Source organism: Nocardia sp. NPDC003482, assembly GCF_053588115.1.
Map to the genome: position 1 here is coordinate 1 of NZ_JBSFPI010000019.1, position 55,797 is coordinate 55,797.

At 69.8% G+C, this 55,797-nt stretch carries 56 protein-coding genes and 1 pseudogene (1 of these 57 only partly in view); 25 read left to right on the plus strand and 32 right to left on the minus strand.

Annotation, left to right across the window (positions count from 1 at the left end):
• The 3 genes and pseudogenes from ACWDSJ_RS26820 to ACWDSJ_RS26830 all read right to left on the minus strand — a co-directional run.
• Positions 1–701 (minus strand): annotated as a pseudogene (locus ACWDSJ_RS26820) (hypothetical protein); the annotation flags it as partial.
• 840 nt (positions 702–1,541) lie between these two features.
• Positions 1,542–2,450, minus strand: a complete 909-nt coding sequence (locus ACWDSJ_RS26825; protein WP_450035116.1) for an SDR family oxidoreductase — start codon at positions 2,448–2,450, stop codon at positions 1,542–1,544.
• Between the two features lie 11 nt (positions 2,451–2,461).
• Positions 2,462–3,253, minus strand: a complete 792-nt coding sequence (locus tag ACWDSJ_RS26830; RefSeq protein WP_450035286.1) for an SDR family oxidoreductase — start codon at positions 3,251–3,253, stop codon at positions 2,462–2,464.
• A gap of 57 nt (positions 3,254–3,310) precedes the next feature.
• Here ACWDSJ_RS26830 and ACWDSJ_RS26835 point away from each other — a divergent pair, with 57 nt between their 5' ends.
• Genes ACWDSJ_RS26835 through ACWDSJ_RS26850 form a run of 4 tightly spaced genes read left to right on the plus strand, consistent with a single transcriptional unit; the run spans position 3,311 to position 6,768 of the window.
• The gene (locus ACWDSJ_RS26835) at positions 3,311–4,075 is read left to right on the plus strand and encodes an enoyl-CoA hydratase family protein (RefSeq protein WP_387368367.1); all 765 of its coding nucleotides are present in this window, start codon (positions 3,311–3,313) and stop codon (positions 4,073–4,075) included.
• A gap of 1 nt (position 4,076) precedes the next feature.
• Positions 4,077–4,958, plus strand: coding sequence for a CoA transferase subunit A (locus ACWDSJ_RS26840; RefSeq protein ID WP_387368365.1), 882 nt, complete (start codon positions 4,077–4,079; stop codon positions 4,956–4,958).
• The gene (locus ACWDSJ_RS26845; RefSeq protein ID WP_450035118.1) at positions 4,955–5,713 is read left to right on the plus strand and encodes a CoA-transferase subunit beta; all 759 of its coding nucleotides are present in this window, start codon (positions 4,955–4,957) and stop codon (positions 5,711–5,713) included. The genes ACWDSJ_RS26840 and ACWDSJ_RS26845 overlap by 4 nt, the downstream gene beginning before the upstream one ends.
• On the plus strand, positions 5,710–6,768 hold the full coding sequence (locus ACWDSJ_RS26850) for a nitronate monooxygenase (RefSeq protein ID WP_450035119.1): 1,059 nt from the start codon (positions 5,710–5,712) through the stop codon (positions 6,766–6,768). The genes ACWDSJ_RS26845 and ACWDSJ_RS26850 overlap by 4 nt, the downstream gene beginning before the upstream one ends.
• Here the strand turns inward: ACWDSJ_RS26850 and ACWDSJ_RS26855 are convergent, their stop codons facing one another.
• Positions 6,769–7,521 (minus strand): SDR family oxidoreductase, encoded by a 753-nt coding sequence (locus ACWDSJ_RS26855; protein ID WP_450035121.1) that lies wholly within the window; start codon positions 7,519–7,521, stop codon positions 6,769–6,771. It lies immediately after the preceding gene.
• 86 nt (positions 7,522–7,607) lie between these two features.
• On the opposite strand from ACWDSJ_RS26855, the gene ACWDSJ_RS26860 reads away from it, so the two are divergent.
• A complete protein-coding gene (locus tag ACWDSJ_RS26860) occupies positions 7,608–8,426 on the plus strand; it encodes a helix-turn-helix transcriptional regulator (protein WP_450035122.1) in 819 nt (272 codons plus the stop codon).
• Here ACWDSJ_RS26860 and ACWDSJ_RS26865 read toward each other — a convergent pair.
• The 6 genes from ACWDSJ_RS26865 to ACWDSJ_RS26890 form a co-directional block, all read right to left on the minus strand.
• Positions 8,386–10,374, minus strand: coding sequence for a molybdopterin-containing oxidoreductase family protein (locus tag ACWDSJ_RS26865; RefSeq protein WP_450035123.1), 1,989 nt, complete (start codon positions 10,372–10,374; stop codon positions 8,386–8,388). The two genes, ACWDSJ_RS26860 and ACWDSJ_RS26865, sit on opposite strands and share 41 nt — an antisense overlap.
• A 23-nt stretch (positions 10,375–10,397) precedes the next feature.
• The gene (locus ACWDSJ_RS26870) at positions 10,398–11,549 is read right to left on the minus strand and encodes an acetyl-CoA C-acetyltransferase (protein WP_387368462.1); all 1,152 of its coding nucleotides are present in this window, start codon (positions 11,547–11,549) and stop codon (positions 10,398–10,400) included.
• Positions 11,550–11,590: 41 nt separating this feature from the next.
• Positions 11,591–12,196 (minus strand): TetR/AcrR family transcriptional regulator, encoded by a 606-nt coding sequence (locus ACWDSJ_RS26875; RefSeq protein WP_387368353.1) that lies wholly within the window; start codon positions 12,194–12,196, stop codon positions 11,591–11,593.
• 41 nt (positions 12,197–12,237) lie between these two features.
• The gene (locus ACWDSJ_RS26880; RefSeq protein WP_450035124.1) at positions 12,238–12,975 is read right to left on the minus strand and encodes a hypothetical protein; all 738 of its coding nucleotides are present in this window, start codon (positions 12,973–12,975) and stop codon (positions 12,238–12,240) included.
• 97 nt (positions 12,976–13,072) lie between these two features.
• The gene (locus tag ACWDSJ_RS26885) at positions 13,073–13,867 is read right to left on the minus strand and encodes an SDR family oxidoreductase (RefSeq protein WP_450035126.1); all 795 of its coding nucleotides are present in this window, start codon (positions 13,865–13,867) and stop codon (positions 13,073–13,075) included.
• A 12-nt stretch (positions 13,868–13,879) separates the two neighbouring features.
• Positions 13,880–15,079: an acyl-CoA dehydrogenase family protein gene (locus ACWDSJ_RS26890; RefSeq protein WP_450035127.1), complete on the minus strand. Its 1,200-nt coding sequence runs from the start codon at positions 15,077–15,079 to the stop codon at positions 13,880–13,882.
• 52 nt (positions 15,080–15,131) lie between these two features.
• Between ACWDSJ_RS26890 and ACWDSJ_RS26895 the strand changes: the two genes are divergently transcribed.
• From ACWDSJ_RS26895 to ACWDSJ_RS26915, 5 genes are read left to right on the plus strand one after another with little or no spacing between them, the layout of a single operon-like run.
• Complete coding sequence (locus ACWDSJ_RS26895) at positions 15,132–16,682, plus strand: FadD3 family acyl-CoA ligase (protein ID WP_450035129.1); 1,551 nt, start codon at positions 15,132–15,134, stop codon at positions 16,680–16,682.
• Positions 16,679–17,554, plus strand: a complete 876-nt coding sequence (locus ACWDSJ_RS26900; protein ID WP_387368343.1) for an enoyl-CoA hydratase — start codon at positions 16,679–16,681, stop codon at positions 17,552–17,554. The genes ACWDSJ_RS26895 and ACWDSJ_RS26900 overlap by 4 nt, the downstream gene beginning before the upstream one ends.
• Positions 17,554–18,684: an acyl-CoA dehydrogenase family protein gene (locus ACWDSJ_RS26905; protein WP_450035131.1), complete on the plus strand. Its 1,131-nt coding sequence runs from the start codon at positions 17,554–17,556 to the stop codon at positions 18,682–18,684. Before ACWDSJ_RS26900 ends, ACWDSJ_RS26905 begins: the two co-directional genes overlap by 1 nt.
• Positions 18,685–18,703: 19 nt before the next feature.
• Positions 18,704–19,702, plus strand: coding sequence for an acyl-CoA dehydrogenase family protein (locus ACWDSJ_RS26910; protein WP_450035133.1), 999 nt, complete (start codon positions 18,704–18,706; stop codon positions 19,700–19,702).
• The gene (locus ACWDSJ_RS26915; protein ID WP_450035135.1) at positions 19,699–20,751 is read left to right on the plus strand and encodes an acyl-CoA dehydrogenase family protein; all 1,053 of its coding nucleotides are present in this window, start codon (positions 19,699–19,701) and stop codon (positions 20,749–20,751) included. Before ACWDSJ_RS26910 ends, ACWDSJ_RS26915 begins: the two co-directional genes overlap by 4 nt.
• A gap of 22 nt (positions 20,752–20,773) precedes the next feature.
• On the opposite strand, the gene ACWDSJ_RS26920 is transcribed toward ACWDSJ_RS26915, so the two are convergent.
• Both ACWDSJ_RS26920 and ACWDSJ_RS26925 read right to left on the minus strand, forming a co-directional pair.
• Complete coding sequence (locus ACWDSJ_RS26920; RefSeq protein WP_450035136.1) at positions 20,774–22,453, minus strand: DNA glycosylase AlkZ-like family protein; 1,680 nt, start codon at positions 22,451–22,453, stop codon at positions 20,774–20,776.
• 75 nt (positions 22,454–22,528) lie between these two features.
• Positions 22,529–23,917 carry an amino acid permease gene (locus tag ACWDSJ_RS26925; protein WP_450035138.1) on the minus strand — a complete coding sequence of 463 codons (1,389 nt, stop codon included), beginning with the start codon at positions 23,915–23,917 and terminating at the stop codon, positions 22,529–22,531.
• 83 nt (positions 23,918–24,000) lie between these two features.
• Between ACWDSJ_RS26925 and ACWDSJ_RS26930 the strand changes: the two genes are divergently transcribed.
• The 3 genes from ACWDSJ_RS26930 to ACWDSJ_RS26940 are packed head-to-tail and all read left to right on the plus strand — an operon-like array spanning position 24,001 to position 25,367.
• On the plus strand, positions 24,001–24,753 hold the full coding sequence (locus ACWDSJ_RS26930; protein WP_450035139.1) for a DUF427 domain-containing protein: 753 nt from the start codon (positions 24,001–24,003) through the stop codon (positions 24,751–24,753).
• A 36-nt stretch (positions 24,754–24,789) separates the two neighbouring features.
• Positions 24,790–24,984: a CopG family transcriptional regulator gene (locus ACWDSJ_RS26935; RefSeq protein ID WP_450035140.1), complete on the plus strand. Its 195-nt coding sequence runs from the start codon at positions 24,790–24,792 to the stop codon at positions 24,982–24,984.
• Positions 24,981–25,367: a type II toxin-antitoxin system death-on-curing family toxin gene (locus ACWDSJ_RS26940; protein ID WP_450035141.1), complete on the plus strand. Its 387-nt coding sequence runs from the start codon at positions 24,981–24,983 to the stop codon at positions 25,365–25,367. Before ACWDSJ_RS26935 ends, ACWDSJ_RS26940 begins: the two co-directional genes overlap by 4 nt.
• Here the strand turns inward: ACWDSJ_RS26940 and ACWDSJ_RS26945 are convergent.
• Positions 25,358–26,101, minus strand: coding sequence for an SIR2 family NAD-dependent protein deacylase (locus ACWDSJ_RS26945; RefSeq protein WP_450035142.1), 744 nt, complete (start codon positions 26,099–26,101; stop codon positions 25,358–25,360). The two genes, ACWDSJ_RS26940 and ACWDSJ_RS26945, sit on opposite strands and share 10 nt — an antisense overlap.
• A 9-nt stretch (positions 26,102–26,110) precedes the next feature.
• Positions 26,111–27,004, minus strand: a complete 894-nt coding sequence (locus ACWDSJ_RS26950) for an AraC family transcriptional regulator (protein WP_450035144.1) — start codon at positions 27,002–27,004, stop codon at positions 26,111–26,113.
• Between the two features lie 61 nt (positions 27,005–27,065).
• On the opposite strand from ACWDSJ_RS26950, the gene ACWDSJ_RS26955 reads away from it, so the two are divergent.
• The 4 genes from ACWDSJ_RS26955 (at position 27,066) to ACWDSJ_RS26970 (ending at position 29,794) form a co-directional block, all read left to right on the plus strand.
• Positions 27,066–27,713, plus strand: a complete 648-nt coding sequence (locus ACWDSJ_RS26955) for a TetR/AcrR family transcriptional regulator (protein ID WP_450035146.1) — start codon at positions 27,066–27,068, stop codon at positions 27,711–27,713.
• Between the two features lie 71 nt (positions 27,714–27,784).
• Positions 27,785–28,588: an alpha/beta fold hydrolase gene (locus ACWDSJ_RS26960; RefSeq protein ID WP_450035147.1), complete on the plus strand. Its 804-nt coding sequence runs from the start codon at positions 27,785–27,787 to the stop codon at positions 28,586–28,588.
• A complete protein-coding gene (locus ACWDSJ_RS26965) occupies positions 28,585–29,376 on the plus strand; it encodes an SDR family oxidoreductase (RefSeq protein WP_450035148.1) in 792 nt (263 codons plus the stop codon). Before ACWDSJ_RS26960 ends, ACWDSJ_RS26965 begins: the two co-directional genes overlap by 4 nt.
• 10 nt (positions 29,377–29,386) lie before the next feature.
• Positions 29,387–29,794 carry a cupin domain-containing protein gene (locus ACWDSJ_RS26970; protein WP_450035150.1) on the plus strand — a complete coding sequence of 136 codons (408 nt, stop codon included), beginning with the start codon at positions 29,387–29,389 and terminating at the stop codon, positions 29,792–29,794.
• Between the two features lie 128 nt (positions 29,795–29,922).
• Here the strand turns inward: ACWDSJ_RS26970 and ACWDSJ_RS26975 are convergent, their stop codons facing one another.
• The gene (locus tag ACWDSJ_RS26975) at positions 29,923–30,243 is read right to left on the minus strand and encodes a hypothetical protein (RefSeq protein ID WP_450035152.1); all 321 of its coding nucleotides are present in this window, start codon (positions 30,241–30,243) and stop codon (positions 29,923–29,925) included.
• Positions 30,243–31,439: a Rieske 2Fe-2S domain-containing protein gene (locus ACWDSJ_RS26980; RefSeq protein ID WP_450035153.1), complete on the minus strand. Its 1,197-nt coding sequence runs from the start codon at positions 31,437–31,439 to the stop codon at positions 30,243–30,245. Before ACWDSJ_RS26980 ends, ACWDSJ_RS26975 begins: the two co-directional genes overlap by 1 nt.
• A gap of 205 nt (positions 31,440–31,644) precedes the next feature.
• Between ACWDSJ_RS26980 and hsaA the strand changes: the two genes are divergently transcribed.
• The 4 genes from hsaA to hsaB are packed head-to-tail and all read left to right on the plus strand — an operon-like array spanning position 31,645 to position 35,169.
• Entirely contained in the window at positions 31,645–32,808 is a 1,164-nt protein-coding gene (hsaA, locus tag ACWDSJ_RS26985) for a 3-hydroxy-9,10-secoandrosta-1,3,5(10)-triene-9,17-dione monooxygenase oxygenase subunit (protein WP_450035154.1), read from the plus strand.
• Positions 32,808–33,683 (plus strand): 4,5:9,10-diseco-3-hydroxy-5,9,17-trioxoandrosta-1(10),2-diene-4-oate hydrolase, encoded by an 876-nt coding sequence (hsaD, locus tag ACWDSJ_RS26990; protein WP_450035155.1) that lies wholly within the window; start codon positions 32,808–32,810, stop codon positions 33,681–33,683. The genes hsaA and hsaD overlap by 1 nt, the downstream gene beginning before the upstream one ends.
• A 2-nt stretch (positions 33,684–33,685) precedes the next feature.
• Positions 33,686–34,591 carry an iron-dependent extradiol dioxygenase HsaC gene (hsaC, locus tag ACWDSJ_RS26995; protein WP_450035157.1) on the plus strand — a complete coding sequence of 302 codons (906 nt, stop codon included), beginning with the start codon at positions 33,686–33,688 and terminating at the stop codon, positions 34,589–34,591.
• 5 nt (positions 34,592–34,596) lie between these two features.
• Positions 34,597–35,169 carry a 3-hydroxy-9,10-secoandrosta-1,3,5(10)-triene-9,17-dione monooxygenase reductase subunit gene (gene hsaB / locus ACWDSJ_RS27000; protein ID WP_450035288.1) on the plus strand — a complete coding sequence of 191 codons (573 nt, stop codon included), beginning with the start codon at positions 34,597–34,599 and terminating at the stop codon, positions 35,167–35,169.
• A gap of 86 nt (positions 35,170–35,255) precedes the next feature.
• On the opposite strand, the gene ACWDSJ_RS27005 is transcribed toward hsaB, so the two are convergent.
• From ACWDSJ_RS27005 to ACWDSJ_RS27025, 5 genes are read right to left on the minus strand one after another with little or no spacing between them, the layout of a single operon-like run.
• Complete coding sequence (locus ACWDSJ_RS27005; RefSeq protein WP_450035159.1) at positions 35,256–35,549, minus strand: helix-turn-helix domain-containing protein; 294 nt, start codon at positions 35,547–35,549, stop codon at positions 35,256–35,258.
• A complete protein-coding gene (locus tag ACWDSJ_RS27010) occupies positions 35,542–35,898 on the minus strand; it encodes a type II toxin-antitoxin system RelE/ParE family toxin (protein WP_387368299.1) in 357 nt (118 codons plus the stop codon). Before ACWDSJ_RS27010 ends, ACWDSJ_RS27005 begins: the two co-directional genes overlap by 8 nt.
• A gap of 56 nt (positions 35,899–35,954) precedes the next feature.
• Complete coding sequence (gene dmpG, locus ACWDSJ_RS27015; RefSeq protein WP_450035160.1) at positions 35,955–36,992, minus strand: 4-hydroxy-2-oxovalerate aldolase; 1,038 nt, start codon at positions 36,990–36,992, stop codon at positions 35,955–35,957.
• A 10-nt stretch (positions 36,993–37,002) separates the two neighbouring features.
• Entirely contained in the window at positions 37,003–37,914 is a 912-nt protein-coding gene (locus ACWDSJ_RS27020) for an acetaldehyde dehydrogenase (acetylating) (RefSeq protein WP_450035161.1), read from the minus strand.
• Positions 37,915–37,924: 10 nt separating this feature from the next.
• On the minus strand, positions 37,925–38,710 hold the full coding sequence (locus ACWDSJ_RS27025; protein ID WP_450035162.1) for a 2-keto-4-pentenoate hydratase: 786 nt from the start codon (positions 38,708–38,710) through the stop codon (positions 37,925–37,927).
• Between the two features lie 130 nt (positions 38,711–38,840).
• On the opposite strand from ACWDSJ_RS27025, the gene kstD reads away from it, so the two are divergent.
• Together kstD and ACWDSJ_RS27035 are read left to right on the plus strand one after the other, a co-directional pair.
• Complete coding sequence (gene kstD, locus ACWDSJ_RS27030) at positions 38,841–40,550, plus strand: 3-oxosteroid 1-dehydrogenase (RefSeq protein WP_450035164.1); 1,710 nt, start codon at positions 38,841–38,843, stop codon at positions 40,548–40,550.
• Between the two features lie 11 nt (positions 40,551–40,561).
• Positions 40,562–41,425 carry a MaoC/PaaZ C-terminal domain-containing protein gene (locus ACWDSJ_RS27035; RefSeq protein WP_387368289.1) on the plus strand — a complete coding sequence of 288 codons (864 nt, stop codon included), beginning with the start codon at positions 40,562–40,564 and terminating at the stop codon, positions 41,423–41,425.
• 132 nt (positions 41,426–41,557) lie between these two features.
• On the opposite strand, the gene ACWDSJ_RS27040 is transcribed toward ACWDSJ_RS27035, so the two are convergent.
• The 11 genes from ACWDSJ_RS27040 to ACWDSJ_RS27090 all read right to left on the minus strand — a co-directional run bounded on the left by ACWDSJ_RS27040 (position 41,558) and on the right by ACWDSJ_RS27090 (position 52,862).
• Positions 41,558–42,001 (minus strand): hypothetical protein, encoded by a 444-nt coding sequence (locus tag ACWDSJ_RS27040; protein ID WP_387368287.1) that lies wholly within the window; start codon positions 41,999–42,001, stop codon positions 41,558–41,560.
• Positions 41,998–43,272 carry a DUF58 domain-containing protein gene (locus ACWDSJ_RS27045; RefSeq protein WP_387368285.1) on the minus strand — a complete coding sequence of 425 codons (1,275 nt, stop codon included), beginning with the start codon at positions 43,270–43,272 and terminating at the stop codon, positions 41,998–42,000. Before ACWDSJ_RS27045 ends, ACWDSJ_RS27040 begins: the two co-directional genes overlap by 4 nt.
• A complete protein-coding gene (locus tag ACWDSJ_RS27050; protein ID WP_387368284.1) occupies positions 43,269–44,231 on the minus strand; it encodes an AAA family ATPase in 963 nt (320 codons plus the stop codon). Before ACWDSJ_RS27050 ends, ACWDSJ_RS27045 begins: the two co-directional genes overlap by 4 nt.
• Before the next feature lie 34 nt (positions 44,232–44,265).
• On the minus strand, positions 44,266–44,769 hold the full coding sequence (locus tag ACWDSJ_RS27055) for a hypothetical protein (RefSeq protein ID WP_387368282.1): 504 nt from the start codon (positions 44,767–44,769) through the stop codon (positions 44,266–44,268).
• Positions 44,766–45,695 (minus strand): DUF4129 domain-containing protein, encoded by a 930-nt coding sequence (locus tag ACWDSJ_RS27060; RefSeq protein WP_450035167.1) that lies wholly within the window; start codon positions 45,693–45,695, stop codon positions 44,766–44,768. The genes ACWDSJ_RS27055 and ACWDSJ_RS27060 overlap by 4 nt, the downstream gene beginning before the upstream one ends.
• A 228-nt stretch (positions 45,696–45,923) precedes the next feature.
• Positions 45,924–47,099 carry a lipid-transfer protein gene (locus ACWDSJ_RS27065; RefSeq protein WP_387368278.1) on the minus strand — a complete coding sequence of 392 codons (1,176 nt, stop codon included), beginning with the start codon at positions 47,097–47,099 and terminating at the stop codon, positions 45,924–45,926.
• On the minus strand, positions 47,096–47,512 hold the full coding sequence (locus ACWDSJ_RS27070; RefSeq protein ID WP_387368276.1) for a MaoC family dehydratase: 417 nt from the start codon (positions 47,510–47,512) through the stop codon (positions 47,096–47,098). The genes ACWDSJ_RS27065 and ACWDSJ_RS27070 overlap by 4 nt, the downstream gene beginning before the upstream one ends.
• Positions 47,509–48,453, minus strand: coding sequence for a bifunctional MaoC family dehydratase N-terminal/OB-fold nucleic acid binding domain-containing protein (locus ACWDSJ_RS27075; protein WP_450035170.1), 945 nt, complete (start codon positions 48,451–48,453; stop codon positions 47,509–47,511). Before ACWDSJ_RS27075 ends, ACWDSJ_RS27070 begins: the two co-directional genes overlap by 4 nt.
• 8 nt (positions 48,454–48,461) lie before the next feature.
• Positions 48,462–49,631, minus strand: a complete 1,170-nt coding sequence (locus ACWDSJ_RS27080; protein ID WP_450035171.1) for an acyl-CoA dehydrogenase family protein — start codon at positions 49,629–49,631, stop codon at positions 48,462–48,464.
• Positions 49,616–50,683 carry an acyl-CoA dehydrogenase family protein gene (locus ACWDSJ_RS27085; protein WP_450035173.1) on the minus strand — a complete coding sequence of 356 codons (1,068 nt, stop codon included), beginning with the start codon at positions 50,681–50,683 and terminating at the stop codon, positions 49,616–49,618. Before ACWDSJ_RS27085 ends, ACWDSJ_RS27080 begins: the two co-directional genes overlap by 16 nt.
• Positions 50,684–50,708: 25 nt before the next feature.
• Positions 50,709–52,862: an acyl-CoA dehydrogenase family protein gene (locus ACWDSJ_RS27090; protein ID WP_450035174.1), complete on the minus strand. Its 2,154-nt coding sequence runs from the start codon at positions 52,860–52,862 to the stop codon at positions 50,709–50,711.
• A gap of 144 nt (positions 52,863–53,006) precedes the next feature.
• Here ACWDSJ_RS27090 and kstR point away from each other — a divergent pair, with 144 nt between their 5' ends.
• Together kstR and otsB are read left to right on the plus strand one after the other, a co-directional pair.
• Positions 53,007–53,663, plus strand: coding sequence for a cholesterol catabolism transcriptional regulator KstR (kstR, locus tag ACWDSJ_RS27095; protein WP_387368266.1), 657 nt, complete (start codon positions 53,007–53,009; stop codon positions 53,661–53,663).
• Positions 53,664–53,846: 183 nt separating this feature from the next.
• Positions 53,847–55,797, plus strand: partial view of a trehalose-phosphatase gene (gene otsB / locus ACWDSJ_RS27100; RefSeq protein WP_387368264.1) — the 5' portion only. Its footprint extends 623 nt past the window's final position; the window shows 1,951 of its 2,574 coding nt (coding positions 1–1,951); its start codon is at positions 53,847–53,849; its stop codon lies off the right edge, out of view.

Below are 55,797 nucleotides of genomic sequence, written 5' to 3' on the forward strand. Positions count from 1 at the left end.
GGCGGCGGAGCGGGCGCGGGGGCCGGTGCGTCGACCGGGGCGGCGGCGGGCATCGGGGGTGCGAGGGCGGGCAGCGCCGGCAGCGGCGGCGGCGCGGGCACGGGCGGGGCCACCGGCGCGGGGGCGACCGGCGGCGGCACCGGAACGGGCTGCAACAACAGCAGCAGCAACAGGGGCGACATCACCGCCGCCGACCCCGCCGCCGCGGAACCCACTGCGGCCGAACCGGTTACGCCCAGGGTCGCCAGCGCCGATCCCGTCGCGGACCCGGTCCCGAGCAACGCGGCCGACCCGGTCCCGGTCAACACCGCCAAGGCCGATCCGGTGCCGAGCAATGCCGCCGACCCGGTCCCGAGTGCGGTGGCCGAACCCGTGCCGAGCAGCGCCGCCAGGAGCGCCCCGGTCCCCACCGCGGCGGAACCCGTTGCGGCCGCGGCCGATCCGACGGCCGCCGAGCCGGTCCCCGCCGCGGCCGAACCCGCGCCCGCGAGCGCCGATCCGGTGGCGCCACCCGCGGAACCGATGGCCGCCGAACCCACCGCCGCCGATCCGGTCACCGCGGCCCCGAGCCCCGCCGATCCACTTCCGAGAATGCTTGCTAGTCCACCGAATCCGGCCGCGGGACGAGACGGCGCCGGGTCGGTCACCTCACCCCCCGCCGCCGTACCCGTCATACCCCCGGACGCGGAACCGGACGACACCGAACACTCCGGCCCGGAAGCAGCACCCGAGGGTACGGAACCGTTCCCGGGCACGACGCCCGGCCGCGGGGAATCCGGCGCACCCGAGGGCACGAAATCCGATGGGCCCGAGTCGTTCCCGGACGCGACGCCCGGCGGCGTGGAACCGGCCGAGCCGGAGGGCCCGAGGACAACGGGCGGCGGCGTGCCCACTGAGTGCACCCCGTTCGCGGAGGCGGCTCCGGACGCGGCCGGTGGGGCGGAACACGGTGTGCCCGAGGCGTTTTGCGGGCTGGTGGAGGAAGGGGAAGTGGGGCGGCCGGGGATGGTGAGAGGCGTGCCCTGGTCGGGACCGGCGACGGCGCAGCGGGGGCAGGATCCGTTGGGTTGGGGTTGGGCCTGGGCGGACAGGGGGCCGAGGAGACCGCAACCGGCCAGTACTCCGGCTACCGTCACCACGCGCGCGATGCGACCGATGGTCATGCGCCGATGCCTTCCCCTCATCCACTCCAACTGCGTAGATCCCGCGTCCCGGCCGCGATGTATCCGGAGCGCTCGTGTCGAATGCCGATCATCATAACTGCCGAATGTTTGCCCGCGCAGGGCGGTGGTGTGAGCTGACCCACTTCCTACAGCGGCGTTCATCACACCGTGGCAGGGCGTGCCGAATCTCGTGCGGGCGGCGGCGACAGCGCGCGCACCCATCACCACGACTGGACGAGGCGGTGGAGCGCACCCGGTTGTGCCGGTCCCACAAGGTTATTCGGAGCCGATCGCTGCCCGGATCGCCCCGACGCGCCGATCCCCGCGCACGAGAACGGCCCGGCCGCGTGACCTGCGACCGGGCCGTACAAGCGCTGCTCAGGCGCCGTACACCGCCTCCGGCGGCGTCGCCTTGGCAATCAGCTCGCGTACCGCCGGACCGAGTTCGGCGGGCTCCCAGCGCGCGCCCCGGTCCACGGGAACGCCGTGCCGCCAGCCGTCGGCGAGGGCGACCTTGCCGCCCTCGACCTCGAACATGCGCCCGGTCACCCCGGCCGAATCGGCGCTGCCCAGCCAGACCACCAGCGGCGAGACGTTCTCGGGGGCCATGGCGTCGAAGCCCTCCTCGGGCCGGGCCATCATGTCTGCGAACACGCCCTCGGTCATGCGGGTGCGCGCGGAGGGGGCGATGGCGTTGACGGTGATGCCGTAGCGCGCGAATTCGGCCGCGGCCGTGATGGTCAGCGCGGCGATGCCCGCCTTGGCCGCGGCGTAGTTGCCCTGCCCGACCGAACCCTGTAGGCCCGCACCGGAACTGGTGTTGATGACGCGCGCGTCCACCGGACGGCCCGCCTTCGATTCGCCGCGCCAGTACGCGGCGGCGTGCCGCATGGTGGCGAAGTGACCCTTGAGGTGCACCCGCACCACCGCGTCCCATTCCTGTTCGCTCAGGTTCACGAGCATGCGGTCGCGCACGATCCCGGCATTGTTGACCAGCACGTCCAACCGCCCGAACGTCTCGACGGCCTGCTCGATCAGGCGCTGGGCGCCCGCCCAGTCGGCCACGTCGTCGCCGTTGACCACGGCCCGCCCGCCGAGGCGCTCGATCTCCTCGACCACCTGGGCGGCCGGGGAGTCGGCGCTGGGCGCGCCGTCGAGTTCGGCGCCGAGATCGTTGACCACGACATCGGCCCCGGCGGCGGCGAAGGCCAGCGCGTGCGCCCGGCCGATGCCCCGGCCCGCGCCCGTGACGATGACGGTGCGGCCCGCGCAGATCTTCTCAGCCATGTCCACTGCTCTCATTTCCGTTGTGCTGCTTGGTCGTTCGGTGCGGTCGCGGCGGCCAGGAAGGCGGGGCGCTCGCCGCCGCCGTGCACGGTCAGCGCGGCGCCGCTGACATAGGCGGCCAGCGGGGAGGCGAGGAAGGCCGCGACCCGGCCGATGTCCTCGGGCGCGGCCAGCCGCCCGAGCGGCACGGTGTCGGCGACCGCGGCGATTCCGGCCTCGTCGCCGTAGTGCAGGTGCGCGCTCTCGGTGCGGACCATGCCGACGACGATCGAGTTCAACCGGACCTTGGGCGCCCACTCCACGGCCAGCGAGGCGATCAGATGATCGAGCCCCGCCTTGGCCGCGCCGTAGGCCGCGGTGCCGGGCGAGGGCCGATGCCCGCTGACGCTGGAGATCATGACGATCGATCCGCCGTCGGGCCGTTCCTGCATCACCCGATTGGCCGCCTGCGAAACATGCAGCGGCGCAAGCAGATTGAGTCGCACGATCTTGTCGTGGAAATTCGGGCTGGCGGTGGCGGCCGGGGCGAACGGGGCTCCCCCGGCATTGTTGACCACATGGTCGAGCCGCCCGTACCGCTCGACGACGGTATCGACGAGCGCGCCGACCGCGTCCGGGTCGCGCACATCGCACGGCAGGAAGTCCGCGACCCGCCCCGAACTCTCGATCGGCGCGTCGCCGGGCCGCCGGGCGCACGTCACCACGGTGGCCCCGGCGTCGAGGAACACCCTGCTGATCCCGGCGCCCACGCCCCGCACCCCACCGGTGATCAGAACGACCTGCCCGGAAAGGTCCACATCGATTGCCACCGTGCTAACCTACCAAGCACTTGCTTGTTTTGCCAACGAATGGACATGGGGATGGGCATCAACCGTCACACCGAGAGCTCCGGCATCGAGGTCGTCACGATCGACTACCCGCCGGTCAACGCCCTGCCCACCGCCGGATGGTTCGCCGTGGCCGACGCGGTGCGCGCGGCCGGGCGCGACGCGGAGACCAAGGTGGTGGTGCTGCGTGCCGAGGGCCGCGGTTTCAACGCGGGCGTGGATATCAAGGAGATCCAACGGGATTCGGGCCACCAGGCCCTGATCGATGCCAATCACGGGTGCTACGAGGCGTTTTCGGCGGTCTACGAGTGCCAGGTGCCGGTGATCGCGGCGGTGCACGGGTTCTGCCTCGGCGGCGGCATCGGACTGGTGGGCAATGCCGATGTCATCGTCGCGTCGGACGACGCCACCTTCGGCCTGCCCGAGGTGGAGCGCGGGGCGCTCGGCGCGGCCACCCATCTGGCGCGGCTGGTGCCCCAGCACATGATGCGGACGCTGTTCTACACCGCGAGCACGGTCACCGCCCAGCAGCTGCTGCACTTCGGCTCGGTGCACAAGGTGGTGCCCCGGGCCGAATTGGATTCGGCCGCACTGGAAGTCGCGAAGAACATCGCCGCCAAGGACGGGCGGGTGATCCGCGCGGCCAAACGGGCGCTGAACGGGATCGACGTGCAGGACGTGCACCGCAGCTATCGCTACGAACAGGGCTTCACCTTCGAGTTGAATCTGGCCGGGGTCTCCGACGAGATCCGCGCCCGGTTCGAGGCGGATCTGGCGGCGAAGCGGGAGGGGAACTGAGATGCGCGACAAGCGGATGACGCTCGACCAGATCGTCGGCGAGCTGCGCAGCGGCATGACGATCGGCATCGGCGGCTGGGGTTCGCGGCGCAAGCCGATGGCGTTGGTGCGGGCGCTGTTGCGCTCGGATGTCACCGATCTGACGGTGGTCACCTACGGCGGGCCGGATCTGGGCCTGTTGTGTTCGGCGGGCAAGGTGCGCAAGGCGTACTACGGCTTCGTCTCGCTGGACTCCGCGCCCTTCTACGATCCGTGGTTCGCCGCGGCCCGCACCTCGGGCGCGATCGTGGCCCGCGAGATGGACGAGGGCATGGTCAAGTGCGGGTTGCAGGCGGCCGCCGCGCGGCTGCCCTTCCTGCCGATCCGCGCCGGGCTGGGCTCGGACGTCCCGGCGTTCTGGGAGGGTGAGCTGCGCACGGTCGAATCGCCGTACCCCGGCCCCGACGGCCGCACCGAGACGCTGATCGCCATGCCCGCCCTGACCCTGGACGCGGCCCTCGTGCATCTGGATCTGGGCGACCGGCACGGCAACGCGGCCTACACCGGCGTCGACCCGTACATGGACGACCTGTTCTGCCTGGCCGCCGAGCGCCGATACCTGTCGGTGGACCGCCTGGTCGACACCGACGAACTGGTGAAAGCCGTTCCGCAGCAAGCGATCATCCTCAACCGCATGCTGGTCGACGGCGTGGTGGAGACCCCGGGCGGCGCGCACTTCACCTTCTCCGGGAGCTACGGCCGCGACGAGCGATTCCAGCGGCACTACGTGGCCGCCGCCGGTGATCCGGAGGCGTGGGCCGCGTTCAAGGCGCGCTATCTGGACGTCACCGAGGACGAATACCAGTCCGCGGTCCGCGAATTCGGCGAGGAGCAGGCGAAATGACCGACACCACCACCGCGACCCGTGCCGAGGTGTGCGCGGTCGCCTGCGCCGAGATCTTCCGGGGCGCGGGCGAGATCATGGCCAGCCCGATGTCACCCACGCCGACGATCGGCGCGCGGCTGGCCCGGCTGACCTTCGAACCGGATCTGCTGCTGTCCGACGGCGAGGCGCTGTTCCTGGCCGAGGTGCCCGCGCTGGGCGCGAAAGCGCCTGTGGAGGGCTGGATTCCGTTCGGGAAGGTGTTCGATGTGGTCGCCTCCGGGCGGCGGCACGTGGTGATGGGCGCGAATCAGATCGACCGGTTCGGCAATCAGAACCTGTCGGCGTTCGGCCCGTTGCAGCATCCGGCGCGGCAGATGTTCGGGGTGCGCGGCGCGCCGGGCAATACCATCAACCACGCGACCAGCTATTTCGTGCCCCAGCACGGCAAGCGGGTGTTCTGCGAGCGGGTCGACATCGTGTGCGGCGTCGGCTACGACAAGGTCGATCCCGCCAATCCGGCCTACCGCTTCCATCACCTGCACCGCGTGGTCAGCAATCTGGGCGTGTTCGACTTCGGCGGACCCGACCACACCATGCGGGCGCTGTCGCTGCATCCGGGCGTCACCGCGGCCGAGGTCGCCGAGAACACCGCCTTCGAGATCGCCGGGCTCGACACCGCCGAGACCACCCGGTGGCCCACCGAGGAGGAGCTGCGGCTGATCCGAACCGTGCTGGACCCCAAGGGGATTCGTGACAAGGAGGTCGCGTCGTGAGCCGCCTGCGCACGCCGCTCACCGACCTGGTCGGGATCGAGCATCCGATCGTGCAGACGGGCATGGGCTGGGTGGCCGGTCCGCGACTGGTGGCCGCGACCGCCGAGGCGGGCGGGCTGGGCATCCTGGCGTCGGCCACCATGACCTTCGCCGAACTGGAGGGGGCGATCGCCAAGACCAAGGCGAACACCGACCGCCCCTTCGGGGTGAACATCCGCGCCGACGCCGCCGACGCCCCCGACCGCATCGAACTGCTCATCCGCGAGGGCGTGCGGGTCGCCTCGTTCGCGCTGGCGCCCAAGCAGGAACTCATCGCCCGGCTCAAAGACGCCGGCGTGGTGGTGATTCCGTCGATCGGCGCGGCCAAGCACGCGGTGAAGGTCGCGGCCTGGGGCGCGGACGCGGTGATCGTGCAGGGCGGCGAGGGCGGCGGGCACACCGGCCCGGTGGCCACCACGCTGCTGCTGCCCTCGGTGCTGGACGCGGTCGACATCCCCGTGGTGGCGGCCGGTGGCTTCTTCGACGGGCGCGGCCTGGCCGCCGCCCTGGCGTACGGCGCGGCCGGGGTCGCGATGGGCACCCGCTTCCTGCTCACCCAGGAGAGCACGGTCCCCGACGCGGTGAAACGGGAGTACCTGAGCCGCGGCCTCCAGGACACGGTCGTCTCGCTCAAGGTGGACGGTATGCCGCACCGCGTCCTCAACACCGAACTCGTTCAGCGCCTGGAACATTCGGGTCGCTGGCGCGGCCTGACCGCCGCGGTCGCCAACGCGTCGAAGTTCAAGAGCATGACCGGCATGAAGTGGTCCGCCCTGGTCCGCGACGGACTCGCCATGCGCAGGACCAAGGACCTCACCTGGTCCCAGGTCGTCATGGCCGCCAACACCCCCATGCTGCTCAAGGCCGGTCTGGTCGAGGGCAACACCCAGGCCGGTGTCCTGGCGGCCGGTCAGGTCACCGGCATCATCGACGACCTGCCCACGGTCCGCGAACTGATCGACGGCATCGTCGCCGAGGCGTGCGCCCGCATCGACGCCTTGGCCGCACTGCGCTGATCACCAGGGCAGTTCGCCGTACTCGTGCTCGGTGTCGCCCCACCGATGGCCCCAGTGCTTGCCGTTCGGGCCGTCGGCCGGGAGGGTGGCCAGCCACACGATGGGTTCGGCGCCCTGGGCCGGGGCGCGGAAACCGGTGTGGCCGTTGAGGTCTGTGGCGGTGTAGCCGGGATTGGCGGCGTTCACCTTGATGGGTGTGCCCGCGAACTCCTTGGCGTAGAGCGTGGTGATCATGGTCAGGGCGGTTTTGGACGAGGGGTAGGGGATCGCGCCGAGGGCCGCGAAGGGGGATTCGGGATCCGTTGTGAGCGTGAGGGATCCGACCTCGCTGGAAACGTTCACGATGCGGGCGGCGGGGGCCGCGCGCAGGAGGGGAAGCAGGGCGTTGGTGACGGCGACGACACCGAAGACGTTGGTCTCGTACACCTTTCGCAGATTCGCGAGAGTCGTGGCGGACGCCTTGCCGTCACCCTCCAACTCACCGGTGATGCCCGCGTTGTTGACCAGGACGTCGAGGGCGGCGAACTCCGCGCCGATCCACGCCGCGGCCCGGTCGATCGAGTCGGCGTCGGTCACGTCGAGGTGGACGAAGCGGGCGTCGAATCCCTCGGCGGTCAGCTTCTCGGTGGCCGCGCGGCCGCGTCCCTCGTCCCGCGCGCCCACGAGCACGGTCGCGCCCCGGGCCGCGAGTCCGCGAGCCACTTCGAATCCGATGCCCTTGTTGGCGCCGGTGATCAAGGCTGTCGTCGTCATGGCGACCAGCATGGGCGCGCCCGCGCCGGGCAGGGAGGACCAGTTTGTACCACCCAACGGGCGAGCGCGGCGATCACACTGAGGACATGGCGGATCGCAAGGAACTCGCGGCCTTTCTGCGCACCCGGCGCGCCCGGCTGCGGCCGCACGAGGTCGGCTTGCCCGAGACCGGGATTCGGCGCACGCCCGGCCTGCGGCGGCAGGAGGTCGCTCAGCTCGCGGGACTGTCGGTGGACTACTACGCGCGACTCGAACAAGCCCGCGGCGCGCATCCGTCCCGGCAGGTGCTGGCCGCGCTGGCGCGGGCGCTGCTGCTCACCACCGACGAGCGCGAGTACCTGTACCGCACGGCCGGGGTGAATCCGCCGGTGGTCGCGGGCCCGTCGAAGGTCGTGACGCGCTCGATCCGGGTGCTGCTGGACGCGTTGTCGGCCCCCGCCTACGTCGTGGACGCCACCTACGAGGTCCTCGCCTGGAACCGGGCGGCCGCCCCCTTCCTCGGCCTGGACGACGCCCCGGAACGGGACCGCAACATGATCCGCTGGATGTTCCGATTCGCCGCCGAGGATCCGGTGTGGGACGACACCTCGGTGCGGCTGTTCGCCCGCTCGACGGTGGCCGATCTGCGCGCCGCCTACGCCCGCTATCCCGGGTACGCCGCCCTGGCCGAGTTGGTCGCCGAACTGCTCGCCACCGCACCGCGTTTCGCGGAGATGTGGGCGGAGCACGACGTCCGGGTGCGGCGCGCGCATCGCAAGCGGGTCACGCACCCCGACCTCGGGCCGCTCGAATTCGACTGTCAGGTGCTGTATCTCGACGATACCGATCAGCGCATGATCGTCTATTGCGCCGAGCCGGGCTCGGCTACGCAGGCGGCCTTCCTGTCGCTGGCCGACACGGCGTGATCTCCACCCGATTGTCGTGGAACACGGCGCCATTCGCGAAATCGGCGTCGCGTTCGGCGATGGTGGCGTTGACGGTCGCACCGCCGGAGAGTTTGGCCCAGCGGCCCTTGGTGGTCGCGGCCACGCCGGGGCGCACCCGGTCGGACACCTCGGCGACGGCCTCGAACGAGCCGCGGGCGTTGGCGACCAGAATCGGTGCGCCGTCGGCGATGCCGCGGGCGGCGGCGTCGGCGGGATGCATCACGATGGTGGGATCGCCTGCGCGCCTGCGTAATTCGGGGTTGTTGCCGAACGTGGTGTTGAGGAAGTGGTGGGGTGCGGCGGAGATGAGGACCAGGCCGGTGCCCGGATCGGCGGGCGGGGTGTAGGCGGGTAGCGGGTCGTGTCCGGCCGCGGCGGCGCGGTCGGAGACGAAGCGCAGCTTGTCCCTGGGTACCGGACCGGGCTCGATCTTCAGGAAGCCCTCGGCGCGCAAACGCTCGAAATCGTGGCCCTTCAGCAGTTGCCGGGCCAGCTCCTCGTCCGAGTCGTAGAGCGCCGGTTCGGTCAGGTCCATGCGGCGGGCGAGGCGGCGGAAGGTCTCGGTGGTGGACAGACATTCGTCCGGCGGGGGCACCGCGGGTTCGTTCCAGACCAGATACAGATGGCCGTAGCCCGCGATCACGTCCAGATGTTCGGGCTGCATGGTGGCGGGCAGCACGATATCGGCGTAATCCACCGTGTCGGTCGGAAAGTGTTCCAGCACAACGGTGAACAGGTCCTCGCGGGACAGTCCCTCGATCACCTTGCGCTGCTGGGGATTCGAGCCGACCGGATTGGCGGCGATCACGAACAGCGCCTTGACGGGTGGTTCGTCCACGTCGAGCAGGCCCTCGGCCAACCGGGTCATGGTGAGCGTCCGCGTCGGGCCGGGCAGCAGATCGAAACGCAACAGTTCGGGCAGGTTCAGCTCGAAATGCCCGCTCGTCGAATAGTGCAGTCCCCCACCGGGAATCGCCCAGTCCCCGGTCACGCCGGGCAGGCAGGCGAGCACCCGCAGCGCCATGCCGCCGCCCGCGTGCCGCTGCATCCCCTGGGAGGCGCGGATGGCGGTCGGCCGCGTGTGGGCGATCCGCGCACCGAGCGCGACGATCCGCTCCGACGGCAGCCCGGTGATCGCGGCGACCCGCTCGGGCGTGAATTCAGCCAGGCGCGAACGAAATTCGGGCCAGCCGACGGTGTGTGCGGCGAGGTAGTCCTCGTCCTGCGCGCCCAGCGCCACGATCACGTGCATGAGGCCCAGCGCCAGCGCCGCGTCGGTGCCGGGCAGCGGGGCCAGATGTTCGTCGCAGCGTTCGGACGTGCGGGTGCGCACCGGATCGATCGACACCAGGTACGCGCCGCTGTCCTGCACGAACTTCCACAGGTGATGCCCGGAGGACAGCGGGTTGGTGCCCCACAGCAGGATCAGCTCCGACTTCGCGAAATCCTCCGGATCCATACCCCCGGCGGTGCCGAGCGTGTACTTCAGCCCGGCCGTTCCGGCGACCGAGCAGATGGTGGCGTCGTGCAGCGACGCGCCGAGCACGTTGAAGAACCGGCGGCCCGAAAGCCCTTCCAGCCCTTGGATATAGCCCAGGCTCCCGGTGCCGTGGAACGGCCAGATCGCCTCGCCGCCGTACTCGTCGACGATGCCGGTGAGCCGCTCGGCGATCTCGTCGAGCGCCTCGTCCCAGCCGATCCGCTCGAACCGGCCCTCCCCCTTGCGGCCCACCCGGCGCATCGGATGGCGGATGCGGTCGGGCGAGCCGACCTGCTCGAGGTACCGGTTGACCTTCACGCACAGCGCGCCGCGGGTGACCGGGTGCTCGCGATTGCCCCGCAGGCCCACGGCCGCGCCGTCCTCGACGGTCACCACCCAGGAACACGCGTCGGGGCAGTCCAGCGGGCAAGCACCCAGTACCTTCACCACTCCGATGGTAGAGGCGGACCTCAGCGCAGGCGTTCGATGATGGTGGCGTTGGCGGTGCCGCCGCCCTCGCAGATGGTCAGCAGGCCGTAGCGGCCGTCGACGCGCTCCAACTCGTTGAGCAGCGTGGCGAACAGTTTCGCGCCGGTCGCGCCGAGCGGATGACCCAGGGCGATCGCGCCGCCGTTGACATTGACCCGCTCCGGATCCGCGCCGGTCTCCTTCAGCCAGGCCAGCACCACGGAGGCGAACGCCTCGTTGATCTCGATGACGTCCATGTCCGCGATGGTCAGGCCGGTCTGCTCGAGCGCCCATCGGGTCGCGGGGATGGGCGCGGTGAGCATGTAGATCGGGTCGGCGCCGCGGGCGCTGACATGATGGACGCGGGCGCGCGGGGTGAGGCCGAATTCGCCGACCGCCCACTCCGAGGCGAGCAGGGTGGCGCTCGCGCCGTCGGAGATCTGGCTCGCCACCGCGGCGGTGAGCGGGCTGCCCTCGCTGAGCGGTTTCAGCGCGGCCATCTTCTCCAGGCTGGTCTCGCGCGGACCCTCGTCGACGCGGAAGTCGCCGACCGGCACGATCTCGCGATCGAAACGGCCCTCCCCGATGGCCTTTCGCGCGCGCTCGTGGCTGCGCAGCGCCCAGCGTTCCATATCCGCGCGGCTGATGCCCCACTTCTCGGCGATGAGCGCGGCCCCGTTGAACTGCGACACCTCGCCGGTGCCGTAGCGGTCGTCCCAGCCCTTCGCGCCGACGAACGGCGAGTCGAAGCCGTACTCCTTACCCGCGAGCATGGCCGCGGAGATCGGGATGGCGCTCATGTTCTGCACGCCGCCCGCGACGATCACGTCGGCGGTGCCGCTCATGATGGCCTGCGCGCCGAAATTGATGGCCTGCTGGCTCGATCCGCACTGCCGGTCCACCGTGACGCCGGGGACCTCCTCCGGATATCCGGCCGCGAGCCACGCCGTGCGCGCGATGTTGCCGGCCTGCGGGCCGATCGCGTCGACGCAGCCGAAGATCACGTCGTCGACCGCGCCGGGGTCGATCGGGTTGCGCGCCAACAATCCTCGCAACGCGGTCGCGCCCAGATCGGCCGGGTGCACGCCGGACAGGGCGCCGCCGCGCTTGCCGATCGGAGTGCGCACGGCGTCGATCACGTACGCCTCCCGCACGGGGGTGTGGCGGCGGCTGGACGGTGCGGACATGGAGACTCCTAGCGAGACTGCGGGTTGGTGAGCCCGTCGAGCACGATGGTCAGGTACTGCTTGGCGAGGTTGTCGACGGTGATGCGGCCGCCGGGCCGATACCAGCGCACGGCCACCCAGACGGTGTCGCGCAGGAATCGGTAGGCCAGTTCCACATCGAGTTCGGGGCGGAAGCTGCCGTCCCGCACGCCCTGGGTGAGCACGTGGTGCCACAGCTCGCGGAACTCCCGGTTGTACTCTGCGATATAGGTGAAACGCTCTGTGCCGCTGAGCCTTTTGGCCTCGGCCTGATAGATCGCCACCGCCGAATGCCACCGGTCGAACGATTCGTAGGACGCGATGACCAACGCCTCCAACGTATCTCGCGCCGACAACCCGGCGGCGACGGTCTCGCGGTAGCGGCCGAACAGGTCGTCCAGGAAGCCGCGCAGGATCTCGTCGACCATCGACTCCTTGGAATCGAAGTGGTGATAGAGACTTCCCGATAGGATGCCCGCCGCGTCGGCGATATCGCGGACCGTGGTGGCGCGCAGCCCGCGTTCGGCGAACAAACCCGCCGCGAGCGAGAGCAGCTCGGTGCGGCGCGCGGACTTCGAGGGGTCGGGTGCGGTCACCGGGCCATAATACAACCAAGCATTTGCTTGGGGCCAACGAATCAGCGCAGCGAGTAGCGCAGCGGTGAGGACATGGACAGATCGGCCAGCAGGCGGTCGCAGATCACCACCGGTGAGACGCCCGCGCGGGCGAGGCGGGCCACCAGCGCCAATCTCCGTTCACAGCTGTCCCATTCGACGGTCAGCGGGCCGCGACCGGGTCCGGCGTCCACGGTGGCCATGACGCGCGGCGGGCCGCCCGGGTCGGGCACCTCGCTCAGCTCGAGGACCATGCCGCGCTGCCAGGCCCGGTAGGTCTCCATATCCGCGCCGACGACCAGTTTGTCGGTCGCCGCGCACAGTCCCTCGGCGATGCCGTCGGCGAATTCGGTCTCGTCCGGCGCGGCGGAGCGGCAGCGCCGCACGACCTCGAGCAGATCGGCCCGCACCTCGCACAGCAGGGCGATCCGCTTGCGCCGCCGCCGATCGGCCTCGGACTCGGCATGTCCGGGCGCGCGAACCATGCCGATCCGCCGCGCCCGCTCGCGATCGCGGGTCATGTCCTCCCGCAGCGCCCCGCGCGGATCGCGCGCGACGCCCGCCTCGTCCACCGCGTGCTGCGCCAGAATCCGTGCCGCGCGCACGGCCGCGGCGGCTCCGGAGCGATGATCGAGGAGTTCCGCGCCGAGGGTGAGCGCGGCGAGCACGATGCCGTCCAGCCGCCGCCGCGCCAGCACCACCTCACGTACCAGCTCGAGTTCCAGTTCTTCGGAGTCTTCCTGACGATGGTCCAGACCCATGGGTCATGGTCCCTTCGAATTCGGGAACCGGCCAAATCCAGGATTGCACACCCCACCCCAGGTAGCGCCACCCTATTTTCCAGGTCCCCTGGCCCCCTCAGGCGCGCTGGCTGCTCACCGAGACCACCTCGCCGGTCATGTACGTGGTGTAGTCGCTGGCCAGCATGGCGATGGTGGCGGCGACCTCCCAGGGTTCGGCGGCGCGGCCGTAGGCCTCGCCGGCGGCGAGGCGGTCGAGGAGGTCGGTGGAGGTGACCTTGTCCAGGAAGGGGTGGCGGGCGATGCTCGGGGCTACCGCGTTGACGCGGACGCCGAGGGCCGCGGCCTCGACGGCGCTGCATCGGGTGAGGGCCATGACACCGGCCTTGGCGGCGGCGTAGTGGGCCTGGCCGTGCTGGGCGCGCCAGCCCAGGACGCTGGCGTTGTTGACGATGACGCCGCCGTGCCCGGCGTCGCGGAAGTAGTTGAGCACCGCGCGGGTGCAGCGGAAGGTGCCGGTGAGGGTGATGTCGAGGACCCGGTCCCACTGCTCGTCGGTCATGTCGACAACCGGTGTCTCCCCGCCCAATCCGGCGTTGTTGACCATGATGTCGATGCGGCCCAGCCGATTCGCGGCCGCCCGCACCAGCTCGTCGACCTGTTCGGTGCTGGTGACGTCGCAGACCGCCGAAGCGACCCGGCGCTGCGGGAAGGCCGCCGCGAGTTCCTCCTCGGTCTGCTTCAACCGCCGCTCGTGCCAATCGGAGACGACCACGTCGGCGCCCTCGTCGAGCAGGCGGCGCGCGGTGGCCGAGCCGATGCCGGTGCCCGCGGCGGCCGTCACCACGGCGACCTTCCCGGCGAGCAGGCCGTGGCCCGCGACCGGCTGCGGCGGGGTGGAGAGATCTGTCACGGATGGTCCTTCCTACCGGGCCTCGCGCGGCAGCCCGAGCACGCGTTCGGCGATGATGTTGCGCTGCACCTCGTTCGAGCCGCCGTAGATGGTGTCGGCGCGGCTGAACAGGAACAATCGCTGCCATTCGGTCATGTCGTCGGGGAGGGCGACCAATCCCGGCGCGCCCAACACCGCCATCGCCAGCTCGCCCAGATCGCGATGCCAGTTGGCCCACAACAACTTCGACACCGACGCCTGCCCGGCGGCCGTGCGCGCGTCGACGTCGGTGTGCGCGGATTCGAGGGTGCGCAGCGCGTGCGCCCGCAGCACCCGCAACCCGACCCACGCCTGATCGAACCGCTCGGCCAGCACCGGATCACGCAGCGCCCCATTGGCTTTCGCGACATCCTCCAGGTTCGACAGCTCCCGCGCGAACCGGATCTGCTGCCCGACCGTGGAGATCCCGCGCTCGAAGGTCAAGGTGCCCATGGCGACTCGCCAGCCGTCGCCGGGCGCGCCCACCACGAGGTCGGCCGCGGTCCGCGCGTTGTCGAAGAACACCTCGTTGAATTCGGCGGTCCCGGTGAGCTGCACGATCGGCCGCACCTCGATCCCCGGCTGCCGCATCGGCACCAGCAGATACGAAAGCCCTTGGTGGCGTTGGGAACCCGGTTCGGTGCGGCACAGCACGAAACACCAGTCCGACAGATGCGCCAGCGAGGTCCAGATCTTCTGCCCGTTGAGCACCCACTCGTCGCCGTCGCGCCGCGCCGAGGTGGTGACCGCCGCGAGGTCCGACCCCGCGCCCGGCTCCGAATACCCCTGGCACCACAGTTCGGTGACCGACCGGATGCCCGGCAGGAATCGCCGCTTCTGCTCCTCGGTGCCGTAGGCCAACAGCGTCGGCCCGCACAGTTCCTCCCCGACGTGCGAGACCCGCGCGGGCGCGTTCGCGCTCGCGTACTCCTCGTGGAAGATCACCTGCTGGCGCAGCGTCGCCTCGCGCCCGCCGTACTCCTTCGGCCAGCCGAGGCAGGTCCACCCGGCCGCGGCCAGATGGCGATCCCACGCCAGCCGCTCCTCGAACGCCTCGTGCTCGCGGCCCGGACCGCCCAGCCCGCGCAGCTCCCGGAACTCGCCGTTCAGGTTCTCCGCCAGCCATTCCCGCACGTCGGCGCGGAAGCGGGCATCATCCGAGGTGTCGGGATCCGGGGTCTGGCTCACACTCACTCCGGTAGAGTAACCTACCAAGCACTTGCTTGTTAACCGATCGAGGACGGCCGTGACGACCCTGGTCCAGACCACCCCGCTCGCCCTGCACGAGGCGGCGCGCGATTTCGGTGACGAGATCGCCATCATCGACGGCGGCACCCGGCTGACGTGGACGGACCTGCTCGACGCCGTGCGCGAGGCGGCGGGCGCGCTGATGGCCCGCGGCGTCGGCCGGGGCGACCGGGTGGCGATCTGGGCGCCCAACACCTGGCACTGGGTGGTCGCCGCGCTCGGCGCGCATTACGCGGGCGCCGCGCTGGTTCCGCTGAACACCCGGTACGTGGCCGAGGAGGCCACCGATGTGCTCGAACGCGTCCACGCCGCGGCCCTGTTCGTGGTGGGGCCGTTCCTCGGCCGCGATCGGCTGGCCGAATTGCGTTCCACCGCACCGAATCTGGACATCGAGACGATCGTCGTCATCCCTGGTGACGCGCCCGGCGGGGCGACCGGCACGGCCGTCGAATGGGCCGACCTGCCCCGGCTCGCCGCCGAGGTCGCCCCCGAACTGATCGTCGAACGCGGCGAATCCGTTGCCCCCGAGGATATCTCGGACATCCTGTTCACCTCCGGCACCACCGGGCGCAGCAAGGGCACCCTGGTCGCGCACCGGCAGGCGCTCGGCGTGGTGCGGGCCTGGGTGGAACGCGCCACCCTGCGCACCGGCGATCGCTATCTGGTGATCCCGCCGTTCTTCCACAACTTCGGCTACAAGGCCGCGATCCTCAGCTGCCTGGTCACCGGCGCGACCATCGTGCCGCAGGCCAGTTTCGACGTCCCGGAGACCCTGCGGATGGTGCGGGATCTGCGGATCACCGTCCTCACCGGTCCGCCCACGATCTACCAGACCCTGCTCGACCATCCGCGCCGCGGCGAATTCGATCTGAGCAGCCTGCGGGTCGCGGTCACCGGCGCGTCGACGGTCCCGGTGGTGCTGATCGAGAGGATGCGCGCCGAACTCGAATTCGAGGTGGTGGTCACCGCGTACGGCCTGTCGGAATCGGCCGGATTCGGCACCATGTGCCGGCCCGACGACGACCCGGAGACCATCGCCAACACCTCGGGAGAGGCGATCGCGGACTTCGAGATCCGCATCGACGCCAACGGCGAGGTGCTGCTGCGCGGCCCCAATGTCATGCTCGGCTACCTCGACGATCCGGAGAACACCGCGAAGACCATCGACGCCGACGGCTGGCTGCACACCGGCGATGTCGGAATCCTCGACGAGCGCGGCTATCTCAAGATCACCGACCGGCTCAAGGACATGTACATCAGCGGCGGCTTCAACGTGTATCCGGCCGAGGTGGAACAGGTCCTGGCCCGGCTCGACGGCGTCGCGGAGTCCGCGGTCATCGGCGTGCCCGACGAGCGGATGGGCGAGGTCGGCAAGGCGTATGTGGTCCGCAAGCCGGGATCCGCGCTGACCGAGCAGGACGTGATCGCGCACGCCAAGCAGAGCCTGGCCAATTTCAAGGTGCCGCGCCACATCGAATTCCGCGACGCGCTGCCCTACAGCGCCGCGGGCAAAGTGCTCAAGCGCCAGCTACGTGAGGAGATCTCGTGAGTTCCGATCCGATACCCGACGAGGGTGAGGTCGTCACCTACGAACGCCGCGGACCGGTCGCGATCGTCACAATGAATCGCCCGCGCTACCGCAACGCGCAGAACTCGGCGATGACCTACGCGCTGGACGCGGCCTTCACCCGGGCGGTCGAGGACGCCGAGGTCAAGGCGATCGTACTGGCGGGCAACGGAAATCATTTCAGCGCCGGGCACGATATCGGCACCCCGGGCCGCGACCATCACGCGCACTACGACAACAAGGCCGCGCTGTGGTGGGACCACGTGGACCGGCCGGGCGGCGATCAGCGCTTCGCCCGCGAGCTCGAGGTGTATCTGGGCATGTGCCGCCGTTGGCGGGAGATCCCCAAGCCGACCATCGCGATGGTGCAGGGCGCGTGCGTCGCGGGCGCGCTCATGCTGACCTGGGTGTGCGATCTGATCGTCGCCGCCGACGACGCCTTCTTCTCCGATCCGGTTGTGCGCATGGGCATTCCGGGCGTGGAGTACTTCGCCCACCCGTGGGTGCTGGGCCCGCGCCGGGCGAAGGAGGTGCTGTTCACCGGCGACCGGTTCAGCGCCGAGCAGGCGTACGAATGGGGCATGGTCAACCGGGTGGTGCCGCGCGCGGACCTGGAGGCGCACACCCTCGCCCTGGCCGAGCGGATCGCGGCCATGCCGCAGTTCGGGCTGGCGCTGACCAAGAAGGCCGTCAACCAGTGTGAGGATCTGATGGGTATGCGCGCGGGCATGGATTCCGTCTTCGGCCTGCATCACTTCGCCCACGCACACAACGCCGAGGTCGGCGTGGACTCGCTGGGCGGCATGGACGCGCGGTCGATGAAGGCGAGCGCACAGGCGAGCGAGGCGAACTAGTGGATCTCGAATTCGATACCGCGGCAACCGAATTCCGGCGCGAGGTGCGCGAGTTCCTGCGCGCCCACCTGCCCGCGAAACCCTTGCCCTCGATGGACACCCGCGCGGGGTTCGAGGCGCACCGGGAGTGGGAGCACACCCTCGCCGAGGCCCGGCTGTCGGTCGTGTCCTGGCCGCGCGAGTACGGCGGCCGCGACGCCTCGCTGCTGGAGTGGGTGCTGTTCGAGGAGGAGTACTACGCCGCGGGCGCACCCGGCCGGGTCAGCCAGAACGGCATCTTCCTGCTCGCGCCCACGCTGTTCGAGCACGGCAGCCCCGAACAGCTCGAGCGCGTCCTGCCCCGGATGGCCCGCGCCGACGACATCTGGGCACAAGCGTGGTCCGAGCCGGAGGCGGGCAGCGATCTGGCGGGCATCCGCTCCACCGCGCGCCGGGCCACCGGCGGCTGGATCCTCAACGGGCAGAAGACCTGGAGTTCGCGCGCCTCGTTCGCGGACTGGGCCTTCGGGCTGTTCCGCAGCGATCCCGACGCCGAACGGCATCGCGGGCTCACCTACGTGATGTTCCCGCTGACCGCCGACGGGGTGAGCGTGCGGCCGATTCCGCAGCTCGACGGCGAACCCGGATTCGCGGAGATCTTCCTGGACAACGTGTTCGTCCCCGACCGCGACGTGATCGGGGAGCCGAACCAGGGCTGGAAGGTGGCGATGAGCACCTCCAGCAACGAGCGCGGCCTGTCGCTGCGCAGCCCCGGCCGGTTCAACGCCACCGCTGCCCGGCTCGTCGAGCTGTGGCGCGACGTCGCCGACCCGGCCGATACCGAGGCGCGAAATCGCGTGGTGGACAACTGGATCGGGGCCGAGGCGTACCGGCTCAACACCTGGGCCACGGTCACCCGGCTCGCCGAGGGCGGCAAGCTGGGCGCGGAATCGTCGGTGAACAAGGTGTTCTGGTCCGAGCTGGACATCGCCCTGCACGAGACCGCGCTCGAGCTGCTGGGCCCCGCCGCCGAACGCGTCGGCGACTGGTCCGACGGCTACCTGTTCTCCCTGGCGGGCCCGATCTACGCCGGTACCAACGAGATTCAGCGCAACATCATCGCCGAACGCCTGCTCGGCCTGCCGCGTTGAACCGCAGAACGGATTGTCGATGAGATTCGCAGCAACCCCCGAACAGCGCGACTTCGCCGCGAGCCTGCGCAAGATGTGCGAGGCGGCCGGCACGCCCGGACTCGTGCGCGCCTGGGCGGGCGGCGATCACCGGGGCGGGCGCGCCCTGATCCGCCAGCTCGCCGGGGCCGGGGCGCTCGGCCTGGCCGTCGCCGACGAGTACGGCGGGATGGGCGCCGAGCCGATCGATCTGGTGGTGGCCGTCCAGGAATTCGGCCGGGCCGCGGTGCCGGGGCCACTGGTGGAGACCGCCGCGGTGATTCCCGCTCTGCTGCAAGGGCTTTCGGACCACGGTCCGGCGCGGCGCTGGCTGGGCGGTTTCGCCGAGGGCAAGTCGCTGGGCACGCTGGCGCTGGAGCCGGGGCTGCCCGCGGTCGACGCCGACGTCGCCGAGGTGGTGCTGCTCGCCGACGGCGATCGGCTCTACACCGCGCGGCGCGGTGATCTCGTGCGGTCGATCGATCCGGCGCGCCGCCTGTTCACGGTGGTGGCCGACGAGGTGGTGGCCGAGGGCGAGGCGGTGACGGCGGCGCTGGCGGCCGCGTTCGACGCGGGCGCGCTGGCCACCGCGGCGCAGCTGCTGGGTGCGGGGCGGGCGCTGCTGGACACGACCGTCGCCTACGCCAAACAGCGGCACCAGTTCGGCAGGCCGATCGGCCAGTACCAGGCCGTGAAGCATCAGCTGGCGAACGTGCTCATCGGCCTCGATCTGGCCGAGCCGCTGCTGTTCCGCGCGGCGCTGACATTGGACACGCCCGATCGCGCCCGCGACGTGTCGGCGGCCAAGGTCGCCTGCGCGGACGCCGCCTACCGGGCCGCGCGCACGGCGTTGCAGGTGCACGGGGCCATCGGCTACACCGCCGAATACGATCTGTCGCTGTGGCTGACGAAGGTGACCGCGCTGCGATCCGCCTGGGGCACAGGGGATTTCCATCGCGCGCGGGTGGCGCGCGCGTTGCGGGCGGAGGCGAGCGCGTGAGCGACACCGCGGAGTTCCGGGAGCTGGCCGACACCGTGCGGGCGGTGCTCGCCAAGCACGGCGATCGGGACGCGTTGCGCCGGGCCGTATCCGGCGAACTCGGCTACGACGAGCAGCTGTGGACGCTGCTCTGCGAACAGGTCGGGGTCGCCGCGCTGGCGATTCCGGAGGAGTACGGCGGCGTCGGCGCGGGCCTGGCCGCCGCGCTGGTGGTGGTCGAGGAACTGGGCCGCACGCTGCACGCGCCGCCCATGCTCGGTTCGGCCGTACTGGGCACGCAGGCCGTGCTGCTCACCGGGAACGAGGAGGCCGCCGCGCGGCTGCTGCCCGAGGTCGCCGAGGGCGCCCGCACGCTGGCCGTGTGCTGGGCCGGGTCGGCGGGCTGGGACGAGCCCGGGGTGCGGGTCGACGACGGAAGGCTCGACGGCACAGCGCATTACGTCCTCGACGGAACGGTGGCCGAGACGCTGATCGTGGTGACGTCCGACGGCCTGTACGAAATCGACGCCACCGCACCGGAAGTCACGCGCGCGACGACACCCACCCTGGACCCGACGCGTCGCCTGGCGGAGATCACGTTCACCGCCGCGCCCGCACGCCACCTCGGCGGCGACGCGGAAGCCGTTGCCCGCCTGCGTGATATCGCCTGGGTCGCCCTCGCCGTCGAACAGGTCGGCGCCGCCGACGCCTGCCTCACCGCCACGGTCGACTACACCAAGTCCCGAGTCCAGTTCGGCCGCCCCATCGGCGGCTTCCAGGCCCTCAAACACCGCATGGCCGACCTCTACGTCCTCATCGAATCCGCCCGCTCCGCCGCCTACCACGCCCTCACCACCCTGACCACCGAAAACCCCTCGGCCGCACTGGATCTCGCCACCGCCCGCATCCACTGCTCCCGCACCTTCGAAACGGTCACCGGCGAGATGATCCAACTCCACGGCGGCATCGCCATCACCTGGGAACACGACGCCCACCTGTACTTCAAACGCGCCCACGCCGACGCGCAGCTGTTCGGCGCGCCCGCTCGGCCGTTGGCCCGCCCGGCCTGATCCTTTTCGTAGGGCGAGCAGTTCAGGACTTGTTCGGACCGGCGTCCGACGGAGCGACATAGCGTGCGCCCTTTCGCGCACCGATCAATACCAACGCACCGTCGGCCGCCATCCGTCGCAGTACTCTCGATGCCTGATCCGGTGTGATCATGCACAATTCGGCCGCTTGAGCGCGACTGATAGAGCCGAACGACTCCACATATTGCGTGATCATCCGCTCCTGTTGGATCGAATCCGTACCTCGGACTCGAACGTAGGCGGGCGGGTTGTCCAGCGCCTTGTAAACGCCAGCCGAGAGGTGATACAGACGTCCCCGACCGCTTCCTCGCAGCTCCACCAGCCCTGCCTCGATCATCCGACTGAGACCTGCCCGAGTCTCGCCGAGGGTCCGATGTAATTGCTCGGCGATCTCATTGGCGGAAAGCTTTGTCTGGGCGCGGAGTTCGTGCAGAACCTGCAGATCGAACAGACTCATGGGACGTCCCGTCGTCGACTCGTTTTGCGAGATGACGCGAGCAAGAGGCAGATCCGCGTGTCCGAGCGGCACAACGGCACGCACCATGTGATCGGTCGATTGCGAGTAATCTGGCGCGTCTCGGCCCAGACGCAGCAGAGATGCGAACATCAAGCTGATACCGCGGCCGCTTCGTTCGACCAACCCAGCACGGCGGAAAGCGTCGGCCAGGAGCGGACTTCGTGGTTGGGACACCGTGAGTAGGTTGTCGAGTCGCACGCCAGGGGGGAACGCGCCAGGGCTCGTGACCTCGAAACTGTCGTCGTTGATCACCACCCGAACCGGACCCATCGCCGTATAGTCCCGATGCACCAAGGCGTTGGCGATCGCCTCGCGCACAACGACTATCGGAAGATTGGGAATCGAAATTCGAAGCATTCCCAGTTGCAGCTCTTCATCCCGATTCCAGGTGGCCACCCGGTCGAAAAGGTCCTGGGCCACCTTGAGCAGTGGCGCCTTGGTGAAGTGGTTCACCTCCATAGCGAGTCCACTGAAGAGCTGGAAGGCAACCTCATGGTTCGGCATGTGCTGCACCACAGCGTCTTCATTTCCGAAGAGCAGGACCGCACCCAAAGTAGGCCGGTCCACATCGTCGTCGGTCGGTTTCACAACACCGAGAGCGCGACAGATCTCGACATTGGACAGACCTGCGATCACCGAGTCGGCGCCGGATGCGGACGCCATGGTCCGGAATCTGTCGAACTCTTTCGGATCGAGGTCCTCCATCGTCGCGCCCCGAGCAGGTAGCGAAGCGAAATCAACCGCACCTCTGTCGATCTCGCGAGCCAGCATTTCGTAAGCCGGGAAGGGAACGCACTGCGGCGTGCCGTCTATCTTCAATGTGCGGCGGAGGTAGACACCACCGGATGTGCCGACGATCCGAGACGACTTCGGTACTTCGACGGCGATGACTTCACAATCGTCGATCGTCATCACTCGGGTGAAGGTTTGCAGGAGAGGGACGGTTCTGCTCGCGATCAGGGCGTCGACACGCCGGGGGTCGGTTCGGTCACCGTGCCGCGGTGTCGCACCGGTAATACGTCCGTCGTCCTCGACGCCGATCAAAAGCACTCCCCCTTCACCGTTCGCCATACAAGCGACGGTTTCGACGAGGGCGGTGTCGTTGAAGTTCGAGCCCCGCTTGAACTCGGTAGTGAGAGTCTCGCCGCGAGCGATCAGCTCCCGCACTCGAGCAACGTCCATACGCACAGCTTATACATAAATTTACACCTTTGTCCTGACAGTATGCCGTTTGTCGCATATTTATGGGGTGCCGTGCTCGAGGACCCGAACCTCCCGGACCGGGGGGATGCGGCCGAAGCGGGCGCGCAGGGGGTAGGCGGCGGCCACGACCAGGAGGCTGACGGTGGAGGCGAGGAGTTGGGGGCGGAGGGTGGGCATGACGGCCGCGGAGATCAGGACCACGGCGAGGGTGGCGATGACCAGCCAGCTCGGGTAGGGGTGGGCCCACATGCGGAAGGTGAGGGCCTCGGGGTCCTCTCGGTCGAGGCGGGAGCGTAACCGCAACTGGGACACCATGATCGCCAGGTAGAGGAAGGCGAGCAGGACGCCGACGGAGTTCACCAGGAAGGTGAAGACGCGGTCGGGCGAGACGTAGGAGGCGACGACCGCGCACCAGGCGGCGACGGTGCCGAGCAGGACCGCGCGGGCGGGGACGCCGCGGCGGTTCACCCGGACCAGCCCGGCGGGGGCGTCGCCGTCGCCGGTGAGGACGTAGAGCATGCGCGAGGAGACGTAGATCGCGGAGTTCAGCACCGACAGGACCGCGGTCAGGATGACCACCTGCATGATCGTGCCCGCGGCAGGGACGCCCATCCGGTCCAGAGCGCTGACGAACGGGCTGGTCAGGACCTTCGCGTCGTCCCACGGCAGGATCGTCACGACCAGGAGGATCGACGCCACGTAGAACAGCCCGACCCGCCACAGCACATTGCTGGTGGCCCGCGCCACGGCCTTGCCGGGCTCGGCGCTCTCGGCGGCGGCGAGCGTGACGATCTCGGTGCCGCCGAAGGCGAAGATCACCACCACGATCGCCGACAGCATCCCGGATACGCCGTGCGGGACGAAACCGCCGTGCGCGGTCGGATTGTCCAGTCCGCCATGGCCGTTCGGCCACAGGCCGAGCACGTAGAGCACGCCCAGGATCAGGAACACCACGATCGCGGCGACCTTGATCGAGGCGAACCAGAACTCGAACTCGCCGAACGACCGCACCGAGAACAGGTTCACGGCGGTCATGACGATCAGCAGCGCGGCCGACAGCGTCCAGGCGGGCAGGTCGATCCACTGGCCGAGGATGGCCGCGCCCGCGGTCGCCTCCGCCCCGACCAGGACGACGTACATGTACCAGTAGAGCCAGCCGACGGTGAATCCGGCGAAGGGCCCCAACGCCATTCGCGCGTACTCGGCCAGCGATCCGGCGACCGGGCGGGCCACCACCATCTCCCCCAGCGCCCGCAACACCAGCAGGACCAGCGCGCCCGCCGCCGCGTACGACACCACCGCCGCGGGTCCCGCGGTGCGGATCACCGAACCGCTGCCCACGAACAATCCCGCGCCGACCGCACCCCCGATGGCCAGCATGGTCATGTGCCGACGCCGCAGCCCGGTCCGCAGGCCCGTCCTCGTCATTCCGTTCACCCTCTGTTCGCCCGATTGTTGCCGACCCAGCGTAGCCAGCGGCCGTTTTCCGCTGCGGGGTACCTTGGGGTGGTATGACCGAAACGAATCGGGGCCGGGTCCGGATCGAGCCGAGCGCCAAGCGGGTCCGGGCCTACGTGGCGGGCCGCCTGGTCGCCGACACCAGCATGCCGTGGCTGGTGTGGGAGGGCCCGCACTACCCCACCTATTACATTCCGCTGGCCGATGTGCGCGCGGAATTGAAACCCACCGGCGGCACGCATCGTTCGCCGAGCCGCGGCGACGGCGTCGAATACGACGTGCTCGTCGACGGCCTCACCAAACCCGCTGCGGCCCTGCGCTATCCGGACTCCCCGCTCCCCGACCTGCGCGACCTGGTCCGCCTGGACTGGAACGCCATGGACGAGTGGTTCGAGGAGGACGAACCCGTCTACGTCCACCCTCGCAGCCCCTACACCCGCGTCGACATCCTGGCCAGCTCCCGCCACATCCGGGTCGAGATCGACGGCGAAACCGTAGCCGACTCGCACTCCCCCCGCATCCTGTTCGAGACCGGCCTCCCCGCGCGCTACTACCTCCCCATGACCGACGTCCGCATGGACCTCCTCACCCCCTCCCCCACCCGAACCAGCTGCCCCTACAAGGGCACCGCCGAATACTTCACCGTCCACACCGGCGACACCCCCCACCCCGACCTCGCCTGGCTCTACCGCCACCCCCTCCCCGAAAGCCAGAAGATAGCGGGCCTGGTCTGCTTCTACAACGAGAAGGTGGACACCTACGTCGACGGCCGACTTCAACCCCGCCCCGAATCGCCGTTCAGCTGACTCTTGGTACCACGGTGGTACCGTATTGGAGTGGCCATGAATCTGCGACTCACCGACGAGAACGAGGCGAGCGTCCGCGCGCAGGCCGAGCGGGAGGGACGAAGCATGAACACCGTGATCAACGACGCGATCGCGGAATACGTCGCTCGTCGGCGACATCGCGACCTGGTCCATGCCGAGATCAGCTTCGCGATCGAGGAGCATCGCGATCTGCTGAACGAACTGAAGTGATCTACCTCGACGTCGAGGACATCCTCGCGATCGCCTACTCCGTGACGGAGGGTAGAACGAAGGTCCGCGACGCGGGGCTGCTTCAGGCGGCCGTTTTTCGTTACCGGACAACCGTTTTCGGGGAGGACGCCTATCCGAGCCTGTTCGACAAGGCGGCCGCCTTGCTCGAATCGCTGGCCCGCAATCATCCGCTCGTCGACGGCAACAAACGCACCGCGTGGACCGCGGCGGCGGTCTTCCTCGGCATCAACGGCCATCGGGTGACCCTGGCCAACGCCCCTCTCGCCGAGACCTATCCCTTCGTCATCGCCGTCGCTACCGGCGAGCTCGCCGACATCGAGAAAATCGCGGCCCAACTGGCGAAGTTCGCCGGTCAAGCCTGAAGCATCTCCTCCACCAGTTTCGGGATGGCGGTGCCTATGGGTTCGCGGATGATCTCGGTGGCGTAGGGGTCGTAGGGGGTGGGGTCGGCGTTGACGATGATCAGGGCGGCGTCGGCGCGCAGGGCCACCGCGCAGAGGGAGGCGGCGGGTTCGACCTGGAGGGAGGTGCCGATAGCGAGGAAGACGGCGCTCTTCTCGGCGATGGCCTGGGCGGCGTAGAGGGCGGCGGGGTCGAGATTCTGGCCGAACATGATGGTGGCGGCCTTGAGGATGCCGCCGCAGTCGGGGCAGGCGGGGTCGGGTTCGCCGGCGGCGACGCGGTCGAGGGTGGCGGCCATGGTGGTGGTGTGGTCGCAGGCGACGCAGACGACGTCGAACATGTTGCCGTGGATCTCCACGACCGACTCCGCGGGGGAACCGCCGCGCTGGTGCAGGCGGTCGATGTTCTGGGTGATGATGCCGACCTCGCGGTGCTCGGCCAGCCGGGCCAGAGCGCGGTGCGCCGCATTGGGTTCGGCTCGCCAGGCGGGGTTGTCGCGGCGGGCGAGCCAGGCCCGTTGGCGCAGTTCGGGATCGGCGACGTAATTCTGATAGGTCGACAGCAACTCGGCCATCGGGTCCTCGGTCCACACGCCGCGCGGGCCGCGGAAGTCGGGGATGCCGGAGTCGGTGGAGATCCCGGCGCCGGTGAGGACGCCGATGGGTCCGGTGCGCTGCCGCCAGCCTGAACTCATGGGTCCAGGTTAGGCGGCCGGGCGGGCGGTCGACCGGCGGTACCGGCCGGGCGCCTGACCGAATTCGCGTTTGAACGCCTTGGCGAAGGCGAATTCCGAGGCGTAGCCGACCCGGCGGGCGACGGCGGCCAGCCCGGCGTCGCTCTCCCGGAGCAGCCGCGCCGCGGTGAGCATCCGCCACCGGGTCAGATACGCCAGCGGGGCCTCGCCGACGGTGGCCGCGAACCGGCGGCCCAGCGTCGCCCGCGAGACGCCCGCGACCGCGCTGAGCGTGGCGACCGTCCACGGGTACCCCGGATCGTCGTGGATGGCCCGCATTGCCGCGGACACCGCCGGATCGGTGAAAACCCCGGTGCGCGAACAGCTTTCGGGCGATTCGAACCAGGCGCGCAGCGTGAACAGCAACAGCATGTCCAGCAGCGCGGGCAACGCCGCGTCGCTGCCCGGGCCCGGCGCGGACACCTCCGCGGTCAGCAGCTCGACCGCCCCGCGCAGCGCCGGATGCCGATCCGACCGCCCGGGCAGCAGCACGAAATCGGGCAGCCCGTCCAGGAGCGGATGCCGCCGACCGAGTTCGTATGCGCCACAGAGCAATTCGACCCGTTCCCCGGGACCGTCGAGTTCGCGCGGCTCGCCCGGCATCGCCACCTCGGTCACCTCGGCGTCCGGATCGCTCACCAGGACGTGCGCCGAACCGCGCGGCATCAACAGCACGTCGCCCGCCGTCATCGCCAGCGGCTCCCCCTCCGGCGGCAGCGCCCAGCACGAGCCCCGCAGCAGCACGTGGAATCCGGCGCTCGGCACCAACGGGTACCGCCTGCCCCACGGCGCGTGCCGGACGAACAGCCCGGCGGCCGGGCTGCCGGTGCGCACCGCCGCGATGGTGTCGCTGAGAACGTCCACGAAATCAGCCTAACCGAGCTTTGATACGCTCATGTATCCATCAGCGAGGAGGGGCTCGAGCATGGCGGCGTCCACCGAGGCCGATCAGCCGGTCACGCAGCGCGGCGTACGGATGACCAAGCGCCGCGCGGAGACCCGTCGCCGCCTGCTGGAGGCGGCCTTCGACGCGTTCGCCGCCGAGGGCTTCGGCCGGTGCACGGTGGAGCAGATCTGCGAGCGCGCGGGCTACACCCGCGGCGCGTTCTACTCCAACTTCACCTCGCTCGAGGAACTGTTCCTGACCATGTGGCAGCAGCGCTCCGATCACATGCTGCGCGAGGTGACGGCCCTGCTCGACGAAACCCCCGCCGCCGAGACCACCGATCTGCGGCACGGCATCGAACGCGTCCTGCGCGCGGTCCCCGTGGACGACCGATGGATTCGCATCACCTACGAATTCACCGCCCACGCGCTGCGCTACCCCGCCCTGCGGCGCACCATGGCCGCCCGCGAGGAGGCCATCGTCGCCGCCCTGCTGCCCAAGGTCGAGGCGCTGCTGAACCGCGCGGGTCGCCGCGTCACCGACCCGGCCCGCCTGGGTCCCGCCCTGGTGGCCGTGCACGACGGCACCGCCACCCAATGCCTGCTCGAGCCCGACAGCGACGCGGCTCGCGAACACCGCGTCGACCTGTTCCACCGGGTCGTGCTGTCCTACAGCGAGCCGTTCTGATGGCCGGGAGGCGGTGCCGCGCAACCGAAGTCGCTCCGATCGGGGAATTCGTCGAGGCCGGGGGCGCTCGGGTGCATGTTCGGCGGGACGGTGACGCGGGGGCGAAAACCGTTGTGCTGCTGCACGGTTTCAGTGGTTCGCTGCGGTGGTACGACCGGGTGACGCCGCTGCTGGCGGCGCGGCACCAGGTGGTTCGGGTCGATCTGCGGGGGCACGGGTACACCGGCGGGCACGACGATCTCGACGCTCCGGCGCAGGGTGCCATGGTGGCGGCGGTGCTCGCCGCGCTGGATCTGAAAGACGTTGCGGTGGCAGGGCATTCGTTCGGCGCCGATGTGGCCTTGGCGACGGCCGAGCGGTCGGAGCGGGTGGGTGAGGTGGTGTTGATCGATCAGGCACCCGATTACGGCCTGGCCCGCTTCCCGCCCGACAACGGGTTGCTCGGGCACGCGCTGCTCGGGCCGCTGCTGCATCGAATGGCGTTGCCCGCCTTCGTTCGCCGGGGACTGCGTTTCGGTGTCGCACCGGGTTTCGCTCTCGCCGCCGCCTTCGAGCACGCCGATCAGGGGGTGCTCGATCACCGCGCGATGAGTCCGCGCATGGCGCGCGTCGTGCTGGTGGACCGGCGACGCAGGCTGGCCGCGCGGCCGCTGGACGCGCAGGTGCGCGACCTCGGGCTGCCGACGCTGGTGCTGCACGGGGAGCGCGATCGGCTCTACGACTGGTCCCCGACCGCCGCGCGGTATCGTGCCGTCGGCGCGCGCGTCGAAATCCTCACCGGCGCGGGGCATTCCCCGATCATCGAGCGTCCCGGCGAGGTCGCGCGGTCGATCGCGGAGTTCCTGCGCGCACCGATCACCAGGAGAACAGCATGACCACCGCCCTGATCACCGGCGCCTCCTCCGGTATCGGCGCCGCGACCGCCGCCGCGCTGGTCGCCCGCGGGTATCGCGTCATCGGCACCAGCCGCAAACCCGAGACCATTCCGGAGTCCGATCGCGTGGCGGGCGTGGAGTACCGGGCACTGGATCTCACCGATCCGGCGGCCATCGAGACCTTCGCGGCGGACCTGGGCGAGATCGACGTGCTGATCAGCAATGCCGGGGAGAGTCAGGCCGGGCCGCTCGAGGAGTTGCCGCTCGACGCGATCGAAAGACTGTTCCAGGTCAATGTTTTCGGCCCGGTGCGGCTGGCCCAGCTGGTGCTGCCCGGAATGCGGGCGCGCGGGCGCGGGCACATCGTCATGATCGGATCCATGCTGGCGAGTTTTCCGCTGGCCTACCGCTCGTCGTATGTGGCGACGAAGGCCGCGATCAAGGGTTTCGCCGACGGGATGCGGCGCGAGGTGTCGCCGTTCGGCATCTCGGTCACCACCGTCGAGCCCGGTTCGATCAATACCGGGATCAGCACGCGGCGCACGATCTACGTCGGGGAGAACTCCCCCTACCGCGCCGAGGTGGACATCGTGCTCGCCGCGTTGGCACGCAACGAGGCCGCGGGCGTCTCCGCGGAGAAGGTGGCGCGGGCCATCGCCGGGGTGGTCGAATCGCCCCGGCCGTTCCGGGCCGTCGGCAGCCGTGCCCCGCTGGTGTTCGCGCTGAAACGGCTGCTGCCGCAACCCGTTCTGGACCGGATCGTGGCCGCCATGCACGGCCTGAAGTAGGAGGACCCTCATGCCGGACCGCCCCGCTCTGGCCGCGGCCCTCGATCTGGAACCCCACCCCGAGGGCGGCTGGTTCCGTGAAACCTGGCGCAGCCCCATCGAATTCGCGCCCGAGGGCTACCCGGGCCCGCGCGCGGCGGCCACCGCCATCTACTTCCTGCTCATGCCCGGGGAGAAATCCGCCCCGCACACCGTCCGCTCCGACGAGCTGTGGCTGTGGCACGGCGGCGGCCCGCTCGCGCTCGACATCGGCGGCGAGGAGATCGTCCTCGGCCCCGACATCGAACGGGGCCAACGCCCCCACGCCGTGGTCCCCGGCGGCGTCACCCAGTCCGCCCGCCCCCTCGGCCCGGACCACGTCCTGGTCACCTGCGTCGTCTCCCCCGGCTTCGACTTCGCCGACTTCCGACTGGACTGAGGACCCGGCCCGCTACTCCGGCACCGACGGCCCGGCTACGGCAGCCGATTACTCCGGTACCTCGAGTGGCCCGGCCCCGGTGGCCCGCGACTCCGGAACCTCGACCAGCCCTCGGCCCTGGCGGCCCACTACTCCGGGACCTCGAGAAGGCCCTCGGCCACGGCGTGGTCGATGGTCTTCTCGAGGTTCGGGCAGGAGTCGGGGCGGCCGGGGCCGGTGTGCAGGTCGCGGAAGATCGGGCAGTGGGCGGCGGGGTCGGCCGTCCACTGCACCGAGGTCTGGTGGGCGCTGGCCTTGCGGACCAGGACGCCCGTGCCGCAGGTGGCACACGAGAGCGGGGTCATGCCGTCCTCGAGGTAGCGCTGCTTGTCGACGACCGTCTGGGCGCGCACCCGCGCGAGCCACTCGGGACGATCCGCGAAATCCGGTGCCTTCGCCCATCGGGTCATCAGGCGTTCGCCTCCTGCGCCGCCTCCTGCTCGCGCTTGCGGCGCAGGTTCTCGGCGACCTCGGCCTCCCACGCCTCGTTCGCCTTGGTCGTGTCGACCTCGAACTCGAAGCGCTGCACCGACTTCGGATCGATGTCGACGACGTCCACGTAGAACTGGTCGTACCAACGGCGCAGCTGGTAGACCGGGCCGTCCTCCTCGCACAGCAGCGGATTGTCGATCTTGGACTTGTGCTTCCAGATCTCCACGTCCTGGAGGAAGCCGACGCTGATGCCCTCGGTCATCTTGGCCGCCAACTTCTTCGACGCCTCGTCGTCGATGCCCTTGGGCTTCTCCAGCGTGATGCCCCACTGCAACACGAACGAGTCCTGGGTGACCGGGTAGTGGCAGTTGATCAGCACACTGCGCACCTCGAATCCGCCGTAGAAGTTGTGCAGCGGATTGATCATGTAGGACGGCCCGTAGTACGCGGCCACCGACTTGAGCAGGGTGTCGCCGTACTGGCTGCCCATGCCGACGTCGGGGCGGCTCTTGGTCTCCAGGTACTGGCTGGCGATGTGGCCCTCGAAGACGTTCTTGAAGTACGTCGGATAGGCGAAGTGGATGTAGAAGAAGTGGGCCATGTCGACCACGTTGTCGATGATCTCGCGGCAGTTGGCGCCCTCGATCAGCATCGAGTTCCAGGTCCAGTCCGTCCAGCCGCTGTCGAGCGTCTCGCTCGTGTTGCCCTCGGTGTCCTGGTAGGGACCCTCGATGTAGGGGATGGTGATGTCGTCCGGCGGCGGATTGCCCTCGTGGTCGTGCCAGACGAACAGCTGGCCGTTGCGCTCGAGCGTGGTCCAGGCGCGGGTGCGCGCCAGCGGCGGCACGCGCCGCGCGTACGGGATCGAGGTGCATCGGCCGTTGCCGCCCCAGCGCCAGTCGTGGAACGGGCAGGCGACCGAATCGCCCTTGATCTCACCCATGCTCAGATCCCCGCCGAGGTGTCGGCAGTAGGCGTCGAGCACCCGCAGTTCCCCCGAGCTGTCGGCCCAGACCACCAGCTTGGTGCCGAATGCCTGCACGGCGTGCGGCTTGCCGTCCCGGAACGATGCGGCCAGGCCCAGGCAGTGCCAGCCCCGCGCGTATCGCGTGGGCGTGGACCCGACGTCGATCTCACGGATCTTCCCGCCGCGCGCAGGTGCGGTTTCCGCCATTGTGATCCCTCCTCTGGAAGTACTAGAACACGTTACAAAAAACTCTGCCGCGACGCCAGCTATTGCCGTGACGACCAGGCAAGGGGCAATGTTTCCATCGAGCGGATACCCGTTCTCGACATGAATAAGAACCTGTTCTAGTCTCAGTGACAGGATCAACCGGGTACCCCGGTCCGAAGACGACCAGGCAGGAGCAGCCCCCGAGATGACGCAAGAAGTAACAGAGCGGGTCGAAGCGCTGTTGCCGATGCTGCGCGAGCGAGCGCAGGAGGCAGAGGATCTACGTCGCATCCCCGACGAGACGATGAAGGCGCTGGCCGAGACCGGTTTCTTCCGGCTCGTGCAGCCCCGGCAGTGGGGCGGCCTGGCCGCCGACCCGGTCGTCTTCTACGACACCGTGCGCAAGATCGCGAGCGCGTGCGGGTCCACCGGCTGGGTCGCGGGCATCATCGGCATCCACAACTGGCACCTCGCGCTGTTCGATCAGCGTGCGCAGGAAGAGGTTTGGGGCACCGACAGCACCGTGCGCATCTCCTCGTCCTACGCCCCGATGGGCGCGGGCGTGGTGACCGACGACGGGTACCTCGTCAACGGGTCGTGGAACTGGTCCTCGGGCAGCGATCACGCCGACTGGACCTTCGTCGGCGGGCCGGTCATCAAGGACGGCAAGCCGGTCGACTTCGGCAGCTTCCTCATCCCGCGCAGCGAGTACCGCGTCGACGACGTGTGGAACGTGGTGGGCCTGCGCGGCACCGGCTCGAACACGCTGGTGGTCGAGAACGTCTTCGTGCCGCGTCATCGCTTCCTGTCCTACAAGACGATGAACGAGCTGAAATCGCCTGGGCTGGAACACAATACCGATCCGGTGTACAAGATGCCCTGGGGCACCATCCATCCCACCACCATCTCCTCGCCGATCGTGGGCATGGCCTACGGCGCGCTGGAGGCGCACGTGGAGCATCAGGGCAAGCGCATCCGCGCCGCCTACGCCGGGGAGAAGGCCAAGGACGATCCGTTCGCCAAGGTGCGCATCGCCGAGGCGGCCAGCGATATCGATGCCGCCTGGCGGCAGCTGTCGGGCAATGTGGCCGACGAGTACGCGTTGTTGGTGGCGGGCAAGGAGATTCCGTTCGATCTGCGGGTGCGGGCGCGGCGCGATCAGGTCCGCGCCACCGGGCGCGCGATCGCCTCGATCGACAAACTCTTCGAGAGCTCCGGCGCGACGGCGCTGGCCAACGGCACTCCGCTGCAACGGTTCTGGCGCGACGCGCACGCCGGGCGGGTGCACGCGGCCAACGATCCCGAGCGGGCCTACGTCATGTACGGCACGCACGCGTTCGGCTTGCCGGTGACCGACGGGATGGTGTGATGACCTCGACCGCCGAACTGACCTTCGAGTCGACCTCGCGGTACGCCCAGGCGCGGCCGGATCTGCGCCTGCACTACCACGAGGCGGGCGTGGGCAACGGTCCGACGATCGTGCTGCTGCACGGCGGCGGGCCCGGCGCCTCCTCGTGGTCCAATTTCGCCCGCAATATCCCGGTGCTGGCCGAGAGCTTCCATGTGCTGGCCGTGGATCAGCCCGGATTCGGGTTGTCGGACAAGCCGATCGAGCATCCGCAGTACTTCGTGCACAGTTCGTCGGCGCTGCGGGATCTGCTCGACGCGCTCGGGGTCACCGGGCGGGTGCACCTGCTGGGCAATTCGCTGGGCGGCGGGACCGCGGTGCGGTTCGCGCTCGATTATCCGGATCGGGCGGGCAAGCTCGTGCTGATGGGGCCGGGCGGGTTGAGCACCAATCTGTTCGCGCCGGATCCGACCGAGGGCGTGAAGGCGCTGGGGCGGTTCAATGTCGAGCCGACGCGGGAGAACATCGAGAACTTCCTGCGGATCATGGTGTTCGACCAGTCGCTGATCACGCCGGAACTGGTCGAGGAGCGGTTCGCCTCGGCGTCGACGCCCGAGGCGCTGGCCGCGACCCGGGCCATGGGGAAGTCCTTCGCGGGCGCGGATTTCGAGAAGGGCATGCTGTGGCGGGAGGCGTACAAGCTGCGTCAGCCGGTGCTGCTCATCTGGGGCCGGGAGGACCGGGTCAATCCGCTCGACGGGGCGCTGGTGGCGCTGAAGACGATCCCGCGGGCGCAGTTGCACGTGTTCGGCGGTTGCGGGCATTGGGCGCAGCTGGAGAAGTTCGACGAATTCAACCGTCTGGCAACGGATTTCCTGTCGCCGAAGGAGAAGTAGCAATGGGCATTCGATCGCTCGGTTACATGCGCATCGAGGCCACCGACATGGCGGCCTGGCGCGACTACGGGCTCAAGGTGCTCGGCATGGTCGAGGGCAAGGGCGGCGATCCCGACGCGCTCTACCTGCGGATGGACGATTTCCCCGCGCGGCTGGTGATCGTGCCCGGCGAGCGGGACCGGTTGCAGATCTCGGGGTGGGAGACCGCGAATGCCGAAGAGCTGCAGGATGTTCGGGATCGGCTGGAGGCCGCGGGGGTGCCCTACAAGGAGGGCACGGCCGAGGAGCTGGCCGATCGGCGGGTGTTCGAGCTGATCCGGTTCGAGGATCCCTCGGGCAATGTGCTCGAGGCGTTCCACGGGGTGGCGCTCGAGCATCGGCGGGTGGTGAGTCCGTACGGGCATCGGTTCGTGACCGGGGAGCAGGGGCTCGGGCACGTGGTGCTGAGCACGACCGACGACAAGGCGGCGCTGCGGTTCTATCGCGATGTGCTGGGGTTCCGGCTGCGCGATTCGATGCGGCTGCCCCCGCAGGCCGTCGGGCGGCCCGCCGACGGGGAACCGGCCTGGCTGCGGTTCTTCGGGTGCAATCCGCGGCATCACTCGCTGGCGTTCCTGCCGATGCCGACGCCGAGCGGGATCGTGCATCTGATGGTCGAGGTGGAGAACTCCGACGATGTCGGGCTGTGCCTGGACCGGGCGTTGCGCAGGAAGGTGAAGATGTCGGCGACGCTGGGGCGGCACGTGAACGACAAGATGCTGTCGTTCTACATGAAGACACCCGGTGGTTTCGACGTCGAATTCGGTTGTGAGGGTTTGGAAGTCGAGGACGCCGACTGGGTCGCGCGGGAGTCGACCGCGGTGAGCCTGTGGGGGCACGACTTCACGATCCAGTTCAAGCAGGGGTGAGCGAGATGACGGACGGCCCGGCCGCGATCGACCCGCGTCGGTTCCGGAATGTGCTGGGGCAGTTCTGCACCGGCATCACGGTGATCACGACCCTCGACGCCGAGGGCGCCCCCGTGGGCTTCGCCTGCCAGTCGTTCGCCGCGCTCTCCCTCGACCCGCCGCAGGTGCTGTTCTGCCCCACCAAGGGCTCGCGCACCTGGGCGGCCATCGAACGCGCGGGCCGCTTCTGCGTCAACGTCCTCGCCGAGGAACAACGCGAGATCTGCGCCCGCTTCGGCTCCCGGGAACCCGACAAGTTCGCCGGAATCCCCTGGCGCCCCTCGAACCTGGAGCTCCCGCTCCTGGACGACGCCCTGGCCACCATCCAGTGCACCGTGGCCACGGTCGTCGACGGCGGCGATCACCACATCGTGATCGGCCGGGTGGAGGCCCTGTCGGAGTCCACCGACTCCGGCAGGCCGCTGCTGTTCTACCGCGGCCAATACACCGCCATCGAACCCGACAAAACCACCCCGGCCCCCTGGCGAGCCGACCTGGAACACTTCCTCACCACCACCACCCAGGACACCTGGCTCTGACCTGGACCTCATGCCCCACGCCGATCGCATCCAAGACCGGTCCCGACCCTCGCGGGTTGGACAGTTTGCTCCAGGCCGCGGTGGTTCTAGGCCACCCGGGGGCGTACCTGGACCACGAGGTCGGCGTCGAGGGCGTGGGCGAGTCGTTCGAGCACCGGGAGGCTGGGGACGGTTCCGCCCGCTTCGAAGCGGGCGACCGCGGATTGGGTCATACCGGCGCGGTCCGCGAGGCCGCTCTGACTCCAGCCGCGGTCCTCGCGCATCCGTCGAATGGTTCGCCCGAGTTCGTACGCGAGTCGCGTCACCTCGTACGCCTCGGCGGCGCCGGGCTCCCGCATTCGACGGTCGCGCAGTTCTGTCCAGTCGGAACGCTCAGCCATCGATCTCATCCTCCTCAGCGGAGTGCCGCGCCCTGACGCAGCGCTCCATGGCACGTCGCGCCCGCTCGATCTGCGCACGCTCACGCATCCGCGTCTTCACGAACACGGTCAGCAGTATGATCCGCCGCCCCGGAGCGATCCAGTAGGTGACACGCACCTGCCGACTGTCGAGATGGAATCGAAGCTCACGCAACTTGCCGTCGAGCTGCCGGGTGTAGGGCTCACCCAGCAGCGGCCCCTCCTCGGCCAGCAGGTCGATGTAGAAGGCCGCTCGGGCGAACTCGTCCGCGGGCAGGCGCTCCAGCCACGTACGTATCTCCGATTCCAGCTCGACGGTACCCCAACCCATAGCACGAATGCTATACGCCCAGCTGAGTGGTCATACCTTTTTCACATAACGGGGCCTCAGGCTGTGACGGCTTGTTGTTCGCGTTGGAGTTCCAGGGCGATGTCGATCAGTTGGTCTTCCTGGCCGCCGACGAGTTTGCGGTGGCCGGCTCGGACGAGCATTTCGGCGGCGGAGACGTTGTAGCGTTCGGCTTGGCGTTCGGCGTGTTTGAGGAAGCTGGAGTAGACGCCGGCGTAGCCCATCATGAGGGATTGGCGGTCGAGGAGGCATTCGGTGGGCATGGCGGGGCGGACGACGTCTTCGGCGGCGTCGGCTATGGCGTAGAAGTCGATGCCGGTCCTGATGTTCAGCTTGTCGCAGACGGCGACCAGGGCCTCGACGGGGGTGTTGCCCGCGCCCGCGCCGAAACGCCTTGCGCTGCCGTCGATCTGGGTGGCTCCGGCGCGGATGGCGAAGACGGAGTTGGCGTTTCCGAGGTCGAGGTTCTCGTGGCCGTGGAAGCCGACCTGGGCGTCGTTCCCGAGTTCGGCGACCAGGGCCGCGACGCGGTCGGAGACCTGTTCCAGGACAAGGGCGCCCGCGGAGTCGACGACGTAGACGCACTGGCAGCCCGCGTCGGCCATGATGCGGGCCTGCTTGGCGAGGACCTCGGGAGGCTGGCTGTGCGACATCATCAGGAAGCCGACGGTCTCCAGGCCCAGTTCGCGCGCGAGGCCGAAGTGCTGGATGGACACGTCCGCCTCGGTGCAGTGCGTGGCGATGCGCACGATCGAGGCCCCGTTGTCCTGGGAGATCTTGATGTCCTCCTTGACCCCGACGCCGGGCAGCATGAGCACCGCGATCTTGGCCCGCTTCGCCGTCTCGGCGGCGATCGTGATCAGTTGCTGCTCAGGGGTTTTGGAGAAGCCGTAGTTGAACGACGAGCCGCCCAGCCCGTCGCCGTGGGTCACCTCGATCACCGGCACGCCCGCGCCGTCGAGCGCGGCCACGATATCGCGCACCTCGGTGGCGGTGAACTGGTGGCGCTTGTGATGCGACCCGTCGCGCAGCGAGGTGTCGGTGACGCGGATGTCGAGTTCGGAAGAGTAGGGCATGGCGGTCTCCTTAGACCCGGGCCGACAGGATCTGGTCTGCGATGACGTCACCGACGCGGGTCGCGGCGGCGGTCATGATGTCGAGGTTGCCCGCGTAGGGCGGCAGGAAGTCCCCCGCGCCCTCGACCTCCACGAACACCGAAACCTTCGCCAGCCCACCGGAAACCACCGAGGGCTCGTCGAACTGCGGCTCGTTGAGCAGCCGGTACCCGGGCACGTACTGCTGGATGTCGGCGACCATCCGATGGATCGACTCGGCGATGGCGTCGGTGTCGGCGTCCTCGGGGATCGCGCAGAAGATGGTGTCGCGCATGATCATCGGCGGTTCGGCGGGATTGAGGATGATGATCGCCTTCCCGCGCTGGGCACCGCCGATGGTCTCCACACCGCGGCTGGTGGTCTTGGTGAACTCGTCGATGTTCGCGCGCGTCCCCGGCCCGGCCGACACCGACGACACCGAGGCCACGATCTCCGCGTAGGGCACCGCGACCACCCGCGACACCGCCGCCACGATCGGAATCGTGGCCTGCCCGCCGCAGGTGATCATATTGACGTTGGGCGCCTCGAGATTCGCGTCCAGGTTCACCGGCGGCACCACCGCGGGCCCGACCGCCGCCGGGGTCAGATCGACCGCCCGGATCCCCGCCTCGGCGTACCGCGGCGCGGCCTCGCGATGCACGTACGCCGAGGTCGCCTCGAAGATCAGCTCCGGCAGTTCGGACCGGGCGAGCAGCCAGTCCACCCCCTCGTGCGAGGTCTCGAGCCCCAGCCCGGCCGCGCGCTTCAGGCCCTCGCTCGCGGGATCGATGCCGATCATCCAGCGCGGCTCGATCTTGTCCGAGCGCAGCAGTTTGTACAGCAGATCGGTACTGATGTTGCCGGAGCCGACGATGGCGGCCGCGACCTTTCCGTTGGCAGGCACTCGGATCTCCTCAGCTGAATTTCAAACGGACGGAACCGAGTCCGGTGAACTCGGCGTGGAAGTCGTCGCCCGGCCGGGCGTCGATGGCGCGGGTGCACGAACCGGGCAGCACGATGTCCCCGGCGCGCAGCCGCACCCCGAAGGAGGCGACCTTGCGGGCCAGCCACGCCACCGCGACGGTCGGATCGCCCAGCACCGCGTCGCTGCGGCCCTCGGCGACCACCTCGCCGTTGCGGGTCAGGCGGGCGTCGATGGCCTTGATGTCCAGCAGGTCCGGGGCCACCCGCTCGGGGCCGAGCACCCAGCCCGCCGAGGAGGCGTTGTCGGCGATGGTGTCGCACAACGCGATTCGCCAGTCCTTGATGCGGGTGTCGATCAGCTCGATCGCGGGCGCGTAGGCGACGGTCGCGGCGAGCACGTCGGCCTCGGTGCACTCCTCCCCCGGCAGATCCGCGCCGAGCACGAAGCCGACCTCGACCTCCACCCGCGGATACAGGTACCGCGAGGTGTCCACCGGGGCGTCGGTGAACACCTCCATCTCCGCGAGCAGATGCCCGTAGTCCGGTTCGTCCACGCCCATCATCTGCTGCATGGCCTTCGACGACAGTCCGACCTTGTGCCCGATGATCCGCGCGCCGCCCGCGATCCGCTCGCGAATGTTGATCAGCTGGATCTCGTAGGCGTCGACGACATCGATGTCGGGATACCGCGCGACCAGCGGGTCGATCGGCACCCGGTCGCGCTCGGCGAGCGCGAGCTCGGCGGCCAGTTCACTCCGTACCGCATCCGACAGCACGCCACTTCCTTCCACTGGGGGCCGGTCCGCGCCCGAGATCGAAAACTGAAACGAGTTTTCCTGCGATTTCTCGCTCCAGCCGTCCCTTCTGCCAGATCAATATAGACCGAACCTGTGCCGATTCTATAACGTGTTCTACATGAGTGATCGGGAATACGATGTGGTGGTGGTCGGCAGCGGCGCCGCCGGAATGACCGCCGCCCTCACCGCCGCGCACCACGGCCTGCGTGTGGTGGTCCTGGAGAAGGCCGAGCACTACGGGGGGTCGACCGCGCGCAGCGGGGGCGGCGTGTGGATCCCGGGGAACAAGGCGCTGCTCGCGTCGGGCCGGCCCGACGATCGGGAGGAGGCGCGCAAGTACCTGTACAACATCATCGGCGACGTCGTGCCCAAGCAGCGGATCGACACCTACATCGACCGCGGGGCCGAGGCGCTGAACTTCGTGCTCGACCACACCCCGCTGAAACTGCGCTGGGTGCCGGGCTACTCCGACTACTACCCCGAGGCGCCGGGCGGTCTGGCGCAGGGCCGCTCGTGCGAGCCGAAGCCGTTCGACGCCAAGGTGCTCGGCGACGAGCGCTTCAAACTGGAACCCCCCTACAGCAAGGCGCCGCTGAACGTGGTCGTCACGCAGGCGGACTTCGTGCGGCTCAACCTGATTCGACGGCACCCCAAGGGCATGGCGCGCGCCCTGCGGGTCGGCGCGCGCACCTATTGGGCCAAGTTCACCGGTAAGCATCTTCTCGGTATGGGTCAAGCGATTATCGCGGCAATGCGCAAGGGCCTTCTCGATGTCAATGTACCCGTTCTCCTCAACACCCCGCTGACCGGACTGCTGGTGGAGGACGGCCGGGTGGTCGGCGTCGAGGCCACCCAGGACGGGAAGACCGTGGCGTTCCGGGCCCGGCACGGGGTGATCCTCGGCGCGGGCGGCTTCGAGCACAACGCCGAGATGCGGCACCGGTACCAACGCGAACCGATCGGGACCGAGTGGACCACGGGCGCGAAGGCCAATACCGGCGACGCCATCCGCGCGGGCATGGAACTCGGTGCGGCCGTGGACATCATGGCCGACGCCTGGTGGGGCCCGACCGTGTTCAAGGGCGGTAAGCCGTGGTTCGCGCTGGCCGAGCGCAATCTGCCCGGCGGCATCATCGTCGACACCGCGGGCAAGCGGTTCTTCAACGAGTCCCTGCCCTACGTCGAGGCCGTGCACAAGATGTACGGCGGCGAATACGGCCAGGGCGACGGACCCGGCGAGCACGTACCCGCCTGGCTGGTGTTCGACCAGCGCTACCGCAACCGCTACATCTTCGCGGGACTGCAACCGGGACAACGGATTCCGAAGCGGTGGATGGAGAACGACAACATCGTCTCCGCGCCCACCCTGCCGGAGCTGGCCGAGCGCATCGGCGTGCCGGAACAGGCCCTGGTCGATACGGTCACGCGCTTCAACGCCTTCGCCGAGACCGGGGTGGACGAGGACTTCGGCCGCGGGAACAGCGCCTACGACCGCTACTACGGCGACCCCACGGTCAAGCCGAATCCGTGCCTGGCCGCGCTGGTGCAGGGCCCCTACTACGCGGCGAAGATGGTGCCCGGCGATCTCGGCACCAAGGGCGGTCTGGTCACCGACACCGCGGGCCGGGTGTTGCGCGCCGACGAGACCGTGATCGAGGGCCTCTACGCCGCGGGCAACACCTCCGCGCCGGTCATGGGCCACACCTACGCGGGTCCGGGCGCGACCATCGGACCGGCGATCACCTTCGGCTATCTGGCGGTGCTGGACATCGTGGACCGCGCGAAGCGGCAGCCGGTGGCCACCGAGGCGAGCAACTAGGAGACAGCGTCATGCCGATCGACCCGAAACTCGCTCTGGGAGCGGCGCTTCCGAGCCAGGAGTTCGCCTGGTCGCCCTCCGACGTCCAGCTCTACCATCTGGGCCTGGGCGCGGGGGCGCGCTGGACCGACCCGGCCGAACTGCGCTACCTCGACGACCGCGACCCGCGGGTGCTGCCGACCTTCGCCACCGTCGCGCACACGCTGCGCATGACCGAACCGCCGCGGGTGAGCTTCCCGGGCGTGGAGATCGACCTGGCGAAGGTGGTGCACGGCAGTCAGGAGATCGTGGTGCACCGCCCGCTCCCGGCCGAGGGCAAGGCGTCGAGCACGGGGCGGATCAGCGAGATCTGGGACAAGGGCTCGTCGGCGGTGATCGTGCAGGAGACCACGGTCACCGGTTCGGACGGCGCGGCGCTGTGGACCGCGCGGTCGTCGATCTTCGCGCGCGGCGAGGGCGGCTTCGGCGGCGAGCGCGGTCCGAGCACGAAATCCGAATTGCCCGATCGCGCACCGGATTTCGATGTCGCCACGCCCACCCTGCCGCAGCAGGCGCTGCTCTACCGCCTGTGCGGGGACCGCAATCCGCTGCACTCGGATCCCGAATTCGCCAGGGGCGCGGGGTTTCCCGATCCGATCCTGCACGGGCTGTGCACCTACGGCATCGTCTGCAAGACGGCCGTGGACACCGTGCTGGGCTCGGACACGAGCCGGGTCACCGGTTTCCGGGCGCGCTTCGCGGGGGTGCTCTATCCCGGCGAGACGATCCGCTCGCGGATGTGGCTCGGCACCGGTGAGGTGATCATCGCGGCCACCGCGCCCGAGCGCGACGACGCGCCGGTGCTCGGGGACGTGCGGCTGACGTTCAGCTCCTGAGCGGACTCAGTGCTCGGGAAATCCCGTCGCGAACAGAACGGCGATGGCGATGGAACTGGCGACGGCGACAACGGGAATCAACCACATGGGCGTAATACTACATGAAGTAGTATTACGCCCTGTCGTCTCAGCCTACCGATCGGTCGACTCCGGGGCCGGTTCGGGGGTCACCCCGCGCACGACGCCCGCGTAGGCGAGGATCACCAGAACCGGCGCGGCCAGCGGTAACCAGGCGAAATGCGCGGGCACCACGCTCGCGGCAACGGCCGCGCCGGTGGCGATCAGCGCCCCGGCGACCGAGGGCAACGTGGTGGGAACCACACCTTTCGGCGCGTGCACGGTCGCGATGTTGAGCAGATACGTCGTGGCGACCACGCCGGTGGCGGCGGCGACCGGCGCGCCGGGGTCGGCCCAGGCGAGGGCGCCCAGCGCCACGAACACCGCGCCGACCGCGCAGATCCGCCACCACCAGCCCGCCACCACGAGCGCGGCCGCGGCGAGCGCGGCCCAGGGCAGCGCGACGGCCACCGCCACGGTCAGCAGCAGCCCGGACAACACGGCGAGGAATCGGGTCATCGCTTCACCCGCACCACACGGCGATGCGCGGGCAGCATCCGCACCACCTGATCGAGCCGGGCGTCCTCGGGCCAGGGCACGATGTCCACCCCGACCGTGCCCATGTCCCGGTACATGGCGGCCCGTTCGAGCTGCCACATCCGGGCCAGCGTGCGATCCAGGCCGTCGCGGAAGGGCGTGCCGCGCAACACGTCCACGACCACCACCACGTGTCCGCGCTTGCGCAGATCGATGAGCGCGAGCGCGAACTGGGTGTCGAGCAGCGTGGAGAAGGCCACCACGATCGCGCCCAGCGGCACCGCGGTGTGCGGGGCCAGCGTGCCCGAGGTGACGATGTGCTCGTCGCCGACGTCGAGCACGGTGTCCACGATCCGGTAGAACTGCCGCCGCCCGATGTCGGGCCGCAGCCAGCGCGGGGCCTGCCCGAGGCACACCACGGCCGTGCGGTCCCCGGCCTGCAGGGCCGACTGCGCGACCTGGGCCGCGCCGCGCACCGACAGTTCCAGCGAATCCGAGGCCGGGCCCGGGGCCTGCAACGAGGTGTCCACCAGCACGACCACATCGGCGGCCCGGTTGGTGAGCCGCTCGGTCACGAACAGCCGCCCGCGGCGCGCGCTCACCGCCCAGTTCACCGTGCGCAGCTGATCGCCCGGCGCGTAGACGCGGATGTCGGCGTATTCGACGCCGGGCCCGTGCCGCCGGGTCAGGTGGGTGCCGATGCGCTCGGGAAGTTCGGTGCGCGGCAGGCGCATTCGCTGCGGATCGGCGATCGGGTACACGTAGACCTGTCCGGCGGGCAGCGACACCGAGGCCACCGCGAGCCCGGCCGGGCTGAGCGCGGTCACCCGGACCCGGACCGGATAGCGGCCCCAGCGCGCGGTGGACAGGGCCAGCCGCAGCCCGGCCGGGGTGAGGCCGGAGTCCACCGCCTCCTCCACCCGCACCTCGATGCCCTCGATCGGTTCGGGTTTGCAGCGCAGCAGCGCGTGCCCGTCCTCGACGAACGCCGCGACCGGCAGCACCACCTCCTCGGATTCGAAGCAGCGCAGCACGCCCGCGCCGTCGACCTGAATCCTGGTGCGCGCCGACTGCATCGGGGCGCTGGCGAGCACGCCGAGCATGGGCGCGGCGAAGATCAGCAGCTGCCAGCGGCCGAGGATCACCGCCAGGGCGAGCGCGGGCGCGGCCGCCCCGGCCAGCATGAACACCAATGCCGCCGGGCGCCAGCGCAATTCGGCCTCGGCGATCGAGGTGACGTCGCGATGCCTCATGGCACGCTGGCGCGCGGGACCGGTAGGCGGCGCAGCAGTTCCCCGATCACGTCCTCGCCGCGGATGCGGCGCACCCACATCTCCGGGCGCAGCGTGATGCGGTGTGCCACCGCCGGAATCGCCAACGCCTTGACGTCCTCCGGGATGACGTAGTCGCGACCCATGAGCAGCGCGCGGGCGCGGGCCATCTGCACCAGATCCAGTTCCGCGCGCGGGCTCGCGCCCACCTCCACCTGCGGATGGCCGCGGGTGGCGGCGGCGAGCGCCACCACGTAGGTGACCACGTCCGGATGCACGGTCACGTATTCGACGGCCTGGCGCATCTCCAGCAGCCCCTGGGCGTCGACGACCTGACCGACCTGCGGCGGCACCGCGCCGCGCTCGAGGCGGCGGCGGATCATCTGGGTCTCGTCCTCCTCGGACAGATACCCCAGCCGCAACTGCACGGCGAACCGGTCGAGCTGGGCCTCGGGCAGCGGGTAGGTGCCCTCGTACTCGATCGGATTGTCGGTGGCCAGCACGATGAACGGCTGTGGCAGCGGGAAGGTTTCGCCGTCGATGCTGACCTGCCCCTCGGCCATGGCCTCGAGCAGGGCCGCCTGCGTCTTGGGCGGGGTGCGGTTGATCTCGTCGGCCAGCAGCATGTTGGCGAAGACCGGACCGCGCCGGAAATTGAACCGGCCCGAGTTCATGTCGTAGATCGTCGAGCCGATCAGATCCGCGGGCAGCAGGTCCGGGGTGAACTGGACGCGGGTGAACTGGAGGCCCAGCGCCGCGGCGAAGGACCGCGCGATGAGCGTCTTGCCCAGGCCGGGCAGATCCTCGATGAGGACGTGCCCGCCCGCCAGCACCGCGACCATGATCAGTTGCAGCTCTTCGCGTTTGCCGACCACCACGCGGGATATCTCGCGCAGCACCGCCTCGGTGCGTTTGATGGTGACGTCCATGGGAGTCGTCATATTCGAATTCGAAGTCACACTCGTAGCACCTTTTTCACATCGACTGCAGTCGGCGCAGGATCTCGTCGAGGGCCGCCCGGCCGGGCGCCCGCGAAGTCTGGTCGCGCAGCGCGGAATCGGCGGGATCCACCCAGCGCCACAGCTCCGGGCCGAACTGCATGAGTCCGGCGGCCTCGGTCGCCCGGCGATTCTTGGCGATCCGATGGCCGCTGGACAGCTCGAACTCCTTGGCCAGCAGGGGACGCAGATGGCGGTCCCAGTCCGCGCGCGAGCCGTCGGCCCGGTCGGCCAGCATCTGCGCGCGGGCCCGCCACCGGCGCAACATCTCGGCGGGGCCGTTCTCGATCTCGTTGTCGGCCGGATCCTTTCGACTCGCGGCGCGGGCGCCCTCGACCAGCGACCAGGCCAGCAGGCCCAGCGCGACCACCAGCGGCGCCGCCACCAGCAGCGGGATCAGGTCCCGTCGCTCGGCGGGGGCCGCCAGCTCGACCAGCGCGATCACCACGATCGCGCCGCCCACGATCATCGAACGCCTCACCGGACCTCTTCTCCCTGCAGATCCCGCAGCACGATCCGCAGCAGCTGCTCGGCGCGCATGCGCTGCCACTCCAGCATGGCGTGCGGGCTGAACCGGGCCTCCTCGAACAGCGCGACCAGTTCGCGGGCCGAGGCGTCGTGCAGCGCACCGCGTTCGAACGCGCGGGCCAGCACCTCGGAGGGGGTGTCGGAGATCAGCGGCGCGACCTCACGGGCCAGGGCCAGGCCGCGTTCCATCGCGACATAGCAGGCGATGATGGCCTCGCGGGCGTCCTGCCCGGAGGCGATCATGGCCGCCAGACCCATCTCGGCCACCTCCGCGAGCGAGACCGGGGGTTCGGCCGCCGCCGGGGCGGGCGCGTCGTCGGGGGCGGCCGGGCGACGACGGGTGCTCACCGCGACCACCACCAGTCCGACGAAGGCGGTGGCGATCAGGGCGCCCGCGGTCGCGCCGACCAGGACCAGGGTGCGCCCGGTGAGATGCGGTGTGCCCGAGAACGGATGGGGGTCCGGCGGGGTGGTCGGCACGGCGGTGGTCGGGGCGGGGCGCGGCGCGGGGGTCTCCGGGGTGGCGGACCCGCCCGGGGCCAGCAGCCGGATCGACCACGCGATCGCGCCGCACACGGCCAGCACGGCGAGCACCACCAGCAGCGCCAGGCCCATCCGGCGCAGTCGACCGGGGCGGCGTTCGCGGTCCCGATCCCGCTCGGGCAGCGCCAGCGGGAGCCGGTGCTGACTGGTGAGCACGCCCGCGAGCAGGATCACCACCGACACCAGCGACAGCACCGGCATGAGCGCGACGGTCACCGCCGAGGGCGGCGAGACCGCGTGCGGCCCAGCGGTTCCCGGGACGAAGCCGCGCAGGGCGAACACGGCCAGCACCAGCAGCACGATCGAGCCGATCGCGCGCGGTATCGCCGTACCCACCCGGCCCACTGGCCTCTCCCAAAGTATTCGCAACTGCCGGAAACAGCCACATCGTTACATGCCGCGCGGTTCGCCAGCAGGAGAATCGGAAACACCAGGTCGATTCCATATACGGTTGTGAATGGGCACAACCGATTCCCCCTACCGGCTTCCATCCGGCACAGAACGCAATTTCGCATTCGCCATTCGAAAGCGACTGTGCGCAATGGTTTTCCGGGCGAAGACCGATCAGTTCGTGGTGAGCACCAGCCCGGAGGTGGGCACCCCGGTCCCGGCGGTGACGACCATGTTGGTCACGTTCTCGACCTGGTTGACCGAGGTGCCGCGCAGCTGCCGCACCGCCTCGGAGATGCCGTTCATGCCGTGGATGTACGCCTCGCCGAGCTGACCGCCGTGGGTGTTGAGCGGCAGCCGCCCGCCCACCTCGATCGCGCCGTCGGCGATGAAATCCTTGGCGTCGCCGCGGCCGCAGAATCCGAGTTCCTCGAGCTGCATCAGCACGAAGGGCGTGAAGTGGTCGTAGAGAATCGCGGCCTGCATGTCGTCGGGCCGCAAACCGCTTTGCGCCCAGAGTTGTTCGCCGACCAGACCCATTTCCGGCAGCCCGGTCAGGGCGTCGCGGTAGTAACTGGTCATCACGTACTGATCCGCGCCCGAGCCCTGCGCGGCGGCGGCGATGACGGCCGGGCGCTGCGGCAGATCCCGCGCCCGCTCGGCGCTCGTGATCACCAGCGCGACGCCGCCGTCGGTCTCCTGACAGCAGTCCAGTAGGTGCAGCGGTTCGGCGATCCAGCGCGAGTTCTGATGATCCTCCAGGGTGATCGGCTTGCCGTAGAAGTGCGCGGCCGGATTGACCGCGGCGTGTTTGCGATCCGCGACCGCCACCCGGCCGAAGTCGGCACTGGTCGCCCCGTAGACGTGCATGTAGCGCCGGGCCACCATGGCCACCTGCGCGGCGGGCGTGCCCAGCCCCTGCGGATAGGCCCACGCCGCGTCCACGCCCGAGGAGGTCGGCGCGGTGGCCAGCTGCGTGGAGAACTGGCCGAACCGGTGCCCGGACCGCTCGTTGAACGCCCGGTAGGCCACCACCACGTCCGCGATGCCGGTGGCCACGGCCATGGCCGCCTGCTGCACGGTCGCGCAGGCCGCGCCGCCGCCGAACGGGATGTTGCTGAAGAACGTCAGATGCGGGATGCCCACCGCCCGCGCGACCGCGGCCTGGGTGTTGGTGTCCATCGTGAACGTCGTCAGCCCGGTCACGTCCGCGGGCGTCAGTCCGGCGTCGGCGAGCGCGGCCGAGACCGCCTCGGCCGCGAGCCGCAACTCGCTGCGCCCGGAATCCTTGGAGAAGTCGGTCGCCCCGATGCCGACGATGGCGGCCCTGCCGCTGATCGAATTGCTCACGCCCGCTCCCGAATCGCGATGACGACCTGTGCCCGGATGTGGTCGCCCAGGCTGTCCCGGCCGACCACCTCGATGTGGATCTCGTCGCCCTCGACCGCGGTCACCGTGCCCGACAGCGTGAGGGTGTCGCCCGCGTAGAGCGGCACGCCGAGCCGCAGCGCGTTGGACCGCATCACCGCGGCGGGCCCGGCCCAGTCGGTGACGAACCGCTGCACGATGCCCATATCGGTGAGGATGTTGACGAAGATGTCCTTGGAGCCGCGCGCCACCGCCTTGTCGCGATCGTGGTGCACGTCCTGGAAGTCCCTGGTGGCCAGGGCCGTCGAGACGACGAAGGTGGGGTCGGCGTGCACGACCGCCTCGGGCAGGGCCGTGCCCACCGCGACGGTGGCCGGATTCAGCGTGGCGGTCATGCGAGCACCTTCCAGTACGGCAGCACGGTGTCGTCGTCGAGCCGCTCGAAGGCCACCTCGACGGGCAGATCCACCCGCACCCGATCGGGTTCGACGCCGCGCAGCTCGCCCAGCATCCGCACGCCCTCCTCGAGTTCGACCAGCGCGACCACGTACGGCAGGCTCCGGCCGGGCACCTTCGGGGCGTGGTGCACGACGTAGCTGAAGACGGTGCCCTTGCCGGAGGCGACCACGTAGTCGACCGGTTCGGCCTTGTCCTGCCACAGCGCCGGAACCGGCGGATGCCGCAGGGTGCCGTCGGGCAGCCGCTGGACGCGCAGTTCGCCGAGTTTCGCTCCGGCCCAGAAGAATTCGGTGTCGAGCGAGACGATCGGACGGACGCGCTTGCTCGGATCATCCTGCGGTGCGGCGGGTTTCGCGGTGCCGGGCGCGAATTTCAGCATCCGGAAACGCATTTCGGTGACCGCCTCGTCGCCCACGTACCAGGTCAGCACATAGGTCGCGAACCAGCCCTCGCCGAGCGCGGTGCGCTTGGGGCCCACCAGATCCTGCAAGCGGGTGCGGGCCCGCGGGCGCTCGCCCAGCCGCAGGTACCGGTGATAGGTCTGCTCGCAGTTGGTGGCGACCACCGAGGTGTACCCGGCGCGGTCGAGCAGGTCGTTGACCGCGTTCATCGGATCGTCGGCGGGTCGCGCGCCGTGCAGGCCGGGCATCGTCCACACCTGGGCCATGGCGGGCGGGGCGACGATGCCGGGATGTCCGGCCGCGCGCGCGGCCTCCTCGTCGACGTAGATCGGATTGCGATCGCCGATCGCCTCGACCCAGTTGTTGATCATGGGCTGGTTCACCGGGTCGCGGGCGAGGCGCGGCGCGCTCTCCCCGGCCGCCTCGGCGCGCGCGCCCGCGGCGCGAATCTCGTCCGCTGTCAATGCTTCCGGCACGGACACTCCTATCTCGGTACGCGGGGCAGTCGCAGGCCCGCGGTGGCGATCAGCTCGCGCATGACCTCGTTGACGCCGCCGCCGAAGGTCACCACCAGGTTCTGTTTGGTGCGCCGGTCCAACCAGCCGAGCAGCTCGGCCGTGGCCGGGTCGGCGTAGTCGCCGTGGCGGCCCACGATCTCCTCGGCGAGGCGGCCCGCCTCCTGCAACGCCTCGGTCGAATAGACCTTGGTGGCCGAGGCGTCGGCGATCACGCCCATGGGATCGTCGGCGGCGTGGTCGGCGCTCGCGGCGACCTGCCAGTTCAGCAACTCGTTCTGCCGGACCATGGCGTGCATGCGGCCCAGCGAGCGGCGCACATCGCTCTCGCCGAGCACGCCGCGCCGCTGCGCCCAGTCCCGGACCCGGTCGTAGAGCTGCTCGATCTTGCCGGACGGGCCCAGGCTGACCCGCTCGTGGTTGAGCTGGGTGGTGATCAGCTTCCAGCCCCGGTTCTCCTCGCCGACGAGCATGTTCGCGGGCACGCGCACATTGTCGAAGTAGGTGGCGTTGGTGTGGTGGGCGCCGTCGCAGGTGATGATGGGCGTCCACGAGTAGCCCGGATCCCTGGTGTCCACGATGAGGATCGTGATGCCGCGGTGGCGGGATTCGACCGTGCCGGTGCGGCAGGCCAGCCACACGTAGTCGGCCTCGTGGGCGCCGGTGGTGAACACCTTCTGGCCGTTGACGATCCAATCGCCGTTCGCGTCGCGGACCGCGCTGGTGCGCAGCGCCGCGAGATCGGTTCCGGCCTCCGGTTCGGAGTAGCCGATGGCGAAGTGCACGTCGCCGGACAGGATGGCGGGCAGGAACTTCCGCTTCTGCTCCTCGGTGCCGAACTCTTGCAGCGTCGGCCCGACGGTCATCAGCGTCACCAGCGGCAGCGGCACATCGGCGCGAACCGCCTCGTTGTAGAAGATCTGCTGTTCGACCGGTCCGAAGCCGTGCCCGCCGTACTCCTTGGGCCAGCCCACGCCGAGCCATCCGTCGCCGCCCATCCGCCGCACCACCGCGCGATAGGCGTCGCCGTGCCGGTTGACCGCCATCTCGGCCTCCTCCTCGGGAGTGACGAGATCGGCGAAGTACGAACGCAATTCGTCGCGCAGCCGGCGCTGCTCCGGGGTCAGGTCGATGAACATCGGGCTCCCAAACGGTCCAGCCGGAACGACGCGCCGCCGAGCCAGCGGGCGATGTCCTTGGCCTGTGAGTAGTAGCGATGCAGGGGATGGGTCACGTCGACGCCGATGCCGCCGTGCAGGTGATGACACTTCTGCAGGGCCGCGGGCAGGTCGGCGGCGACGGTGTAGGCCAGCACGTCCAGATCGTCGTCCACGCGGGCCCGCAACTCCGGGCTCGGATCCGCTTGCGCCAGCGCCCAATTCGCCGACGCCGCCGCGACGTGCAGGGTCCGCGAGGTGACGTACAGATCGGCGATCTGCTGGGCCACCGCCTGGAATTCGGCCAGCGGTCTGCCGAACTGGTGCCGGGTCCGGACGTGTTCGGCGGTCAGGGTGAGCGCGCCCTTGAGCAGACCGTCGGCCACCGCGCCCAGACACGCCACCGCCGAGCGGTGCAGATCGGCGAGACCCGCGCTCGGCAGCAGATGGTCGGCCGGGATGCGGGCGTCCTCGAAACGCACGGAGAATTCCGGCATTCCGGTCGAGGCGGGCGATGGCGTCAGGGTCATGCCCGGCGTGTCCGCCTCGACCACCGCGATCCCCGAATCGGTCGGCACCAGCAGCCATTTCGCCTGCGCGGCATAGGGCACGGCGACCTTGTGGCCGCGCAACCGCACCCGATCGCCCTCGGTCACCGCGGTCGTCGCGGGCTTGGGCGCGAAGGGCGCGCCGGGCTCGTTCAGGGCCGCCGTGAGCACCGCGCCCTCGGCGACGGCCGGAAAGATCCGCTCCGCCAGCGTGTCCGGCGCGGTGCGCAGCAGCGGCAGCACACCGAGGCCCAGCGTGGCGAGCGCGGGCAGTTGCGCGGCGTCGGTGGCCAGTTCGGTGAGCAGCACGCTCACCTCGAGCAGTCCCAGGCCGTCGCCGCCGAATCGCTCGGGCAGCGCCACGATCAGCAGACCGCTGTCCACCAACGCGGGCCACAGCGCCATATCCCGGGCGCTGTCGCGTTCCAGCAGATTCACGACAACCTCGGCGACCGCGTCCTGGCTCTCGTCGTAATCGAAATCCATTCAATCTCCCCGTTGAGGTGTGGATTCAGCCGTGCGTTTCGCGCGGGAGCCCGAGAATCCGTTCACCGGCCACGGTCAAAAGGATCTGCTCGGTGCCCCCTGCGATCGACAAGCAGCGCGTCAGCAAGAATTCTTTCACCACATCCGATTCCCGCGCGCCCACCACACCAGCGAGTTCCACGGCGAATTCGGCGACCGCCTGCCGGTGCCGGACGCCGACCAGTTTGCGTACGCTGCTCTGCGGTCCGGGGTCCACCCCGGCCAGCATGCGCTGGGCCGCTCGGGTTTCCACGAGCAGCCCCGCGACCGCGTCGGCGACCAATCCGCCGAGCCGGTCCGCGATCAATTCCGCGCCCGGTCCGGCGGTCGGAGCCGTTTCGATCAATCGCTCGAGTTCGTCGCCGATTCCGCTTCCGCCCATGGCGACTCGTTCGTTCGACAAAGTGGAGCGCGCGATTTTCCAGCCCGCGCCCAATTCGCCGACCAGACCGTCGTCGGGGACGAACACATCGTCGAGGAAGACCTCCGAGAAACGCGCCTCGCCGGTGATCTGCACCAGCGGCCGCACCTCGATCCCCGGACTGCTCATGTCGACCAGGAAATAGCTGATGCCACGATGTTTCGGCGCGGCGGCGTCGGTGCGGGCCAAACAGATCGCCCAGTTCGCGACATTGGCCAGCGAGGTCCACACCTTCTGACCGCGCAGCCGCCAGCCGCCCTCGGTCCGGGTGGCCGTCGTGCGCAGCGCCGCGAGATCCGAACCCGCGTCCGGCTCGCTGAACAGCTGGCACCACACCACCGACCCGCGCAGCGTCGGCTCCACGAAGCGTTCGATCTGCTCGGGCGTGCCGTACTGCAACAGGGTGGGCACCGCCCAGTTGCCGATCTGGATGTCCGGCACGGTGATTCCCGCGCGGCGCACCTGTTCGTCGATGAGCGAGCGCAGGATCGGACCCGCGCCCCGCCCGTACGGCGGCGGCCAGTGCGGGGCGAGCAGCCCGGTGTCCACGAGGGCGTCGCGGCGCCGGTCGATCGGCAGCGCGGCGATCCGGGCGAGATCCGCGGCGAGTTCGGCGGCCCCGGCCGGGTCGAGTCCGACCGCGTCCCAAGCGGATTCGCCGACGCCCTCGTCCAGGACCGGTTCCAGTCCGACGGTGCGGCGCATGCCCGCCCGCACGAGTTCGGTCACCCGGGCCCGCCAGCGCGCCGAACCGCCGAGCAGCTGGCGCAGAGCGACCGCCCGGCGCAGATACAGATGGGCGTCGTGCTCCCAGGTGAAGCCGATGCCGCCGAGCACCTGGATGCAGTCCTTGGCGGTCTCCACGGCCGCGTCGAGCGCGACGGCCAGGGCGATGGCGGCGGCCAGCGGCAGTTCGTCGGTGCGCGCGTCCACCGCGGCCGCGGCGTCGGCGGCGACCGCGCGAATCAGCTCGGTGCGGCACAACATCCACGCGCAGATGTGCTTGACGGCCTGGAACTCCCCGATCCGGCGGCCGAACTGCTCGCGCACCTTCGCGTACTCGGTCGCGGTCTCCAGGCACCAGCCCGCGATCCCCGCCAGTTCGGCGGCCACCAGGGCGGCGATGAGATCGGTTGCGTCGTAATCGGTTTCGAACAGTTGCCCGGGGGTGATCCGGACGGCCGCGCAGGTGACCCGGGCCAGGGGGGTGGACGTGTCCAGGGGCGGATGGGGTTCGACGGTGAGGCCGTCGGTCCCGGCGGGGAGCAGGGCCCAGCGACCGGAGTCCACCCGGAGCAGCACCGCGGTGCCCGCGGCCGCGCCCAGCACGGTCTCGAAGGTCCCGCTCAACTCGAACGCACCGGACCCCTTGGCGGACACCGCGATCGGATCGCCCAGCGAGATGCCGCACGGCACGTCCTCGGCGAGTGCACCGTTCGTCACCAGACCGGCGAGCGCGGTCGCCGAGACGGGCCCGCCGACCAGATCGTGCGCGGCCTGTTCGAGGAGCACGGCCAGGTCGGCGACCGAACCCTCGGCGTCCCCGCCCGCCTCGGGCACGGCGACGCGGAAGATGCCCAGCCCCACCAGGCTCGGCCAGTACTCCCGCCAGTGCTCGGGGCCGCCGTGGCGCAGTGTTGCAATCGGCCGGATCGACGCGGCCCATCCGCGCATCGACTCCTGAACCGCTTTATGCTCGTCAGTGGTGGCGATGCTCACACCGCATACCGCCTTTCCGGCGTGACTCCCACACCTAGAACATGTTCTAATATTCCATCCGGGCGGAAGTCAAGAGACGATTCCACCGCGAGCGGCCACGCACCCCAGCCGCGCTACGACGTTTGCAGGAAAGGACTTTCATCGATGGCCAGTCCCTCCCGAGAGCCGGCGGACTCGGGTGCGCCGAACGGAAACCGCGCGCGCACCGCACCGGTCAGCACGCTCAGCGAGGACGAGCTGAGCTCGGCCGCGCAGCGGGAGCGGCGCAAGCGGATCCTCGACGCCACCCTCGCGCTGGCGTCCAAGGGCGGTTACGACGCCGTGCAGATGCGCGCGGTCGCCGAGCGCGCCGACGTCGCCGTGGGCACGCTGTACCGCTACTTCCCGTCCAAGGTGCATCTGCTCGTCTCCGCGCTCGCGCGCGAGTTCGAACAGTTCGAGAGCAAGCGCAAACCGCTGCCCGGGCAATCGCCGCGCGAACGCATGCATCTGCTGCTCACCCAGGTCACCCGGGCCATGCAGCGCGACCCGCTGCTGACCGAGGCGATGACGCGCGCGTTCATGTTCGCCGACGCCTCGGCCGCCGCCGAGGTCGACCGGGTCGGCCGGGTCATGGACCGGTTCTTCGCGCGGGCCATCGAGGACGGCGAACCGACCGATCGGGATCTTGCCATCGCGCGGGTCATCAGCGACGTGTGGTTGTCGAACCTGGTGGCGTGGCTCACCCGGCGGGCCTCGGCGACCGACGTCACAGAGCGGCTGGAACTGACCGTCGACCTGCTGCTGGGCGACAAATCCTGAGAAGTTTGCCTACCCTTCCGCGTGGCAAACCAGTCAACGTACGGCAGGATCCCGCAAAATGGGGGACGCGTACGGCGAGGCGTCTGTAAACGTCTCGTATCACTGCGCGTACATGCGAGCAAACCTCACCCAGTAGAGTTTCTCGCGCCCTGCCATTTCTCCTCCGATCACTAGGTTGGATGCGTGAGCGCACAGGATTTGCCACAGGAACTTCGCCGTGCCTTGTCCGCGGTAGCCCGCATGCCGCGGCTACTTGTCGCATCGGACTACGACGGGACGATCGCGCCCATAGTGTCCGACCCGGCGAAGGCCTATCCCCATCGGGAATCGGTGAGCGCGTTACGCGCGCTCGCCGGCCTCACCGCCACCACGGCGGCCGTCATCTCCGGCCGGGCGCTGCGCGATCTCGCGGCGCTGTCCCGGCTTCCGGTCGAGGTCCAGCTGATCGGTAGTCACGGTTCGGAATTCGACGTCGGCTTCGTGCACGCCATCGACAACGACGCCAAACACCTACTGCAGGAAGTGCAGAACTCCCTGAACCGCATCGCCGAGGACAATCCCGGCGCCGCGGTCGAGACCAAACCGGCCAGCGTCGCGCTGCACGTCCGCAACGCCGCGCCCGAGGTCGGCCGACGCGCCCTGCACCAGGCCCGGCAGGGCCCTGCGAGCTGGGTCGGCGTGCAGGTCACCGAGGGCAAGGCCGTCATCGAACTCGCGGTCATCCAGACCGACAAGGGCGACGCGCTCGACATCATCCGGCATCAGGAGGGCGCCTCGGCGGCGGTCTTCTTCGGCGACGACGTGACCGACGAGAAGGCGTTCGCGCGGCTGTCGGGTCCCGATGTCGGCATCAAGGTCGGCGACGGCGAGAGCCTGGCCAAGTACCGGGTGGCCAGCACCGAGGAGGTGGCCCGGGCGCTGGCGTTCCTGCTCGAGGAGCGGCGCACCTGGCTGGCGGGCGCCTCGGCCCCGCGCATCGAGCGGCTGACCATGCTGGCCAGTCCGCGCTCGAAAGGTCTTGTGACACCGGACGGTACGGTCACCTGGTTCTGTCACCCCGAGCCGGATTCGGCCGCGGTGTTCGCGCATCTGCTCGGCGGGCCGGATGCCGGACACTTCACCATCGCGCCGGAACGTCCCGGGCTGCCGCTGTCGCAGCGGTACGTGGACGGCACCATGACCGTCGAAACCCGTTGGTCCAGTTTGCAAGTGCTCGACTACCTGCCGCACGACGTGGCGCCCGAGCGCACCGATCTGACCCGGGTCATCACCGGCGTCGCGCGCGCGGTGGTCACCTTCGCGCCGCGGCCGGAGTTCGGTCAGGTGCCGGTGAGCATCGATCGCGAACCCGCGGGCCTGCGCGTGCACGGCACCAACGATCCGATCGTGCTGCGCTCTCCCGGCGTCGCGTGGGAGATCATCGAGGAGGGCATCCACCAGACCGCGCGCGCCGTGGTCGATCCCTCGCGCGGGCCGATCGTGCTCGAAATGCGTTGCGGCACCTCGGATCTGGCTCCGGCCATGGTCAGCGAGGCGGAGCGGCGGTCCGAGGCCGAACGGTACTGGCGGGACTGGTCGGAGGAGCTGGAGCTGCCGCCGCTCAAGCCGGATCTGATGAAGCGGTCGGCGCTGACGCTGCGCGGGCTGGTGCATCAGCCGTCCGGTTCGATCATGGCCGCGGCCACCACCTCGCTGCCCGAGGACATCGGCGGCGTGCGCAACTGGGACTACCGGTACTGCTGGCTGCGCGACGCCGCGCTCACCGCGCACGCTCTGGTGCGGCTGGGCTCGCTGCACGAGGCCGAGGAGTACCTGGACTGGGTGCACCGGGTGCTGGAGACCCTGGCCGGGCCGGAGCGGTTGCATCCGCTCTACACGCTCTACGGCGAGACCCTGCCGCCCGAGGCCGTCATCGACTCGCTGCCCGGATACGCGGGGTCGCGCCCGGTGCGCGTCGGCAACGCCGCGAACATGCAGGTGCAGCTGGACGTGTTCGGTCCGATCGTGGACCTGATCGCCGAGTTGGCGGCGGCCCGCGAGCGCAAGGGCATCCACGATCCCGCCAAGGCGCTGCCGGATCGGGACTGGGAGTTGGTGCACGCCATGGTTTCCGCGGTGAAGCGGCGCTGGCGCG

Excerpts from the sequence above, each read along its gene's own strand:
- ACWDSJ_RS26825 (WP_450035116.1), bottom strand. The coding sequence starts at position 2,450 with ATGGCTGAGAAGATCTGCGCGGGCCGCACCGTCATCGTCACGGGCGCG.
- ACWDSJ_RS26835 (WP_387368367.1), top strand. The coding sequence starts at position 3,311 with ATGGGCATCAACCGTCACACCGAGAGCTCCGGCATCGAGGTCGTCACG.
- ACWDSJ_RS26840 (WP_387368365.1), top strand. The coding sequence starts at position 4,077 with ATGCGCGACAAGCGGATGACGCTCGACCAGATCGTCGGCGAGCTGCGC.
- ACWDSJ_RS26845 (WP_450035118.1), top strand. The coding sequence starts at position 4,955 with ATGACCGACACCACCACCGCGACCCGTGCCGAGGTGTGCGCGGTCGCC.
- ACWDSJ_RS26855 (WP_450035121.1), bottom strand. The coding sequence starts at position 7,521 with ATGACGACGACAGCCTTGATCACCGGCGCCAACAAGGGCATCGGATTC.
- ACWDSJ_RS26860 (WP_450035122.1), top strand. The coding sequence starts at position 7,608 with ATGGCGGATCGCAAGGAACTCGCGGCCTTTCTGCGCACCCGGCGCGCC.
- ACWDSJ_RS26880 (WP_450035124.1), bottom strand. The coding sequence starts at position 12,975 with ATGGGTCTGGACCATCGTCAGGAAGACTCCGAAGAACTGGAACTCGAG.
- ACWDSJ_RS26910 (WP_450035133.1), top strand. The coding sequence starts at position 18,704 with ATGAGATTCGCAGCAACCCCCGAACAGCGCGACTTCGCCGCGAGCCTG.
- ACWDSJ_RS26925 (WP_450035138.1), bottom strand. The coding sequence starts at position 23,917 with ATGACGAGGACGGGCCTGCGGACCGGGCTGCGGCGTCGGCACATGACC.
- ACWDSJ_RS26930 (WP_450035139.1), top strand. The coding sequence starts at position 24,001 with ATGACCGAAACGAATCGGGGCCGGGTCCGGATCGAGCCGAGCGCCAAG.
- ACWDSJ_RS26935 (WP_450035140.1), top strand. The coding sequence starts at position 24,790 with ATGAATCTGCGACTCACCGACGAGAACGAGGCGAGCGTCCGCGCGCAG.
- ACWDSJ_RS26945 (WP_450035142.1), bottom strand. The coding sequence starts at position 26,101 with ATGAGTTCAGGCTGGCGGCAGCGCACCGGACCCATCGGCGTCCTCACC.
- ACWDSJ_RS26955 (WP_450035146.1), top strand. The coding sequence starts at position 27,066 with ATGGCGGCGTCCACCGAGGCCGATCAGCCGGTCACGCAGCGCGGCGTA.
- ACWDSJ_RS26965 (WP_450035148.1), top strand. The coding sequence starts at position 28,585 with ATGACCACCGCCCTGATCACCGGCGCCTCCTCCGGTATCGGCGCCGCG.
- ACWDSJ_RS26970 (WP_450035150.1), top strand. The coding sequence starts at position 29,387 with ATGCCGGACCGCCCCGCTCTGGCCGCGGCCCTCGATCTGGAACCCCAC.
- ACWDSJ_RS26975 (WP_450035152.1), bottom strand. The coding sequence starts at position 30,243 with ATGACCCGATGGGCGAAGGCACCGGATTTCGCGGATCGTCCCGAGTGG.
- ACWDSJ_RS26980 (WP_450035153.1), bottom strand. The coding sequence starts at position 31,439 with ATGGCGGAAACCGCACCTGCGCGCGGCGGGAAGATCCGTGAGATCGAC.
- hsaA (WP_450035154.1), top strand. The coding sequence starts at position 31,645 with ATGACGCAAGAAGTAACAGAGCGGGTCGAAGCGCTGTTGCCGATGCTG.
- hsaD (WP_450035155.1), top strand. The coding sequence starts at position 32,808 with ATGACCTCGACCGCCGAACTGACCTTCGAGTCGACCTCGCGGTACGCC.
- hsaC (WP_450035157.1), top strand. The coding sequence starts at position 33,686 with ATGGGCATTCGATCGCTCGGTTACATGCGCATCGAGGCCACCGACATG.
- hsaB (WP_450035288.1), top strand. The coding sequence starts at position 34,597 with ATGACGGACGGCCCGGCCGCGATCGACCCGCGTCGGTTCCGGAATGTG.
- ACWDSJ_RS27005 (WP_450035159.1), bottom strand. The coding sequence starts at position 35,549 with ATGGCTGAGCGTTCCGACTGGACAGAACTGCGCGACCGTCGAATGCGG.
- ACWDSJ_RS27010 (WP_387368299.1), bottom strand. The coding sequence starts at position 35,898 with ATGGGTTGGGGTACCGTCGAGCTGGAATCGGAGATACGTACGTGGCTG.
- dmpG (WP_450035160.1), bottom strand. The coding sequence starts at position 36,992 with ATGCCCTACTCTTCCGAACTCGACATCCGCGTCACCGACACCTCGCTG.
- ACWDSJ_RS27035 (WP_387368289.1), top strand. The coding sequence starts at position 40,562 with ATGCCGATCGACCCGAAACTCGCTCTGGGAGCGGCGCTTCCGAGCCAG.
- ACWDSJ_RS27040 (WP_387368287.1), bottom strand. The coding sequence starts at position 42,001 with ATGACCCGATTCCTCGCCGTGTTGTCCGGGCTGCTGCTGACCGTGGCG.
- ACWDSJ_RS27045 (WP_387368285.1), bottom strand. The coding sequence starts at position 43,272 with ATGAGGCATCGCGACGTCACCTCGATCGCCGAGGCCGAATTGCGCTGG.
- ACWDSJ_RS27050 (WP_387368284.1), bottom strand. The coding sequence starts at position 44,231 with ATGACGACTCCCATGGACGTCACCATCAAACGCACCGAGGCGGTGCTG.
- ACWDSJ_RS27070 (WP_387368276.1), bottom strand. The coding sequence starts at position 47,512 with ATGACCGCCACGCTGAATCCGGCCACCGTCGCGGTGGGCACGGCCCTG.
- ACWDSJ_RS27080 (WP_450035171.1), bottom strand. The coding sequence starts at position 49,631 with ATGTTCATCGACCTGACCCCGGAGCAGCGCCGGCTGCGCGACGAATTG.
- ACWDSJ_RS27085 (WP_450035173.1), bottom strand. The coding sequence starts at position 50,683 with ATGGATTTCGATTACGACGAGAGCCAGGACGCGGTCGCCGAGGTTGTC.
- kstR (WP_387368266.1), top strand. The coding sequence starts at position 53,007 with ATGGCCAGTCCCTCCCGAGAGCCGGCGGACTCGGGTGCGCCGAACGGA.